The sequence below is a fragment of the Ovoidimarina sediminis genome, from assembly GCF_032586175.1.
In the GTDB taxonomy this organism is placed as follows: Bacteria; Pseudomonadota; Alphaproteobacteria; order Rhodobacterales; family Rhodobacteraceae; genus Ovoidimarina; species Ovoidimarina sediminis.
Genome location: NZ_JAWHTE010000024.1, coordinates 1 through 57,022 on the forward strand (window position 1 = coordinate 1; position 57,022 = coordinate 57,022).

General features: G+C 59.7%; 56 protein-coding genes, 2 tRNA genes and 2 pseudogenes (1 of these 60 cut by a window edge). 43 read left to right on the top strand and 17 right to left on the bottom strand.

Features of this window, described 5'->3' with window-relative positions; translation table 11 throughout:
* Positions 1–445: 445 nt before the first annotated feature.
* The 8 genes and pseudogenes from RXV90_RS20565 to RXV90_RS20600 form a co-directional block, all read left to right on the top strand.
* Positions 446–760, top strand: a complete 315-nt coding sequence (locus RXV90_RS20565) for a hypothetical protein (RefSeq protein ID WP_316651267.1) — start codon at positions 446–448, stop codon at positions 758–760.
* Complete coding sequence (locus RXV90_RS20570) at positions 757–1,143, top strand: hypothetical protein (protein ID WP_316651269.1); 387 nt, start codon at positions 757–759, stop codon at positions 1,141–1,143. Before RXV90_RS20565 ends, RXV90_RS20570 begins: the two co-directional genes overlap by 4 nt.
* Positions 1,140–1,613 carry a hypothetical protein gene (locus RXV90_RS20575; protein ID WP_316651271.1) on the top strand — a complete coding sequence of 158 codons (474 nt, stop codon included), beginning with the start codon at positions 1,140–1,142 and terminating at the stop codon, positions 1,611–1,613. The genes RXV90_RS20570 and RXV90_RS20575 overlap by 4 nt, the downstream gene beginning before the upstream one ends.
* 921 nt (positions 1,614–2,534) lie before the next feature.
* Positions 2,535–2,723 (top strand): hypothetical protein, encoded by a 189-nt coding sequence (locus RXV90_RS20580; RefSeq protein ID WP_316651273.1) that lies wholly within the window; start codon positions 2,535–2,537, stop codon positions 2,721–2,723.
* Positions 2,724–2,803: 80 nt separating this feature from the next.
* The gene (locus RXV90_RS20585; protein WP_316651275.1) at positions 2,804–3,082 is read left to right on the top strand and encodes an EF-hand domain-containing protein; all 279 of its coding nucleotides are present in this window, start codon (positions 2,804–2,806) and stop codon (positions 3,080–3,082) included.
* A gap of 23 nt (positions 3,083–3,105) precedes the next feature.
* On the top strand, positions 3,106–3,462 hold the full coding sequence (locus tag RXV90_RS20590) for an SPW repeat domain-containing protein (protein WP_316651277.1): 357 nt from the start codon (positions 3,106–3,108) through the stop codon (positions 3,460–3,462).
* Between the two features lie 569 nt (positions 3,463–4,031).
* Positions 4,032–4,256, top strand: coding sequence for a hypothetical protein (locus tag RXV90_RS20595; protein ID WP_316651278.1), 225 nt, complete (start codon positions 4,032–4,034; stop codon positions 4,254–4,256).
* A gap of 321 nt (positions 4,257–4,577) precedes the next feature.
* A pseudogene (locus RXV90_RS20600) lies at positions 4,578–5,168 on the top strand (transposase); the annotation flags it as partial.
* A gap of 612 nt (positions 5,169–5,780) precedes the next feature.
* Here the strand turns inward: RXV90_RS20600 and RXV90_RS20605 are convergent.
* On the bottom strand, positions 5,781–6,704 hold the full coding sequence (locus RXV90_RS20605; protein ID WP_316651280.1) for an LON peptidase substrate-binding domain-containing protein: 924 nt from the start codon (positions 6,702–6,704) through the stop codon (positions 5,781–5,783).
* The gene (locus RXV90_RS20610; protein ID WP_316651282.1) at positions 6,704–7,171 is read right to left on the bottom strand and encodes an Hsp20/alpha crystallin family protein; all 468 of its coding nucleotides are present in this window, start codon (positions 7,169–7,171) and stop codon (positions 6,704–6,706) included. The genes RXV90_RS20605 and RXV90_RS20610 overlap by 1 nt, the downstream gene beginning before the upstream one ends.
* Before the next feature lie 156 nt (positions 7,172–7,327).
* Here RXV90_RS20610 and RXV90_RS20615 point away from each other — a divergent pair, with 156 nt between their 5' ends.
* The 5 genes from RXV90_RS20615 to RXV90_RS20635 all read left to right on the top strand — a co-directional run bounded on the left by RXV90_RS20615 (position 7,328) and on the right by RXV90_RS20635 (position 12,427).
* Complete coding sequence (locus RXV90_RS20615) at positions 7,328–8,374, top strand: NAD-dependent epimerase/dehydratase family protein (RefSeq protein WP_316651284.1); 1,047 nt, start codon at positions 7,328–7,330, stop codon at positions 8,372–8,374.
* 15 nt (positions 8,375–8,389) lie between these two features.
* The gene (locus RXV90_RS20620) at positions 8,390–10,120 is read left to right on the top strand and encodes a hypothetical protein (RefSeq protein WP_316651286.1); all 1,731 of its coding nucleotides are present in this window, start codon (positions 8,390–8,392) and stop codon (positions 10,118–10,120) included.
* On the top strand, positions 10,117–11,097 hold the full coding sequence (locus RXV90_RS20625) for an SUMF1/EgtB/PvdO family nonheme iron enzyme (protein WP_316651290.1): 981 nt from the start codon (positions 10,117–10,119) through the stop codon (positions 11,095–11,097). The genes RXV90_RS20620 and RXV90_RS20625 overlap by 4 nt, the downstream gene beginning before the upstream one ends.
* A 375-nt stretch (positions 11,098–11,472) precedes the next feature.
* Positions 11,473–11,976 carry an Hsp20/alpha crystallin family protein gene (locus RXV90_RS20630; protein WP_316651292.1) on the top strand — a complete coding sequence of 168 codons (504 nt, stop codon included), beginning with the start codon at positions 11,473–11,475 and terminating at the stop codon, positions 11,974–11,976.
* Between the two features lie 82 nt (positions 11,977–12,058).
* Positions 12,059–12,427, top strand: coding sequence for a hypothetical protein (locus RXV90_RS20635; protein ID WP_316651294.1), 369 nt, complete (start codon positions 12,059–12,061; stop codon positions 12,425–12,427).
* A gap of 231 nt (positions 12,428–12,658) precedes the next feature.
* Here the strand turns inward: RXV90_RS20635 and RXV90_RS20640 are convergent, their stop codons facing one another.
* Positions 12,659–13,510 (bottom strand): hypothetical protein, encoded by an 852-nt coding sequence (locus RXV90_RS20640; protein ID WP_316651296.1) that lies wholly within the window; start codon positions 13,508–13,510, stop codon positions 12,659–12,661.
* A 130-nt stretch (positions 13,511–13,640) separates the two neighbouring features.
* The gene (locus RXV90_RS20645) at positions 13,641–14,045 is read right to left on the bottom strand and encodes a GtrA family protein (protein WP_316651298.1); all 405 of its coding nucleotides are present in this window, start codon (positions 14,043–14,045) and stop codon (positions 13,641–13,643) included.
* 201 nt (positions 14,046–14,246) lie between these two features.
* Between RXV90_RS20645 and RXV90_RS20650 the strand changes: the two genes are divergently transcribed.
* The gene (locus RXV90_RS20650; protein WP_316651300.1) at positions 14,247–15,281 is read left to right on the top strand and encodes a hypothetical protein; all 1,035 of its coding nucleotides are present in this window, start codon (positions 14,247–14,249) and stop codon (positions 15,279–15,281) included.
* Here the strand turns inward: RXV90_RS20650 and RXV90_RS20655 are convergent.
* The 4 genes from RXV90_RS20655 to RXV90_RS20670 all read right to left on the bottom strand — a co-directional run bounded on the left by RXV90_RS20655 (position 15,253) and on the right by RXV90_RS20670 (position 22,894).
* Positions 15,253–16,233: a ribose-phosphate diphosphokinase gene (locus RXV90_RS20655; RefSeq protein WP_316651302.1), complete on the bottom strand. Its 981-nt coding sequence runs from the start codon at positions 16,231–16,233 to the stop codon at positions 15,253–15,255. The two genes, RXV90_RS20650 and RXV90_RS20655, sit on opposite strands and share 29 nt — an antisense overlap.
* 524 nt (positions 16,234–16,757) lie before the next feature.
* Complete coding sequence (locus tag RXV90_RS20660) at positions 16,758–18,368, bottom strand: MFS transporter (RefSeq protein WP_316651304.1); 1,611 nt, start codon at positions 18,366–18,368, stop codon at positions 16,758–16,760.
* 152 nt (positions 18,369–18,520) lie between these two features.
* Entirely contained in the window at positions 18,521–21,172 is a 2,652-nt protein-coding gene (locus tag RXV90_RS20665; protein WP_316651305.1) for an erythromycin esterase family protein, read from the bottom strand.
* 459 nt (positions 21,173–21,631) lie between these two features.
* Positions 21,632–22,894, bottom strand: coding sequence for an APC family permease (locus tag RXV90_RS20670; RefSeq protein WP_316651433.1), 1,263 nt, complete (start codon positions 22,892–22,894; stop codon positions 21,632–21,634).
* Between the two features lie 151 nt (positions 22,895–23,045).
* Here RXV90_RS20670 and RXV90_RS20675 point away from each other — a divergent pair, with 151 nt between their 5' ends.
* From RXV90_RS20675 to RXV90_RS20690, 4 genes are all read left to right on the top strand, one after another.
* Positions 23,046–25,487, top strand: a complete 2,442-nt coding sequence (locus RXV90_RS20675) for a Lon protease family protein (protein WP_316651307.1) — start codon at positions 23,046–23,048, stop codon at positions 25,485–25,487.
* The gene (locus tag RXV90_RS20680; RefSeq protein ID WP_316651309.1) at positions 25,484–26,194 is read left to right on the top strand and encodes a hypothetical protein; all 711 of its coding nucleotides are present in this window, start codon (positions 25,484–25,486) and stop codon (positions 26,192–26,194) included. The genes RXV90_RS20675 and RXV90_RS20680 overlap by 4 nt, the downstream gene beginning before the upstream one ends.
* Before the next feature lie 52 nt (positions 26,195–26,246).
* Positions 26,247–26,510, top strand: coding sequence for a hypothetical protein (locus RXV90_RS20685; RefSeq protein WP_316651311.1), 264 nt, complete (start codon positions 26,247–26,249; stop codon positions 26,508–26,510).
* A gap of 359 nt (positions 26,511–26,869) precedes the next feature.
* Complete coding sequence (locus tag RXV90_RS20690; protein WP_316651313.1) at positions 26,870–27,697, top strand: universal stress protein; 828 nt, start codon at positions 26,870–26,872, stop codon at positions 27,695–27,697.
* A gap of 244 nt (positions 27,698–27,941) precedes the next feature.
* On the opposite strand, the gene RXV90_RS20695 is transcribed toward RXV90_RS20690, so the two are convergent.
* The 3 genes from RXV90_RS20695 to RXV90_RS20705 all read right to left on the bottom strand — a co-directional run bounded on the left by RXV90_RS20695 (position 27,942) and on the right by RXV90_RS20705 (position 30,598).
* The gene (locus tag RXV90_RS20695) at positions 27,942–28,718 is read right to left on the bottom strand and encodes an LLM class flavin-dependent oxidoreductase (RefSeq protein ID WP_316651315.1); all 777 of its coding nucleotides are present in this window, start codon (positions 28,716–28,718) and stop codon (positions 27,942–27,944) included.
* Positions 28,719–28,811: 93 nt separating this feature from the next.
* Positions 28,812–30,107, bottom strand: a complete 1,296-nt coding sequence (locus RXV90_RS20700; RefSeq protein ID WP_316651317.1) for an O-acetylhomoserine aminocarboxypropyltransferase/cysteine synthase family protein — start codon at positions 30,105–30,107, stop codon at positions 28,812–28,814.
* Positions 30,104–30,598: a CoA-binding protein gene (locus tag RXV90_RS20705; RefSeq protein ID WP_316651434.1), complete on the bottom strand. Its 495-nt coding sequence runs from the start codon at positions 30,596–30,598 to the stop codon at positions 30,104–30,106. Before RXV90_RS20705 ends, RXV90_RS20700 begins: the two co-directional genes overlap by 4 nt.
* Positions 30,599–31,170: 572 nt before the next feature.
* Between RXV90_RS20705 and RXV90_RS20710 the strand changes: the two genes are divergently transcribed.
* The 5 genes from RXV90_RS20710 to RXV90_RS20730 all read left to right on the top strand — a co-directional run bounded on the left by RXV90_RS20710 (position 31,171) and on the right by RXV90_RS20730 (position 36,866).
* The gene (locus tag RXV90_RS20710; protein ID WP_316651319.1) at positions 31,171–32,316 is read left to right on the top strand and encodes a carboxylate-amine ligase; all 1,146 of its coding nucleotides are present in this window, start codon (positions 31,171–31,173) and stop codon (positions 32,314–32,316) included.
* Positions 32,317–32,416: 100 nt separating this feature from the next.
* Positions 32,417–33,610, top strand: a complete 1,194-nt coding sequence (locus RXV90_RS20715) for an alpha/beta hydrolase (RefSeq protein ID WP_316651321.1) — start codon at positions 32,417–32,419, stop codon at positions 33,608–33,610.
* A 48-nt stretch (positions 33,611–33,658) separates the two neighbouring features.
* Entirely contained in the window at positions 33,659–34,921 is a 1,263-nt protein-coding gene (locus RXV90_RS20720) for an ATP-grasp domain-containing protein (protein ID WP_316651323.1), read from the top strand.
* On the top strand, positions 34,902–35,633 hold the full coding sequence (locus tag RXV90_RS20725; protein WP_316651325.1) for an esterase family protein: 732 nt from the start codon (positions 34,902–34,904) through the stop codon (positions 35,631–35,633). Before RXV90_RS20720 ends, RXV90_RS20725 begins: the two co-directional genes overlap by 20 nt.
* 12 nt (positions 35,634–35,645) lie before the next feature.
* Entirely contained in the window at positions 35,646–36,866 is a 1,221-nt protein-coding gene (locus RXV90_RS20730) for an ATP-grasp domain-containing protein (protein ID WP_316651327.1), read from the top strand.
* Between the two features lie 101 nt (positions 36,867–36,967).
* On the opposite strand, the gene RXV90_RS20735 is transcribed toward RXV90_RS20730, so the two are convergent.
* Positions 36,968–37,393 (bottom strand): hypothetical protein, encoded by a 426-nt coding sequence (locus RXV90_RS20735; RefSeq protein ID WP_316651328.1) that lies wholly within the window; start codon positions 37,391–37,393, stop codon positions 36,968–36,970.
* Between the two features lie 180 nt (positions 37,394–37,573).
* Between RXV90_RS20735 and RXV90_RS20740 the strand changes: the two genes are divergently transcribed.
* Both RXV90_RS20740 and RXV90_RS20745 read left to right on the top strand, forming a co-directional pair.
* A complete protein-coding gene (locus tag RXV90_RS20740; protein ID WP_316651331.1) occupies positions 37,574–37,783 on the top strand; it encodes a hypothetical protein in 210 nt (69 codons plus the stop codon).
* A gap of 205 nt (positions 37,784–37,988) precedes the next feature.
* Positions 37,989–38,195 (top strand): cold-shock protein, encoded by a 207-nt coding sequence (locus tag RXV90_RS20745; RefSeq protein ID WP_316651333.1) that lies wholly within the window; start codon positions 37,989–37,991, stop codon positions 38,193–38,195.
* A gap of 153 nt (positions 38,196–38,348) precedes the next feature.
* Here RXV90_RS20745 and RXV90_RS20750 read toward each other — a convergent pair whose 3' ends face one another.
* The 4 genes from RXV90_RS20750 to RXV90_RS20765 all read right to left on the bottom strand — a co-directional run bounded on the left by RXV90_RS20750 (position 38,349) and on the right by RXV90_RS20765 (position 40,729).
* Positions 38,349–38,660 (bottom strand): hypothetical protein, encoded by a 312-nt coding sequence (locus RXV90_RS20750; protein ID WP_316651334.1) that lies wholly within the window; start codon positions 38,658–38,660, stop codon positions 38,349–38,351.
* Complete coding sequence (locus tag RXV90_RS20755) at positions 38,657–38,839, bottom strand: hypothetical protein (protein WP_316651336.1); 183 nt, start codon at positions 38,837–38,839, stop codon at positions 38,657–38,659. Before RXV90_RS20755 ends, RXV90_RS20750 begins: the two co-directional genes overlap by 4 nt.
* Positions 38,840–39,110: 271 nt before the next feature.
* On the bottom strand, positions 39,111–40,394 hold the full coding sequence (locus RXV90_RS20760; protein WP_410482392.1) for a D-amino acid dehydrogenase: 1,284 nt from the start codon (positions 40,392–40,394) through the stop codon (positions 39,111–39,113).
* Positions 40,391–40,729 carry a RidA family protein gene (locus tag RXV90_RS20765; RefSeq protein ID WP_316651340.1) on the bottom strand — a complete coding sequence of 113 codons (339 nt, stop codon included), beginning with the start codon at positions 40,727–40,729 and terminating at the stop codon, positions 40,391–40,393. The genes RXV90_RS20760 and RXV90_RS20765 overlap by 4 nt, the downstream gene beginning before the upstream one ends.
* Before the next feature lie 424 nt (positions 40,730–41,153).
* Here RXV90_RS20765 and RXV90_RS20770 point away from each other — a divergent pair, with 424 nt between their 5' ends.
* The 15 genes and pseudogenes from RXV90_RS20770 to RXV90_RS20845 all read left to right on the top strand — a co-directional run bounded on the left by RXV90_RS20770 (position 41,154) and on the right by RXV90_RS20845 (position 55,023).
* Positions 41,154–41,510 (top strand): phasin family protein, encoded by a 357-nt coding sequence (locus RXV90_RS20770; RefSeq protein ID WP_316651342.1) that lies wholly within the window; start codon positions 41,154–41,156, stop codon positions 41,508–41,510.
* 153 nt (positions 41,511–41,663) lie between these two features.
* Positions 41,664–42,293, top strand: coding sequence for an alpha/beta hydrolase family protein (locus RXV90_RS20775; protein ID WP_316651344.1), 630 nt, complete (start codon positions 41,664–41,666; stop codon positions 42,291–42,293).
* 419 nt (positions 42,294–42,712) lie between these two features.
* Entirely contained in the window at positions 42,713–42,856 is a 144-nt protein-coding gene (locus tag RXV90_RS20780) for a DUF1127 domain-containing protein (protein ID WP_316651346.1), read from the top strand.
* A gap of 377 nt (positions 42,857–43,233) precedes the next feature.
* Positions 43,234–43,626: pseudogene (locus tag RXV90_RS25935) on the top strand (transposase); the annotation flags it as partial.
* Between the two features lie 348 nt (positions 43,627–43,974).
* Positions 43,975–44,048: transfer RNA gene (locus tag RXV90_RS20795), tRNA-Gly, on the top strand.
* Between the two features lie 132 nt (positions 44,049–44,180).
* A complete protein-coding gene (locus tag RXV90_RS20800) occupies positions 44,181–45,971 on the top strand; it encodes an ABC transporter transmembrane domain-containing protein (protein ID WP_316651350.1) in 1,791 nt (596 codons plus the stop codon).
* A 141-nt stretch (positions 45,972–46,112) separates the two neighbouring features.
* Positions 46,113–47,999, top strand: coding sequence for an acyl-CoA synthetase (locus RXV90_RS20805; RefSeq protein WP_316651351.1), 1,887 nt, complete (start codon positions 46,113–46,115; stop codon positions 47,997–47,999).
* An 84-nt stretch (positions 48,000–48,083) separates the two neighbouring features.
* Positions 48,084–48,299 (top strand): hypothetical protein, encoded by a 216-nt coding sequence (locus RXV90_RS20810; RefSeq protein WP_316651353.1) that lies wholly within the window; start codon positions 48,084–48,086, stop codon positions 48,297–48,299.
* 76 nt (positions 48,300–48,375) lie between these two features.
* Positions 48,376–49,179: an alpha-1,2-fucosyltransferase gene (locus RXV90_RS20815; protein WP_316651354.1), complete on the top strand. Its 804-nt coding sequence runs from the start codon at positions 48,376–48,378 to the stop codon at positions 49,177–49,179.
* 506 nt (positions 49,180–49,685) lie between these two features.
* Positions 49,686–50,597 (top strand): hypothetical protein, encoded by a 912-nt coding sequence (locus RXV90_RS20820; RefSeq protein WP_316651356.1) that lies wholly within the window; start codon positions 49,686–49,688, stop codon positions 50,595–50,597.
* Positions 50,594–51,613 carry a glycosyltransferase family 2 protein gene (locus RXV90_RS20825; RefSeq protein WP_316651359.1) on the top strand — a complete coding sequence of 340 codons (1,020 nt, stop codon included), beginning with the start codon at positions 50,594–50,596 and terminating at the stop codon, positions 51,611–51,613. Before RXV90_RS20820 ends, RXV90_RS20825 begins: the two co-directional genes overlap by 4 nt.
* A complete protein-coding gene (locus RXV90_RS20830) occupies positions 51,600–52,559 on the top strand; it encodes a hypothetical protein (protein WP_316651362.1) in 960 nt (319 codons plus the stop codon). The genes RXV90_RS20825 and RXV90_RS20830 overlap by 14 nt, the downstream gene beginning before the upstream one ends.
* Before the next feature lie 58 nt (positions 52,560–52,617).
* A complete protein-coding gene (locus tag RXV90_RS20835; protein ID WP_316651363.1) occupies positions 52,618–53,358 on the top strand; it encodes a class I SAM-dependent methyltransferase in 741 nt (246 codons plus the stop codon).
* Positions 53,355–54,029: a hypothetical protein gene (locus RXV90_RS20840; protein ID WP_316651366.1), complete on the top strand. Its 675-nt coding sequence runs from the start codon at positions 53,355–53,357 to the stop codon at positions 54,027–54,029. Before RXV90_RS20835 ends, RXV90_RS20840 begins: the two co-directional genes overlap by 4 nt.
* Before the next feature lie 106 nt (positions 54,030–54,135).
* Positions 54,136–55,023 carry a hypothetical protein gene (locus tag RXV90_RS20845; protein WP_316651368.1) on the top strand — a complete coding sequence of 296 codons (888 nt, stop codon included), beginning with the start codon at positions 54,136–54,138 and terminating at the stop codon, positions 55,021–55,023.
* Positions 55,024–55,064: 41 nt separating this feature from the next.
* On the opposite strand, the gene RXV90_RS20850 is transcribed toward RXV90_RS20845, so the two are convergent.
* A tRNA-Thr gene (locus RXV90_RS20850) sits at positions 55,065–55,139 on the bottom strand.
* A gap of 86 nt (positions 55,140–55,225) precedes the next feature.
* Between RXV90_RS20850 and RXV90_RS20855 the strand changes: the two genes are divergently transcribed.
* The 3 genes in view from RXV90_RS20855 to RXV90_RS20865 are tightly spaced (at most 10 nt apart) and all read left to right on the top strand, a layout consistent with a single transcriptional unit that may run on beyond the window.
* A complete protein-coding gene (locus RXV90_RS20855) occupies positions 55,226–55,363 on the top strand; it encodes a hypothetical protein (RefSeq protein ID WP_316651371.1) in 138 nt (45 codons plus the stop codon).
* Positions 55,364–55,373: 10 nt separating this feature from the next.
* On the top strand, positions 55,374–56,642 hold the full coding sequence (gene murA, locus RXV90_RS20860) for a UDP-N-acetylglucosamine 1-carboxyvinyltransferase (RefSeq protein WP_316651373.1): 1,269 nt from the start codon (positions 55,374–55,376) through the stop codon (positions 56,640–56,642).
* Positions 56,639–57,022, top strand: partial view of a DUF2948 family protein gene (locus tag RXV90_RS20865; RefSeq protein WP_316651375.1) — the 5' portion only. Its footprint extends 87 nt past the window's final position; only the first 384 of its 471 coding nucleotides appear in the window; the start codon lies at positions 56,639–56,641; its stop codon lies beyond the right edge, outside the window. Before murA ends, RXV90_RS20865 begins: the two co-directional genes overlap by 4 nt.

Consider the following 57,022-nt stretch of genomic DNA (forward strand, 5'->3'; position numbering starts at 1 on the left):
GCGTCGCGCCCCAGCGTGACCAGTTCAGCGGTTTCCTTCCATGGATCGAGGCCAAGCCGCGCAAGCGTGGAGAGCACCGTCACGGCATAGCCGTTCCGGTCCTCGCCGACGGACGCTTGGAGAAACCGATCGAACTCGGGCGGGTGCGGGTTGAGTACGCTGGGGTCGGCCATTGCCAATCCTTTCAAGGGTTGCAGGAATGCAGATCATCCCTGTTTCCCAAAGGATACGCGCAGGTCGGACCCCGCGCCCTTACACAGGTCAGTGCCCGCAAACCTCCTCAGGGTGTTCGCTACCCGCGCGGCGCCCGGGACTAACATGTGTCAGCACCAGTCGAACGTTTCCGAAGTACAAAAGGAGATATCGTTCGACTGGTCAGGTCCGGAAACTAAGGGGCCGTCAACAGTGGCGAGCGACGGATCTGCCAAAATCGTGGAGGCCAGAGATGAGCATGCGTTCATCCAGTTTGAGGGTGACTTTCATGCACCCGTTCAGCCTAGCCGATTTTCCGGACGAACTTCCGGCCGGGGACTACGAAGTCCTGATTCAGGAAGAACTTCTCCGCGGGAAAGGTTTCGAAACGTATCAGAGGACGGCGACCCTTATGACCGTTCCTGGCAGAGGAGATCGGGCCGGTTGGATGGAACTGCACACGATATCAGAGCGCGACCTGAATGAGGCGCTGAGCCGGGATCAGGGTCCGACTGAGATGAACAACCACAGCGAAGCGGCGCTTTCTCCGCAGGAGGACTTGAAATGAATACTCCCGAATGGCTCAAACCCGGCATCTATGGTGCCGTGATCGGCGCGGTTTTCGTCGGCGTGGTCGGTTTTACCTGGGGCGGCTGGGTGACCGGCGGCACCTCGAATGACCGAGCGATGGCGATGTCCCGTAACGATGTCGTCGCCTCCATGGTACCGGTCTGCCTCGAGATGGCACAGTCCGACCCGGCACGGGCCGAAAAGCTTGAAACGATCCGGGCCGCCTCGACCTATCAGCGGCGCGATGCCCTGATGGAGGCGGGCTGGGCGACGGTGCCCGGAACAGATGCTCCGAACCGCGATATCGCGCAGGCCTGCCTGGCAGCCCTTGATGTTGACGCGTTGCCGGAGCGCCCGGAAAGCGCGGTCGATGAAGGATGAACCGCGCCATGCCGTTAGCTTCCCCCGAGACCACCGACCTCGAACGGCGTGTGCTGGCTCATGAACGGATCCTGCAAGCTCTGATCGCCTACATGGCCCGTACCGAACCGCGTTTCGTGGACCACCTTCGAGAACAGTTCGTGGAACCGATGAAATTGACCCGGCGCGAACAAGACCACCGCGAAACTGACGACTATGCGGAAGAGTTCATTCGCGCCGTGATGCTCCTCGGAGAAGTGCGCGCGCCAAAGTCGAAGGAGCCGGAAATGACCGACAAGCAACCCGTGCCACCGAAAAGCAAAGGTGGACAGGATTCTTCCATGAACAGGCCACCGCTGCGCGGTGGAGTTCAGGTGCGTGAAAGAAACGGCATCTGGGAGGTGGAGGTCGATGGCAAGTTCCGCGGCGACTACCACCAGAAAGAACATGCTCTTGCCGCTGCGGCCTTGCACAGATTGTCGCCCCGATGACCGTTAGCTCTCGTCCGACAGTTCCGCAGGACTTCGCGATCCAGGTGGCTGAGAACGAAGGCATGCCAACGAGACCGAATTCCAAGGGCTCCGCGCTATCGGTCGTCCGCTCTCAACGGCTGACCGGGACGCTCACGGTAGGGCCATCGAAGACACGCGCGGCGTTGAACGGACTCTGGTCCGCAAAAGAAGCGGCAATGATACGGCGAGGCACCCGCTGGCAAGTCTGATGACGAGGCTGGCCATCTCGCGATTTGGTAGACGCGCTGCCGCCAAGTTCGCTGCGACGGCATCAGGCGGCTTCGTCCGCAACTCGGACATCGAACCTCATCTGGGTACGTCTGCTCGCCAGAAGCGGTCCTTCGTGATGGAACCGGCGACCCGAAGGCCGCCAATGACCGGCTAGCGCCGCAGGTCGGACATCTGACCAAAGGCTCGGATGACTGCGTTGAGCCCATACGCGGCATCGGTCGCAGGCTTGCTCATCGCCACTGAAGCGATGATGGCTGAAAAAACCTGTCAAGTCCGGTGGCGAGAACATGCACTTATGGAGAGCATGGGGGGTATGGGCGGCATGATGCAAAAGCGAACTTTTGCTCGCGGGATTGGAACAAAACTTTAAGAGCCGCTAGTCGCATCTTCCTGAAGATGGCTCGCACCAGCGATCCGACTTTTTTTTCAGTCTCTCTGCTCCCTTGGTAGGACATGTCTGAAGGTTCCGCCTTCTAACATCAAATCGCTCCAAGCTGATCTGTGTAAGCGTTGGAAACTGGAAAGTAGGCTAGTTAGAAAATGCCCGCTGAAAATTCAGCAGGAAGTGCGTTTTCAAGTTTTTAGGCGGCGCGCAAGTGGAAGTTCTTAAAAAGAAATTCTTCGTTCGCGCGCCGCTTACTCTCGAAGCACCTAGGAAGGGACACAACAATGACACGCAACATCAATACCATCTCGGAAAAGATGAAGTCCGTTAAAGCCAGCTGTGGGAGCGCACCCTTTGGTGAAAAAAGAACGCAGGCTTGGAGACATTACAACGCTGCTGAGGCTGCGCACAAAGCGAATGACGACATCAAGACGAAATCCGAACTCGACGCTGCCAGGAAAGCCCTTGCGTAACTAATAACGGTCGCGTGAAAAGCGGGCCAGTTTGAGCAAATGCAGAATGCAATACGCCGGGACCTGAACCGCAATCCATGATGGATTGCCTTACCTTGACTGGAAAAAACGTGAAAAATGTAGGTCTCGTAGCTGCCCTCATGACATCTGTCGCATTCTTCGCCAATGCAATGTCCGCCGAAATTGATACTGACGGCGACGGCATGGCGTCCTTCGCTGAGCTTCAGGTTTCATATCCTGAACTCACCGAAGAAATGTTCGGCGAGATCGACACAAATGGTGATGGACTTGTCGACGATGAAGAAATGGCTATCGCCGTCGAGCTTGGCAACCTCGCATATGCTGAAACCGACGCCTGAAACCAAAGGTTGGAGTATGCGCTATGCCAAATCTTGAGGCTTTCAGATGGGCCTTCACAGCTTCAGGGCTTTGGCTCATCTTGTCGCCGTTCATTCTTCTCGGCGGCCAATCGGCTCTTAGCAATGCCCTCGTTGGCGATGCAGGACTGCTCATTCTCTCAGGTCTTTTGGCCTTGACCGTAGCGGGTTACGGCCACAACAAACACTACCTGGTCCAGACTTATCTGGGAGTCTCCTACGGTTTGATTTTGGTAGCGGCGCCTTGGCTGTTCGGATTCACCAAACCTGTGACCACCTGGAATGCCGGCGTCGTCGGAACGGCTTTAGTTCTGGCGGGCCTTTATGTGGCGTTTCAGAAGATGCCGAAACATCACGCATAGTGAAAACACTGTGTGGGGCTGGAAGCCAGCTGTGGTGCCAACTCTCGTCTGGGCAAACGGAACGGCTGGAAAGTCCGCATACCGGTCATAGTTCAGATTTGTGTGAACGTCCGGATTTGGTAGGAATTGTCATTCGCATGGGGCGAGGCGGTGACTGTGGAGAGAAGATTGACCATGATCCGGGATTTGCTGATCTTAATCGGTGTCCTAGCGGTGCTGGCCAGTTGCAGTCTGAGCAGCGGAGCTCCTCGGCATATTGTTGGCACTCCGGAACCCGGTATCTCTATCTCCGGTACGGCCGTTATGGGTGTGGCTGGGGGGTCGGGCAAGTCTACCCGTTTGGTGTCGGGGATAAAGGACCTAGATTTGGTCGTTGGGGTGGAGCTGGACGGCTGAATTACTCGTCAGATTGCTGCAGATGCATTCGAGAGCCCGCGCTGGATGCTCTTCCTGACACCAGCAATTTGTTGCCGAGGCTTCACATAGCGAAGGTATCCCCTTCGTGAGACTCAGGCCTCTGTACTAAGCTCAAGGAGGGGTCTTTCCACTCATCGAAGATTGGAGATTCTATGTCTGCATTGAACACCAAAACTCCGACACCTTCGCGCGACAACAGGTATCCACAGACACATCGAGCCTCGAACTACAGCCGCTATTTTGAGGCTGGTCGTGATGCGGCGGTCATCGGCGACAACGATGCGCAAGCTGCGCACGGACTTGTGCCAGAAACACCAGAAGAACGCCAAGCATGGGATGCGGGTCGCGCCTCGATTGGTCTGAACACGTTGATGTAGAGGACGCAGTGCCCGTGGGTCGTGTCGCCCTTGCGACCAGCAATGCAGACCGTTTGCGATGAGCTCGCGCGGCGCACCCACCCATCAAGGGACAAGTTCGTCTGGAACGACGGGGATCTGAGAGAGGTTCCGACGTAGGCGGTCAGGTTGGGCAGGAAGTGAACTTGCGTGCACCGGCAACACTGCAGCGACGGAATAGGGAGATGTCCGCTACGCGAGGCAAACCGGTCATCTGAGCAAAATGCTCGGATGTCTCTGTAGAGCCGAGGCTGTGTAAAAACTCCGGATGATGTACTCTTTCGGCAAAGACCGGAGGTGGGCATGTCGGGCTACATCGAGGGGACGGACCGGGGGCAGTCGACACTGTTTCCAGACCGTCTGGAGGACTGGATCGGCGAAGACAATCCTGTCCGAGTGATCGACCTATTCGTGGATGAGATTGATCTTGTTGCGTTGAGTTTTGGCCGTACGTCTCCGGCGCCTACGGGACGGCCGGGCTACCATCCGTCGGTCCTGCTGAAGCTCTTCATCTACTGCTATTTGAACCGGGTTCCGTCCAGCCGGGCGCTGGAGCGGGAGGCCGGTCGCAATGTCGAGGTGATGTGGCTGACAGGTCGGTTGATCCCCGACCACAAGACGATTGCCGATTTCCGGCGCGATAACGGGCCGGCGATCTGCAAGACCTGCGCGCAGTTCGTAGAGCTCTGTCGAAGGATCGGGGTTCTGAAGGGCGACTGTGTCGCGATCGACGGCAGCAAGTTCAAGGCCGTCAATAATCGCGACAAGAACTTCACCAGGGGCAAGATCGCCAGCCGGATTACCCATCTCGAGGCCAGCATCGAACGCTATCTCGAAGAGATGGTGCGGATCGACCGTCAGGAAGACGGAGAGGCCCGGGCTGAGAAGATCGCCAAGTCTCCAGACCTTGCCGCCGCGATTACATTCTGAGCTTCCAGCGGAGTGGCCGCACCTACGATCAAGAGTGCCGCAAAGAGGTTTGTTCTGAAATTTTGTAGCATGTGCTTCCCCCTCATGCGCCTACGAGCATAGCACAGCTGCACTGCTTCAGGACAAATGCGCCAAATCAGTCGAAGGTATCTCGCCATAGTCAGCGTTGTACCGCGGAGCGGACCTAGACCCTCGAGCCGATAGCGGACGCTTCGAGCCGAAGTCGTCTAAGCGGTCTCGTTTTGAGGGCGCGATGAAGTCAGGGTCGCCACAGAGCCAGAGTTCGTCTCAAAAACCATGCGAGAGAGATATTCTCGTATCTAGCCACAGGTCTGTGCAACAGCAGCCGATTTGGGCTCTCAAGGTTTTTTATCCGCGGCGCTGAATGCTGCGGCGGATCTAGACAACACTGTCGCATCGCTAGGCAGGCGGACGAGATCAGGCCAGCACAGTTGCGGTCGATCGCAAACTCGAACAGAAGTCGTCCTCGCATCGGTGCCGTTCGGTAGTAGATCGTGTTGATCCACACCACCTGGCCTCAAGTCCGCTTTTGCCCCTGACGACCATCCACTCCAGCTAGGTGCGCAGCATCCCGGCTTCGCCGGCTGCGTCGCTCATCCGTTCGTAGCGCCCGAGTTCCTTCAGCGCGTGCTTCTCAGTCTCCTCGGGCATGCCGGCGGCCCTGATCGCCTTCGACAACTCTGCCACTTCTTCGGCGGTGTCATCTTCGCCCTCGCCGAGTTCCCGCTGAATCGTGGCGAGTTGTTCGCGCAGCACCGCCTCGCGGTGCCGCGCGTCGAAGGCCTCTCGCGTCTGCTCTCCGATCTCGCGGGTGATCCGCAGCACTTCGATGCGACGGGCGAGAAGGCTTGTGACTTTCTCGATGCGCGCCCCGATATCCAGCGTCTCGAGGATGGCCTGCCGGCCCTCCAGCGTGAAATCGGAGTACGCCGCCGCCAGATCCGCCAGATGACCCGGGTCGGTCATGTAACCGACGGACTCCGCCAACCCGACCGGTGCGTCTGGAAGCATCTCGAGAAGTTCCACGGCCAGTTCCCGAAGATAGAGAAAACGCGCCTCGGTTTCCGGCCGCTTGTCACCCGCATCCCTTATCCGCTCGATCCAGCCGATCGGGAACGGCGTGCCTTGCAGCAGTTCGGTCAGCCGAAAACGGCCGCTTCCTCGGCAAATGAAGTGGTTGCCGCTGTCCGGAGAAGCCACATACCGAAGAACATCGGCGACGCAGCCTATCTTGTGGAGGCCGGCCCCATCCGGTGCTTCTTCCTCTGGGTCACGCTGAAGGATCACGCCGATGGGACGCTCGCCACGGACGCCCTGTTCGACGGCGGCCACGGAGGTTTCGCGCCCCACGGCCAGCGGAAAGACCGTGCCCGGAAAGGCCACGAAGTTCCGAACCGGCAAGAGGATCAGGCCGTCGTCGGGGATGGGAACCAGATCGTTCGGCTTGCTCTCGGGCTGTTGCTTGTCGTGGACGGTCATCAAGAAGCATCCCTTCCCGGCTTGGCCAGCCTGATGACCAGATATCCGCGCTCCGCTTCCCGGCTTGTTACCGTACAGCCGCCCGGAACGCTGACCTGCCGCCTGAACGGACCCCACGGCAGTTCAAGGCGCAAGATCGCTGCCGACATCCGTTCCGGGGGTCTTACTCGCTCCCCGCGGACCACAAGCGTGCCGCTTTCGGCAGTGACCTCTACCGAAGAAATATCAACGCCCGGCAGGGCAATGTATGCCAGAACTTCGTTTTCCGTTTCGATAAGATCGAGAGGCGGTTCCCAGGCAGGCGCCGACCCGAGCGCGAAATCGAGCCGGCGCAAGTCGTCCACCTTGGACAACAGGCGCAGGGCCCTCGAGAGCATCAGGTTCTGTGGGCATTCGGATGACATGGTGCCCCGCAATCTCAAGAGATCGAAACCGCAATCGCACATGGCCGCATTGACGGCGCGCAATGTCGAGGGGCGTTTGATCGTGAGAATGCAACGGACAGGTTGCGGTTTGCCCTAGATCAGAGTCTTCAACTGCGGACTGTGATATTTCATTGAGGAACGCATACCTCATGTTTGGCGAATGCTATCCCGCTTCCTGCATGTTTTCAGGGGTAGATCATGAGACAAAGTATAACATGGCTGGTGACCGGCGGCTCGGGGTTCCTCGGTATCAACCTTGTCAGGCACTTGCTGGATCGCGGGGGCGCGGTTCGCAGCCTCGACGTTCTTCCGTTCAACTATCCCGAGGCAAGCCGCATCGAGCCCATCGAGGGTGATATCCGCAACAGGGATTTGGTTCGAAGCGCTATGGCCGGGGTCGATACCGTTATCCATTGTGCCGCTGCTCTTCCGCTATACTCACCGAGCGAGATCTGGTCCGTTGACGTTGAAGGCACCCGTGTTCTTCTGAATTGTGCGCGGGAATGCGGTATAGAACGCTTCGTCCACATCTCTTCTACCGCCGTCTACGGTGTTCCAGACCACCATCCGCTTGTTGAAGAGGATGCGCTTTCGGGCGTTGGCCCCTACGGTGAGGCGAAAGTCGCGGCGGAGCAGGTCTGCCGCGACTTCAGGGAAGATGGCTTATGCGTCCCGGTCCTTCGGCCAAAATCGTTTGTGGGGCCCGAACGCCTCGGGATCTTTGAACTGCTCTACGACTTTGCATACCGCGGGAAGAACTTCCCGGTGATCGGGGCAGGAGCGAACAGGTACCAGTTGTTGGACGTGGAAGACCTCTGCGACGCAATCGTTCTTTGCGCAACTCTGGACAGATCGAAGGTAAACGACGTTTTCAACGTCGGCGCCGCGGAATTTGGCTCTATCCGGGAGGATTTCCAGGCGGTTCTGGATCGCGCGAATTTTGGAAGAAGGATTATAGGTTTGCCCGAGCGACCGGCGATTCTCGCTCTGCGCGCCCTGGAGGTCATGAACCTCTCTCCTGTGTACAGGTGGATCTACGACACGGCCTCTCGCGACAGCTACGTGTCAATTGACAAGATCCGAGAGCGTCTCGGGTTTTCTCCGCAATATTCAAACCGGGATGCCCTGATCCGTAACTACGACTGGTACGTGCAAAATCGCGAGAAGATCGCATCCGCACCCGGAGCTACGCATCGCACTCCGTGGAAGCGTGGCGCGCTGCGACTTGCAGGAGCATTCTTCTAGAGGAGGGAGACAATAATGCGAAGCTGGGTACTTTCCGCAAAGGTTCTCGCGATACTTCTCGCTGCCGCGGGCGTTTCGGCGCAGTCCCCGGAATATCCCGCTCCGGAGGGTCAGTGGGAGAGCTACAAGGCCGCAAGGGCCAAGACAATTGTCGAATTGCAGCCCTTCCGCAGAGAAGCAACCGCCGTTCTGCCTTCCGGCGAACCGGTGAAACTGATCTCATTGAACCCAAACGTGAACGCCTCCTTCCTGCTCCTGCTCGGGGACAGAGCTTTTCACATCGATAACCCGGATCCGCTCGAACAGTCGGTTGAACTTTTGGAGGATGAGGGCCTCGCCATTCTGCTCTCCAGATCCGGGGACTCAACAAGGTGCGTTCCCTGGTCGAACGAGATGCAGGAGATGGAGAGTGCTCGCCGAAGCGAGCTGCCGTTCGCTCCTATCTGTGGCGGGCGCCTTTATCTCCGCAATACTGTCTCCGGATCACGCAGCAACCTTGAGCGCATGACCGATTTCCTTCGGGATCACGTCTGGCAGGGCGAAAACATCGTTCGCGTCGTCAAGGAAACCCTTTACCGGGACGAGTACGCCCTGAACTCTGACCTCGGGACGTCAGATGGAACGGGATGCGTCGAGGATGGCCCGTGCCCCGCGGCGATAAGCCCGAGGTACGCGCAAAGCGCGATCAGTCCGATCGGGTTCGGAATTGCCCGTTATGGAGCGGACGAGAAGGAGATGGTTCCCGGGGGTTGGTACCGTGCCCTGGGGCTGGAGGGCGTTTTTGTGAGTGCAATGCAGCCCCGCACGATCGATGAGGGGGTTCTCAATGGTCCGGGAGAGGCAAACCGCCTGGACAGCATCGAGGGGAAGGCCATTGCCTACCTCGTGGCTTTCAACCTCGATCGCTTCGGAGTGGGCTTTGCGCTCGGTACCGACCACCCTCGTCTTGACTGGTCACCACGCCCGCGGGCTGCGGCCCGCATAGCTGGCCTGCCGGGGCCCGACGGGATCCGCGACGCGGAGCCGCTGGTTCGGAGTGGCATGGTCCCTCCTGAGTACTCGAGCCAAACAGTTGCGACCTTCACTGCCGGCTTCAAGAGGCAGCATGGCGCCTTCAAGTTCGGTGACTACGCGACGATCGATACAGGCAAGCACTATGGGTTTATCGAGAAGGGAGTGATCTACAGCAAGCTGAAGACCGGCCTCTCGACGATCTACGTGCTGGCCGATGGCACGGTAAACATGAAGACTTGGTCGGAAGAGGACAACGAGCTCTTGCCGATGATCGCCTTCGCCCGCCAGAACGGAGTACCGCTCGTCACCCTCGATCAGGCCTCTGGCGAACCGGTGCCGGGCGACCGCGTAAACAAGTGGGGCCCGGGCAACTGGTCCGGCAGTGCCAAGGCAGAGTTGAGAACCCTACGGGCAGGGGCCTGCCTCCAGCACTATGCCGGACGCACCTACCTGATCTACGGATATTTTTCGACGGCGACGCCATCCGCGATGGCACGGACCTTCCAGGCTTACGGGTGCAGCCACGCTATGCTCCTCGACATGAATGCGTTGGAGCACACCTACCTGGCGCTCTATCCACGCCAGGGTGGTGATATCCATGTGGAGCATCTCATGACCGGAATGGCACAACTCGACAGGGACGCTGGCCAAGGAGGCGTCTATGCACGATTTCTCGCGTTCCCTGACAACCGGGATCTCTTCTTCATTTACAGCCGTAAGGAGGATGAATGATGCGAGCAATCCTACTCGCCATCGTGCTGTCTTTGGCAACTCCATGTCTCGCGCAGACAAGTCTCGAAAGGCAGAATGAAGAATTATTCACCCAGCTTCGGGAGGTGCACCGCATCTCGGCGAAGCAACTGGATCAGCTTCGGGCAATCTTTTCCAGCTCCGGCTATATCGGGCAGGGGAACCCGGCCGTTGCGCGCCACCCGATGAGTGTGGAGCAATGCAAGGCACGCGCGCCGGAGGGCGGCGCGGGATATGCGAACCGGAAGTTTGAACGGATCTGCGGGGAGAAGTATATGGCCCCACTTTATGATCCTAGGACACAGTCGGCCAGCGATGCAAAGGCATGCATTGACCAGTTCGAGTTCCCGAACATCCCGTGCAGTTATCCTGTCGTATGGGTACGTGCCAGCGAGGCTGCGCAAATCTGTGCTGCCATGGGCAAGAGGATCTGCGACGCGCATGAATGGGAGGGGGCCTGCGCCGGCGCACTCGAGGCGCCTGACTACAGGTTTGGGATTGGCCCGGGGGCTGTTTCCTCGGTTGCGAAGGCTCACAACCGGGAATATGATGCATCGAAGAGCTGGGCCTATGGCCCGACATATAAGAGGGGCGTTTGCGCGGCAGCAAGCCAGAAGTCCCCAGGCTGCGGCGGCGGAGGATGGAACTCCTGCGGTTCGAATACCTATCCCTCGGGGGCATTTCCGGAGTGCCGGAGCCCACTTGGCGTTTACGACCAGCACGGAAATGCGGCAGAGCACATGAACCTGCCCCTGAGCCCTGACGAAATGGCCAGCGCTGGCAGTAGCAAGCTTGGCGTTACCGAAATGAAGGGCAGTTGGTTCATATTCGACCGCTACTACGCGCATGAGGATTGGTGCAGATGGCGGGCGCCCTACTGGCATGGCAGCCGGGTGATGTCGGCGGGGAGCCACGCGAATTACCACTTGGGATTTCGCTGCTGCAAATCTCTCGACTAGCTTAAGGATCCACAAACCTCAGACTGCTACTTGCTTCGGGGACGAATCCTGGTGCGCAGCTTAGCGAAAGCGCACGGTTCCCCGCGCTCTCACGAACACTGAGTGGCGGCCATATGAGCTTCGACCGAACCCACGCAGTCGTGCCTCTCCCGGCGGAGCTTAAGCTGCAGCCGGGAGACGAGGATGCCTTTCCCCTTGGTCTTTTATTGGGGTCACAATCGGCCTCGTTCGCCTACGCAGAGATCGATCATGCTCTTGTGTGTGCAATTCCACTGGCCGCGCAATGCTATGTGTTGCGCAGCATCAATGTCTGCGAGCACTTCCTTCTGCATCATCAACTTGCATCCCACTCGGACAGAAGGAGGAGGTTGTCAGATGCCAGAAGACAAGAAGATCCCACAACTTATCCCCGGGATAAATCCGCTCACCGATCACTTTCAACGCGAGATAGAATCCATGTTGTCTCGTTTTTATGGTGGCGCATCGCCGCTATCCCCAATGCAAACTGCAGCGCAGCGGACAGGATTTCCCTCGCTGGATATGACCGGAGCAGTATCGCCAGCGATTGATATCCATGAGACAGACAATGCCATCGAGCTCACAGCTGAATTGCCCGGGCTGAATGAAGACGACGTTGAGATTGAGCTGAAGAACGGCCGTCTGACGCTCCGTGGTGAGAAGAAAGTCACTTATGAAGGCTCCGGCGATCTGCGTGTCAACGAAAGGAGCTACGGGAGTTTCACCCGGGCGATGACGCTTCCTGAGACAGTGGACAGCGAGAAGATCACTGCGGAGTTCGACAAAGGTGTCTTGCACATCACTATGCCGAAGACAGAGCCTCAGGACCCGAGTCGAAAGATCAAAGTCTCTTCAAAGTAGCGGCTATCGGCACTTGGCAAACAGCTATCTCAAACGAGACGAAAGAAGAGGGCCGGCCTCGGGCCGGCCTTCAATCGCGAGCTTGCTGACCGCACCGATCGTCGTGCTGCTGGCGACGTGCAATGCAACCCAGGTTCTGGGCCAGGAAGACAGGGAGAATATCCTCAGTTACGAAGAAATAAGGGATCTCACATCGTGGGAGCCTCTCGCGTTTTCCGGCCTAGGACATTCGAGTTACGCGAGCGATGGTAGCTATGGCTTTGTTGGCGAAAAAAACCCGGTCACGCGCTTCGGCATCTTCAAGATTCATAGAGACGGCAGACTTTGCTTTGAGTTTTCCCGAGGCCGGAGCGGTCAGTGCAAAATGTTTCTGCGAGGGAACGAACTGATCTTCCTCCTGACCGAAGAGGGTGAGAGGTTCCCGTTCTTCCTTGGCATGCGGGGGGAATAGCAGCGGCAGCACGGAGGGGCTTATTGGCCATCGCCGATGCCTCTGCATCGAGCTGAGCAGGCACAGAGGAACCGATGTTCCTGACTGGATGAGGGCCGATAACGTCCTCAGTGCAGACCCTCAGGTTTGTCCCAACGAATGACAGCTTATCCTCTGTCTATGGCTTGTGACCCTGTCACTCGTAATATTTACCGTAGCGGAAAGCAGTCGAGCTAGTTGGGCGGCGCCCGGTTACCGGAACGACCTGAGAAGAGCGTTTGGCTCTGGGATCGGACCCTCGCTGCTCACGATCTGAGAGAGCTGGGGATCCTGCAGGATATCGCCGAGGCTTCTCGGTTGTCCGTTTACGAAGGCCGTGGAGCTCACGAGGCGAAGACCGTGGCTGTAGTCAGCGTACCCGGCGTCATGAACCGTGCTGAGCGGCTGGATTGGCCTTCCGTTCTGGCGATGCCATCCATAAATCGCCACGCGTCCCGGTTTGGAGCGAAGCCTGTTTGTCAGAACGATATCCTTCTTTTGCCCGGCAGTAAGATCGCCAAGAGCGCCCGCCGCGCGGGCGCGGCCATCATCAACCGTCCTGTTGTGAGCCCAGAAATAGTCGGTCGACTGCATCTGCGACGTCGGCGGCATCGGTTGCGGTGCCAATTTCACGGCAGCTTGGAGGTAGATCGCGTCAACCATTTTGGTGGTTGGCAGGAAAAAGCCCAGTCCAGATGCAATCCGCGCTGCTGCGGGAAGACCGACCGGTACACGGACAAAGTCCCTGTCGTCCCCGACAGACAGGTAATCCGGGGTTACGCAGATCGTCACATCAATCGTCTCGCTGCCCAGTTTCCCGCTGAGCGTCACGGGGGTCAGTGCGCGAATAAAGCCCGGGATATTCCCGTCCAAAACCTCTCTGGTCACCAACTCGTCACGACGTGTGCCTGTTACCGGTCGAATGGCCTTCACGAAAGAGCTGCCACTTTCGGAGCGCCCATTTCGTTTCGGAAATGTCTTCGCAAGGTTCAGGTTGCAGGCGACCTGTTCTCGCACGGCTCCCGCCGCATCCGATTGTGCAGCAACAAATGCAGCGAGAAGCACTGCCAAGCATCCCGTTACGGTCCTGTGGATCATCATGTCCCTCGAGCGAACTCCAGAGACGAAGTACTGGCAAATGCCGCGCAGCGGAAGGCGCCAACGCGGCTCCCGGCGGATCCTCGCCGAAGCAAAACTAGCGATCTCCGAAGACGTACTTAAGGTCGAGCCGGTACTTGAGGAAATAACCGACGGCCAGTCCAAGAATGGCTCCGACTTCACGCATGGCATCCGTTCGCGCAACAAGCCAAAAGGCGGTTTCCGTTCCCCAGAAGATCAAGGTCGTGAAAATGCCCATCAGAGTATAGAGGGCAAAAAGCCTGCCATGGGTCGTCAGACCTGTTCTGGTGTCGTGGAAAATCCACCGCTTATCCAGCATGTACTTGACGGATAGCCCTGTCAGCGTCCCGGTGCACAGGGCCAGAAGGAAACCCACCTCGCTGCGATCGATCTCAAGCACGACCCTTTGAACGCCCAGGTTTGCTGCCGACGCGACGATTGCGAACAGGGTGTATCGGGCTACGAGCGTGGCGCCGGTCAAGTTGAGTAACCAATCTACAAAAGCATTTTCCGAACGATACAGCGTTCGGGCAATCGAAGGACAGCGCAAGCAGTCTCAGGGACATCAGGGAAATCGCCTGTCCGCTTCTCTTGCTCGCAAGGAAGCAAGATGCGAAGGCTTCCCTGCATCGTGACGATTGATGCGGGGTGAGGGAAGCTGGGCGACAGCAGGCAAGGGCAATTGAATTTCACTGGCAATACTTCGACCGGAGACAAGGTCTCCTGCCTGTCCAACCCCGCGGCCTACCCGCATTCACCGGAACGGGTCGACGTCGTGGAAACGCACATGTCCTGGGTCTTTCTCGCGGGAGAAATCGTCTACAAGCTCAAAAAGCCCGTTTATTACGATTTCCTGGATTTCAGCACACTGAAGACCAGACATGAAGCCGTGCTAAGCGAGATCCGTCTGAACCGGCGACTTGCTGAAGACGTGTATCTTGGGTTCAAGGCGCTTCGGCAAACGGGCAACGGTGAACTGACGCTGGAGGATCACGGCGAAATCGTTGACTGGCTTGTGGTCATGAGGCGACTGCCAGACGATCAAAGCCTTGAAGCGGCGATATTGAACGATGCGCTCACGCCGGGCGATGTCTCAAAGTTCGAAGCTCTGTTGTGCGACTTCTACGCTTCGCTGCCCCCGGAGACAGTACGGCCAGACGACTACGTCGGGAGGTTCGATCTGGAGATCGGACGGATCGTCGAGGTTCTAACTGATCCCCAGCTTCAGTTCGGGTGCGCCAACCTCGAGCAGGTGCTCTCGGATTTCGCTGTGAATTTCGAACAGGCAAAGATGTATCTGGCTCAACGTGCGAAACGGGGCCACATCGTCGAAGGACACGGTGACCTGCGGCCTCAGCATATCTTCCTGACCGACCCTCCGGTGATCATAGATTGCTTGGAGTTCAACCGTGACCTTCGTCTCGTAGATCCCTTCGATGAAGTTGCGTTCCTGGGCATGGAATGCGCATTGCTAGGCGAAAGCCGGGTATTCCCCAGCCTCGTTGATGGGCTTGCGAGCGCGTTGGGCGAGGTGCCCAGCCCGGCGCTGCTGGCTTTCTACTGGCGCTATCGCGCCTTGCTAAGGGCGCGCCTTTCTCTACTGCATATCGTCCACCAGCCGAACCGGACGCCGGGTAAATGGCGCCCTCTGGCGCAAAGCTACGTAGCATTGGCCGCGGAACACGAGGTCATGAACCGGATGCAGGCAGTTCTATAACAGACTCGTCTCTATGAAGGCGGCGTATGGCTTCTGCGAAAATTGGCGCGGCACTGACACATGTTACATGCGCGGCTTGCTCCAAGGACAACCGGAAATTGGGAACGGTGTCAGTTGTAATCCAACCGGAAATGGTCGTGTCTGCCAATGCCTCTTCGGCTCCGCTTGTGAAGAGACCATGTGCGGCAAGTGCCCAGGCATCCTTGGCGCCTGCCTCAAGGAAAGAGTGCGCCGCGCGCACCATTGTTCCTCCCGAGGCAATCATGTCGTCGATCACGAGGACACGTGCTCCCTCGACATCTCCTGCCATTAGGTTGCCGCTCACGACCCCTGCAGTGCGGCGCTTCTCGATAAACGCGAAACCGATGGAGCGCCCCAGCTTCTCCTCAAGAGCTTCCCGAAAGAGCTGTGCTCTCTTGACGCCGCCCGGATCGGGCGAAGCGACGCAGACCGGGTGGTCAAGTGCGAGTTGAGCCGCACAGTCGAGCAAGACACCCCTCGTATCGAGCGCCAGAGCCTCGCACCTGAAGGCGTTCTGGAAGGCAACGGTGTTGTGAACCTCCATCGAAACAACACGGTCGGTCCCCATTGCCTCGAACAGTTCTGCAACGTATCGCGCGGTTAGCGGATCACGAGGTTTGGTCTGCCGGTCTTTGCGGGCATACGCGAGGTAAGGAATAACCGCCGTGACGCGCGCCGCTCCGTTCGTCTTGAGCGCCGCGATGAAGAAGAGGATGCGGCAGAGCTTGTCATTCGGACTGTCATCAGGGCCACCATGCAGGCTCTGGATCACATAAACATCCGCGCCACGCACGTCTTCGAGGGGACGGGCCTTGTGCTCGCCATCCTCGAAGACCCTCTCCTCGAATTCCGCGAGTGGTTCGCCGATCTGCTCCGCGATAGCTTCACCCAAGACCCGTGAAGACGGGAGTGCAAAGACCTTCAATTTCATGGGCTGACCTCCCAGGCTCTGCGCAGATCGAACGCCTGCCAGCGGCTCGAACAGTTCAGCCTGATCCTCCTACGTTCGACCCTCTTCCTGCAAGCTGACAATCATGGCATGGCGCGAGTACCTGACGCTATCTTCGTAGGCTGCAGCGCGTATACTCCTCCGCGGACCAAACGGCGCCAGAAACGAGTTCCTCCTCGCTGCAACCGCCCAGAACCTCCGGAAACTCGCCAAGCTGATCCCCACGACGCCCGCCCCGGCCTGAACGCCACGCGAATGCGCACGCGACCGCGATCCGATCGCGCTCCTCAATCCGACTTATTCAACACAATCAGCCGAGGCTGTGAAGAAACTCGAGAGGCTGCGCTCTCTCGTCGAGTTCGTTCCAACGACTCGACAAAGTTACTATCTAGCTCGACGAGAGAGAGCCGTTAACAGGTGTTTTTGCGCCAATTCACGACGTGTCTAGAGTTTTACACAGCCTCAGCCCGAAGCGGACGTAGCGCGGCAGTCCAAGGAACAGCACCTCAGTCCAGGCTTCGGTAGTTCGTCTTCTGGATCACGAGAACCGCGAGTATGGGCGCGGCAAGACCGATAGCGACCACTGTCAGAAGAAGTACTCCGAGCTCCGTGTAGTCTGAAGGGACATTGTCGGTTTCCCGTGTCACCGAAAAGACCTGGTTCAGGTATTTCGTGCCAAGGTTGCTTGCCGACAGTGCCAGGTTGGTGAACGAGGCCATAACCGCAAAGAAGGTCGCCTTGAGGCTATCCGGCGCGTTGCGGGCAATCCACGCCAGCATCGGGATCATGGCTACCTGACCGAGCGGTGACTCGATGGCCGTATCGAGGATCGCAATGAAGCGCGCATCAACGACACCACCTGTATGCGCCGAAGTCCATTCATGAATTCCGTAGTAGAGCCCGATGTTGGGCAAGGCGAGGAGACCACCTGCGAGGGTCAGAACGACAATGACCTTCGTGATCGGCCACTTCGCCATCATCGGGCGCAGGACCAGAAGACCGACAAGCGTCAGTCCAGACGTGATGAGCGAGAGCACCGCGAGGAACTGTTCATCGAAGCGCAGAATGTCGATCTCGAACCATGTCATGCCGGGGCCCACGCTCGGAACCGCGCGAAAAACGAAGATGATCAATGCAGTTCCAACGAGGGAACGAGCCGTGCCCGGCGGCAACTCCTTCGTAAGCCGCGCAATGAGGACGAGAACGACGGCCATTGTCCCGGCGAAAACGAACTCGGCAGAATAGCTGAAGTTCGAAAGGCCGAGACCAAGCGTCAGGACCACGAAGACTGCTGCACCGGTGAAAATGTACCAATCGGGCTCAACGGTCTCTTCCGGTGTGAAGAGGGCCTTCTCGATCGTTTCCTTAGATGCCCCTGCCTGCCTCATATTCACGGCCTGCCGACGCCGGAAAACTATACCGAGCAGCACACCGCTGACCGAGATGATCGGAATGATCAGGGCATACCGGTAGACCTGTGCGTAGGTGTCGACACGCTCCGCCGGCGACATGCGATCGACGTCCGCGAACAGGAAGAGGTTGACGAGACCGACAGAAACGAGACCCGAGATGATCGCGAAGCGGCCGAGGGTCTGCATGGTTGTGTGGAGCGCCTTGCTCTCCGCTTCGCTGATGGGTGTCCCGTCTGCATGGCTTCTTGGAACGGCTTCTACCGTCATTGCATCGGCCACGACGTCCTGTACGACGTACCCGGCAGGCGCGAGCAGCACGCTGATCACAAACCATGTCGACGCTGGTAGGATGGCCACCATCATCTCGCGTTCGGTGATCAGCAGGATCATCGTGCCGAGGCTCAAGGCGATCAGACCAGCGCCGAGAAACACCATGACGGCCTTCCACCGCCAGAAAAGATCGACAAGGTGCCCGAGCGGAAGCTTCAATACCCACGGGAGCCCTGCCCAGAACCCAAGGCCCGCAAGGAAGGCGGCGGAGAGTTCCAGGTAATCCTTGACGAAGAAAGTGCCGACAATCGACGTCAGCCCCGACACCCCGGCCGCAAAATAGACCATGAGTGGAGGCAGGAAGGACCATCGGATCTGCCGCGCGAGATCGAAGATCGTTTCGTCGACCCATCGCTTGATCAACTTCGCCGACAATAGGATACTCCTCCAAATGAGGTCGGACGCTACGAGGTTTTCGATAAGCCCTCATCACCATTTCGGCGGCGACGTCGAGGTTTTGTTCAGTGACTGAACGTGCAGGTCTGGAGCGTCACTGGATTATCGAACGTCATCCCCGTTGAACCGCATCACAGGCCGAAGGGGTAGGTGTCCTCCTCTCCCGGCATGCGTCGTATGGGCAGCGGAACCACGGCCTGCGTGTGATCGACCCAGACATATCCATCGTATTGATCGGAGATGATCGCATGGCTGTAGTGGCTCCAACGTTCAGTTTCTGGCCGGTAGATGACCCCGATGTATCGCTCGAGCCGCGGTTCGGACAGCGTGACCCGTAGCGCATCATCGACCCCGGGTCGAAGGTCGAGCAGGAAGCGTTCACCCCCCGCCGCATGAAAGAGGGCCTCATGGCTGTCTGCCCGCGACGGGCGCACGGCCTTGATCTCCATCGGGCCATCCCAGTCTGAGGCGCAGGCGACGGTGCCGGCATGAGTGCCGAACCCGATCAGTGCGGCGTCGTTCCCCCATTCCTCACGGCAGAGCTGACCGATGTTAAGTTCGCCGCGGTTCACGCCCATGTCGGTGACGCGGGCGTCGCCGATGTGAGAATTGTGCGCCCAGACCACGGCCCTTGCAGAGGGACCGACATAGTCCATGACCTGCTTCAGGGTCTCGAACATATGCGTGTCGCGCAGGTTCCAGCTTTCGGCGGACCCGAAGTACATCACGCGGTAGTAGCGTTCCGCGCCGGCGACCACCCGGGCATTTTGGACGGCATCGAAAAAGCGATCGCCATCGCGCCGTGCCTGCGACAGTTCCCGCGTCAGGAGATCGACGAGCACGCGCGTGACAGCCTCCTCACAAAGCGCATGTCCGCGGGTCAGCGCCGTACGGCCATAGGCGGCCGGCTCGTTCGCCCAGGGCGCCAGGCATCCATAAAGGCTGCGCGCCGCCATCGCCGCGGTTGGATCGTGCGCATCGAGATAGGCCAGGACCTCTGCGATCGAGTTGAACATGCTGTAGATGTCTAGCCCCTGGAACCGGACGCGCTGATCCATAGGCAGGGCTGAGTTGTGGTCACGCAACCAAGCGATGAAGTCGTCGACATCGCGGTTACGCCACATCCAGGTCGGGAATCGCGAGAACGCTGAAACGTTGCGACGACCTTCTGCCAACCCACGCGCCCGACGATCCAGGACAGCCGCATCGGGCCAGTCCGCCTCGACGGCGACAATGTTGAAACCATGCTTCTCGATCAGCCTGCGGGTAATGGCGGCGCGAGCTCGATAGAACTCAGATGTACCGTGCGAAGCCTCGCCGAGAAGAACTACGCGGGCCGTTCCGTAACGGTCGAAAGCCGCGCCGAAGTCCGAGTCGTTGAGATCCGGCAAGGGCTCGGCCGCCGCGCGGACAATCTCCTCGGGCGTGGCGGGCGCCTTCTCCCGGACCACCGGTGAAGCCAGCGTAGTTTCTTCTCTAGTTGCGTAATGCTGGAACCAGGCGCCGGCCATCTCGGTGACGGTCTCGAGCTCGCCCTGTCCTTGGAAAAGGTGGCCGGCGCCCGGAACGATCCGCAGCAGCTTTTCGCAACGCAACTCCGCTAGGGCGCGGCGGTTGAGGTCCAGCACCTGCCGATCGTCACCGCCCACGATCAGGAGTGTGGCCGCCGTCACTTCGGATAGGCGCGGTCCCGCCAGATCGGGACGGCCGCCTCGCGAGACCACCGCCGAGATCCGCGACCCAAGTTCCGCGGCAGCTAGAAGGGCGGCGCCGGCTCCCGTGCTCGCCCCGAAAAGCCCGAGCGGCAGCTCCGCGAGTTCCGGTTCCCCGGCAATCCACAGATCAGCCTCGAGTAGCCGTTCCGCCAGCAACGGAATGTTGAAGACGTTGCGGCGGTCCGCGGCTTCCTGTTCCGTCAGAAGATCCAACAGCAAGGTGGCAAAACCCAGATCGTTCAATCTTTTGGAGACCTTGCGGTTGCGTGGGCTCAGACGGCTTGATCCGCTCCCATGGGCGAACAGGATAACGCCCCGCGGCTCGGGCGGCACGACGAGATCGCCCTGCAACCCAAGGGGCGGGATCCCGACCGTGCGAGTTAGCGTCGGGCCCGCCTCGGCCGATTCCGCCATCGTCCATGCCCGGCGCAGATATCCGATGGTCTCCTCGTCGGTGAGTTGATGAAAGTCGGCATAGGCCCCGCCGACGCCTCGGAAATGCGGGTCGGCGACCAGGCAAATGACCTCATCCGCGAGTTCCTGAAGTGCCGGTATCTCGGAGGCGGGCGCCACCGGAACCGCCACGACGATTTGCGCCGCGCCCCAGCGCCTGAGCGCGATGAGCGCAGCCTTCATCGTGGCCCCGGTCGCAAGACCATCATCAACCACGATAGCCGTCTTGCCCCTGGCATCGACCCTACGCCGGTTGCCGAGATAGCGTTCCCGCCGGCGCTGCATTTCCGCTGCTTCCAGCGCGGTTTCCCGGTCCAGATAGGCCTGGTCGCCGCCTGACCGGCGCATCACCTCCTCGTTGACTACCCTCTCGGGTGGGTCGCCCTCGACAATGGCTGCAAGCGCCACTTCCCTGTTCCGAGGCGCTCCGATCTTGCGCACCAGGATGAGGTCCAGCGGCGCACCTAGGGCCTCGGCGATTTCCGCGGCTACCGGGACGCCACCCCGTGGCAGCGCGAATATGACCGGCGCATCGAAGCTACGTTTGAGCAGTTCCGCAGCAAGCCGGCGTCCGGCATCGTCACGGTTCTCGAATTGAAAGCGCCCCTCCGACATGTTCGCACCTCCTCAACTCTATTGTTCGTGGCCGGATAGGGCTATGGGTAGTGCCTGACCCTCACTATGTCCTTGACCCGGGACAATTGCCTGACAACAGCCTCACAGGGTGCAAAGCTGCTGTCAGCTGCGCTATGCTAAAGCGATTGCTCAGAGCTCTAAGCCGCAATTCGCCAAAAAATGCTGTGGCACAACTCTTCGGCTGAGGCCGCGTCAATCAATAGACAAGCGTTTCAGTTAGGTAATTACTGCTTCGTGTTAACCAGTCAGTCGCGACCGCCAAACTGCGCTCTATTGAAAGTACTTTCGCTTCTGGCGTCAGCAGACCTTAGTCGGATCAAGCTCTACGTTCGAGATGCGGGACCAAACTGACTTTCAATATCATCACGTACAGCAGACTGCTGGCGCGCTTCGTGCAGCTTTGGCTCTCTCAGACTTGGGACATCGGAGAACTGACCTTTATGCCCCCCAAAGCAAAGCGCCGCCCAGCAACCCAACGCAACTCACTGCGCCTGCCAAAGGCACGATTAACGGCACTTTAAAGCTGCCCTCCGGGATCGGCTGGCGAACCATTTTCAGTCGAACGAGGGCAAGGTTGACGATGAGGAAAACGGAAAGCATGACCGCCGATGTGGTTTCGGCCAGCACGTCCAGCGGTGTGAACAATGCGAGCAGAAGGACGGCCGCCGTGACAAGCACAGTCGCCCGCAGTGGCGTCCGCGTTCTCGCAGACACCTTTCCGAGCCAGGATGGAAGCCGGCCCTCGCGAGCCATCCCATAGGCCACACGCGCCGCCATGATGAGAATTATGACCACGCCGTTCATGGTCGCCATGATGGCGATCAGGTTGATCGCGAATGGCGGCAAGCCGGTGAGTTCCTCGAACATCAGGCTGATCGGAGCGTCGGTCTCGGCCAGCTCCGAGACCGGTACGGCTTTGATGGCGACGAAGGCGACCAGAACATAGATGAGCGTCACTAGGACCAGCGTGATGGCGATGGCCCAGGGCAGATCCCGCCGCGGATTGCGGGCCTCTTCGACAAGGTTCACGATGTCGTCGAACCCGATATAGGCGAAGAAGGCGATTAGGCTGGCCGCAAGCACACCACCCACCGCACCCGCATCCGTCAGAGGCGGTGTGAGCGAGGCGGGAAGATCGGTTATCGCGGCTGGGTCAGTACTGATGCCGGAGACAATAATCACCAGAAGCCCTGCGACTTCGATCAGCGTCATTGCGCCGGCAATAGCCACGGATTCACGTATCCCCCACGCCGCGATAAGCGCCATCGAAAGCACGATCACAGTGATCAGCACCGGGCTCGGCAAAGCGATGACTTCCGCGACATAGCCAGAAGCGCCAACCGCGATGGCCGCCGCGGCGATCATGGCTTCGATCAGCACTGCCAGGCCGATCAGAACCGTCAGCCAGCCCCGCCGGAATCCGGCCTCGACATAGATTGCCTCGGCCGCCGCTTGGGGCACCCGGCTCGATAGTTCAGCAAAAGATCCCGCCGTGAAAGCCATGACGACGGCGGAAAGCAGAAATGCCGCCGGGGCGTACTGACCCGCGCGCACGACCGTTTCGCCAACCAAGACGTAAATTCCGGCTCCGATCGTCACCCCAAGTCCGTAAAGCACCAAACCAGACAGGCCGATCGACCGCTTCAGCCGAACTCCATCATCCTTGGATTGAACTCCTGCTTCGATGACGGCCTCCCGAATCCGCCTATGCCAGATGATACTCGCAGAATCTCCGCTCTGGGCACCTTGACGCGCGTCAAGCCGTCAAAGCGTCGGGTTTTGATCACGGTCAGGGCATGGGGCGCCCGCGGCACGCTAAAGTCGGGCTGTTCGACGCTTCTGGAGGACGGATATGAATCCCGAGTTGCCCCGAGCCTTGTCTGTGCAGCAGTTGAGGCAAGAATGCGATCCCGAGAAAGTGTCCTTGCGTTCGGCACCGGAGAAGGCCGAGGGTGATCTGATCGGTCAGGAACGCGGATTAGAAGCCCTTCATCTCGCGGCCGAGATCCGGCACTCCGACTTCAATCTCTTCGTGCTTGGTCCCCAGGGCACCGGCCGCCATACCGCGGTCGAGGAAATCCTCCGAACCCAGGCTTCGGGCAGGGACAGCCCCGATGATTGGGTCTACGTGAATAATTTTGTAGACCCTCACAAGCCGGTCGCGCTCTGTCTCCCTTCAGGTTGCGCCGAGAAGCTCAGGGACGAAATGGCGCGAGTGGTCAACGATCTTGCAAACGATATCCCGGCGCTCTTTGAATCCGAAGAATACCAGACCCAGCGTCGTTCAATCGACGAAGAATTCGGAGAGCGCCAGGAAGAGGCGATGGCCGATTTCACCGGGCGGGCCCGCAACGAGGGCGTTGCCCTCATCCGGACACCGATGGGCTTCATGGTCGCGGCGATGCACGACGGCAAGGTCGTCAAGACAGAGGAATTCGAGAAGCTTCCGGAGGCCGAACAAGCCGTCATCGAAGAAAAGATTGCCCGCTTCCAGACCGAATTGAAGGATGTACTGGCCAATGCCCCGAAACAGGAGCGGGAGCACAGAGGTCGCATCGAGGCTCTCAATGCCGAGATGGCCAAGCGCGCCGTCTCAGGCAGGATCGACGAGGCCCGCGAGGTCGTGGGCAAAAAAGGAGCGGCGTCGGACTTTCTTTCCTGGGTCCACGATGACATGGTCGAGAACCCCGAACTTTTCCTGCAGGCGGCCGCAGAACAGCCGGACGGCCCGTTTCCCGAAGTCACGGGCAAGGCGCATCTCCAGCCGCTCTTCCGGCGCTATATGGTCAATGTCATCGTCGCAAGCGGGGTCGACGCGCCGGCTCATGCCCCTGTTATCGTAGAGAACCTCCCGACTTTTGATCGATTGATCGGCAGGATCGAACACATCTCACAGATGGGTTCGCTGGTTACGGATTTCACATTGATCCGCCCCGGCGCACTTCACCGCGCGAACGGTGGCTATCTCGTATTGGATGCCCGCCGGGTGCTTGGCGAACCATATGCCTGGGACGCGCTCAAACGAAGTATCAAGGAACGATCGATCACCATCACCTCACTTGGCGAGCGCGTGAGCTTGTTCTCGACCACGTCGCTTGAGCCGGACCCGATCCCGCTCGATGTCAGAGTGGTCTTGGTCGGGGACCGCTTTCTCTATTCCCTACTCGTGATGCTCGATCCCGATTTTCAGGAACTTTTCAAGATTCAGGCGGATTTCGAGGAAGCCGTTGACCGGAGCGACGAAACGCTCGGTCGGATGTCCCTTCTCCTGCGCCACTACGCCGACAAGGAGGATTTGCTTCCTCCTGCCGATGAGGCCCTTGCCCGCTTGCTGGATGAATCGACACGGATCGCCGGGGATTCGAAGAAGCTGTCTCTCCGGCTCGGCCCCGTCACCGACATCCTCCGCGAGGCGGAACATTACGCCCGGGCGTCTAGTCGTACCGAGGTCCTGAAACAGGACGTCGAGCGCACCCTCGATGAACGCGACAGGCGCGCCTCCCGTGTCCGCGACCGGGTACGCGAAGCCATCGCACGTCAGACCCTCATGATCGATACCGAGGGGTGCAAGGTCGGCCAGATCAACGGGCTGTCCGTGCACGAGCTTGGCGAATTCCGGTTCGGACGGCCATCGCGCATCACTGCACGCGTGCGGATGGGCGCGGGGAAACTGGTCGATATCGAGCGCGAAGTCGAACTCGGCGGTCCGCTTCACTCCAAGGGCGTCATGATCCTCGCGGGATACCTTACCGCGACCTATGCACTGGACATGCCTTTCTCGCTCCACGCGAGCCTCGTGTTTGAACAAAGCTATGGCGGCATCGAAGGCGACAGCGCGTCCTGCGCGGAACTTATCGCACTGCTTTCGGCACTATCGGAACTGGAAATCCGCCAGGATATGGCGATCACGGGATCGGTGAATCAATTGGGTCAGGTGCAGGCGATCGGCGGGGTGAACGAGAAGATTGAAGGATATTTCGACGTCTGCGCCGAGCGAGGACTGAGTGGTTCCCACAGGGTGCTGATCCCCGCCGCCAATGTCGATCACCTGATGCTACGGGACCGCGTGACTACGGCCGTCGAAGCCGGCAAGTTCGGGGTCATTCCGATCCGGACAGTTGACGAGGGGATCGAACTGATGACCGGCGTTCCGGCGGGAGCGCGCGACTCGGGCGGCACTTTCCCGGCTGGCAGCGTCAATGCCTTGGTCGAAGCTCGGCTGCGCGAGTTCGCAATGGCGCGAAAGACCTTTGCTGCCCGCATCCGGGCGACTGATGGTGAAGAAAATCCATGAGCGCCCCGGGCCAGGAAGAGCGCAAGCTCGTCATAGCCGCCGAAAGTCTCGGTGGCGCGGAAGCCGCTCTGGCATTTTGCCGAGCGATCCTGGATTGGGCGCCGGCGACGCCCTCGGGCCTTATCGTCGAACCGCAAGGTGTCGCCTTCTGGACAGGCCGGGATCCGAAACTTGTCTCGACACGCGGAACGCTTCTGGCGGTTCCGACGCTCGACAGGGTGCGCCGAATTGCTAGGCGCGATGCCAAGGAACTCGAGGCCCGCCTGTCCAACCTGGCCGGACCATTGGACATTGAATGGCACTGCGCCCTGACTTCGGGGGAACTCGTCAGAGCAGCCTGCGATGCCTTGAGCGGAGAGGACATCCTTGTCTTGGGGCAATGTCCGGTATTTCGTGGGCGGGGCCGAAGTCGCGTTCTCCTGCTTGGCGATCAAAAGGGTCCATCAGAGGCATCTCGCTCTCTTGCCGAGGCGATTGCCCGAGAGTCGCATGCCTCGGTCGCGGTCTTGCTTGCCAAGACCCAGGATGATGAAGATGCGATGGTTGGAATTGTCGAACGCACGCATGGAACAGCGGTCGTCGTTGATCTCGATGCCGGGCCCGTAAGGAGGGCGGAGACCTTGAGACGGATTTACACCGTGGCGCGATGCCCCATCGTGGCACTGGAGGCTGCGCGTGTTCGGGCGGGCGATGCTCCCGATTCATAGGCTGGCATTTCGCCAAGGCCGGCACACCGTTCAGTCCCGACAGGAGACAGTGATGCAGGACGACACGATTCACGAGGGCGACCCAGGTTTCGAAGACTTCATTGAAGAGGAAATGGCCCGCCTCGGTCATCGCGCACAGCAAAGGGGGATCTGTGTCGATTGCCTGACGGATCGCTTCATCACCGAAATGGTCGCCAATCTGGTCCGTTCCGGAGTGCCCGCCTCGGATGTACTCGGCGTTGTTGTCGATGGCTTGGCCCTCGCGGAAGAGGAAGATCCCGAAGATCACTGTGGCCGCGGGCGCCGGGTGCACTGAAACTGGCTTTCCCAAATCCGGCTGTGCACCCCGCGCCACCGCGCGCCAAAAATGGTTTGGGGTGCGGGGGCTCAACTCTTCGGCTGAGAGCGCGTCAATAAATAGACAAGGGTTTTTGTTCGCTGTTTGCGGCTCCGTCAATTGAAAGCGGGATATGTCCTCCGCGGTCATGGTTCTCTCCGAGGTCGCATGTTCTGTGCCTCATGATTGTTTTCGGGGCGGATCGACTGCAGCTGTTGCACCTAAAATACCGTGGCAGGGGATTGACGGCGGTCAATCGGCGTGGCTGTCGTTTCAGTCATTTCTGACGGGGCCATAAGAGGTGATGTCCGATGCGAAACTCAAGCGCTCTCGTCCTCGTGGGCAAGACGGGCGATCCCACCACACTACGCGGCCTGGCGGCAGTGTGGCGCGAGCACGCCATCCACATTTCGCTTCTAGTTCTGGGAGCGATGCCTCGGATTCCTGTCTACAGTTACGGTATTGCCCCCTACGGCGCGATCGACATCCCAGACAATTGGCACGAAGAGCTTGAACGGAATGCCAACGAACTGGCGGCAGTAGCGGATGCTCATGCCGATATGCTGGCCAAAGAAGGCGTCGAGGCCGACGTCAAAGTTCTATGTGCGGAGTTGCGCGGATTGAGAGATGGGATTGCGCGCCGCGCGCTGTCGACCGATTTCGTCGTGCTAGCCAGTGATCTCCGGACAGAGGATGATCTTTTCAATGAAGCTCTGACGGCCGCGATTTTCGACTCTCCGGCCGGCGTTCTGGTGAATGCCTTTGGTGAGTTTGCGGCCCTTGCGCCGAAGCGAGTCTTTGTCGCCTGGAATGACGGTCTGCAAGCGTCACGGGCTGTTCGTGCGGCACTTCCGGCTCTGAAGGAGGCTGAGGAGGTGACACTCGCGCTCTTCGATCCGGTCATGACTGCATATGGGGACGGAGAGAACCCGGGCTCGGATATTGCCCGCTGGCTGACGCATCACGGATGCAGTGTTTCGGTCAAGCAGTTTCCGGCAGGGGGCCTCGAAATCGGTGACGCTATCAAGATGCGGGCGACCGAATGCGATGCAGACCTGATCGTGATGGGCGCCTATCACCATGCGCGCATGCAGCAGATCGTCTTCGGCGGCACGACGCGGACGATGATCAAACAGACTGACAAACCAGTGCTGCTTGCCCATTGAGCTCAGCTCTCGGCGTTTTCAGATTAAAATGACTTGATAGGCTTATCTGTGTTGGAGTTGTTTGGTCTCAACGCAGTCATCTGATCAAAATGCTTGTATCGTGGCTTTCGCCTCGGTCATGCCCTGCGAAATGCGCCATGGCGACGCGCTAATGGGTGCGCAGTTCCAGCGAGTGTCTCCTTCAACGGACCGCACCGCAGCATTCCGACACGTCGACGAAGGGCGGCAATGGGCCGGTAGAAAACTAGACCAGTTCTCTTTGGGCCTGCAGATCTACAAGAGCCTCTGCCGCTGTCTCGAAAGATCGAACGCGTGCGGCGTGGTCATGGATCATGCCGGTCAGCATCAGTTCGTCGGGCCTATACCTTTCGACAAGCGTTAGAAGCTGGTCCCTGATGGACGACGGCGATCCGACTGCGGAAACTGACAGTGCTGCTTCCACCTGGGTGAGCAACTCACCAGGCACTTCCGCTACCAGATCATGCGTCGGATAAGGCAACTTTCCGGGCCTTCCGCTTCGCAGACGGGCGAAGGCCAGAACTTGCGAACTCCGCAGGTAGACGGCTTCTTCATCCGTTTCCGCTGCACACATCCCGGCTGCCATCATGAAGTAGGGTCTGGCCAGCCATTTGGACGGCTGGAAAGTGTTCCGGTAGGTGACGATGGCCTCGTCGAGCATCGCCGGCGCGAAATGCGATGCAAATGCGTAGGGCAGGCCCAGAGACGCGGCAAGCTGCGCCCCATAGAGGCTCGACACAAGGATCCAGACCGGAACGTGTGTACCTGTCCCCGGAATGGCCCTCACGCGCGCCTCCACGTCCGCATCGTCGAAGTACGCCAGCAAGTCCAAGACATCCTGAGGAAAACTGTCCTCCTGAGCCATTTGACGCCTCAGGGCACGTGCCGTCGCCATATCGGTTCCCGGCGCACGCCCGAGGCCAAGATCGATCCGGCCGGGATAGAGCGTTTCGAGCGTACCGAACTGCTCGGCGACTACGAGCGGCGAATGGTTCGTTAGCATGATGCCGCCAGCGCCGCCTCCCTGCCAGAAGTTTGCCTAGAGGCAACGTGCTGCTCTCGAGAAACGCTCGTTAATTCGCCCTGCGTGTTGCTCTCAAGCCGAGGCCGCTTCCAATGCTTGGCGTAGATCCTCGATTAAATCCTCCGCCGTTTCTATCCCTATCGACAACCTCAGAACATCGGGACCAGCCCCGGCTGCGATCTTCTGTTCATCGGTTAATTGCCGATGCGTCGTCGAGGCGGGATGAATGACAAGCGATCGCGCATCCCCTAAGTTCGCCACATGGCTGAAGAGCTGCAGATTATCGACGGTCTTAACGCAGGCGTCGTAGCCCCCAGACAGCCGGATAGTAAAAAGTGCTCCCGCACCCTTCGGATAGACTCGCTTCTGGCGCTCGTGGTAGGGCGAACTCGGAAGGCCCGAAAACGTAACTTCGGCCACTTCCGGACGCTTCTCCAGCCAAGTCGAAATCGTCAGAGCGTTAGCGACATGCCTTTCCATCCGAAGGCTCAAGGTTTCGATACCCATAAGCGAATAATGCGCTGCTTGCGGGTTCATCGTCATCCCCAGATCACGCATTCCCACAGCGACTCCGTGAAGCGTGTACGCATAAGGGCCGAATGTCTCGTGAAACTTCAGCCCGTGATAGGCCGATTCTGGTTCAGAAAGAGACGGGAACTTGCCGCTGGCCGACCAGTCAAAAGTGCCGCTATCCACGACAGCACCGCCCATCACAGTGCCGTTCCCTGTCAGATACTTGGTGACCGAGTGCACAACCAGCGTCGCGCCCATGGAAATCGGCTGACAAAGATACGCGGTCGCTGCTGTATTATCGACGATCAGCGGCAGCCCCGCATCTTCCGCGATGCGTGCAACAGCTGGAATGTCAGTCACGTATCCACCCGGGTTGGAAATGCTCTCGCAGAAGATGGCGCGTGTATTGTCGTCAATCGCTTCGCGAACGGCGCATTCATCATCAAGGTCAACCAGCTTAGAGGACCAGTTGAACCGTTTGATCGTATTGTTGAACTGCGTCACCGTCCCGCCATAGAGCCGGTTGGATGAAACGACATTGCAGCCCGGTGTCATCAAAGGAAAGAGCGCAAGTAGTTGCGCCGCATGGCCCGAAGAGCAGCAGATTGCGCCAATTCCACCTTCGAGTGTCGCAATGCGCTCCTGCAATACCGCGACGGTAGGGTTGGTTAGCCGGGAATAGATGAACCCGATTTCCTTCAGATCGAACAACGCGGCGGCGTGATCGGAATCTTGAAACACATAGGCCGTCGATTGGTAGATCGGTGTTTGTCGCGCGCCGGTAGCAGCATCCGGTCGGGCACCGGCATGGATTTGCAGGGTCTCAAACCCATACTTTGAGAGCGCGTCACTCACTTGATCGTCTCAGGCAGTTTAGAGGAGATGATTCCAGTGTTGATCCCGGCTTTACGCAACTCGCCAAACAGGCGCTGATATTCAATCTTTGGACACCGGTCCTGGACCACCCGAAGCCCGTTCGCCCGCGCTACCGCCGCGGCCTGCTCGTTGTATATCCCGAACTGCATCCAAAGTGTCCTTAGCCCGTTCAAATGCGTCAGCGCTTCGTCGAGAATTCCCGGGACCGCTTCTGGCCGCCGGAACACCTCAACCATTTCGATCGGTTGATCCTTCGGGATATCCGCGATGTTGGCCACGACCTCTCGGCCAAAGATCTTCTGCCCCGCATATGCCGGGTTGACAGGGATCATGTCATAGCCCCGGTAGTGCAGGTATCTCATCACAAAGAACGAGGGCCGGACCGGATTGGTCGAAACACCCACGGCCGCGATGGTCTTCGTCTCTGTAAGTATACCACGCAGGGTTTCGTCTGGCGTATCGTCTGACATCGGCGCCTTTTGGTCGGAAAATCCGAAGACATTAGGCTGCGGGTACTTCGCTCGCAAGTCGCGATGAAGATCCAATCGGACAATTGGGTCACAAAGGTCCAAACTCTTCCGCGGAGCATGTGTTCAAGAACCCGTTGGCCGCACTCCGGGAGCAAATGGCAGGTCCCGTCCGCGTCTCGGTCGTTGACGCGATTTCGGCGAGCATACGCCCTCGGCATAAGCAGACTTTCCCGCCAGGAACCGCGGCTCGGAGACTGCGGATGACCGGTCAGATCCGCAGGCAGGGCATCTGACAGAAGGGCTCAGTCGACCGCGTTTAGCTCACTGGCGCCGGACCAGAATGTTCCTTGGCTCGGATGCTCCACTACTATCCGACGATATGTCTTGAGGAAAAAAGGCACAGGATCCTGCTATTAGGACAGGTGCAATCTGACCTGCGCTGCCAGATCTGCTACGTTAATAGAAGTCCTAGACCTAGAAGAACGCTAAAAGTTGCATGAGCGATCCGTGGACATTCCCTCGCGTTCGGGCGCAATTTGGGCAGATCATTTTCCGCGCGGCATGGAGGCCGGATGGCAAATCGAAACGAGGCTCTCCCCATCGGCATTGAGGAGGAGTATCTCCTTGTCGATCCTGAGACACGATCTCTTGCCGCGCGCCCGCCCCGAGAGTTCATGGAGCAGTGCAAGGCCACGCTTGGCGAGCAGGTCATGCACGAATTCCTACAGGCGCAGGTCGAGATCGGAACCAGTGTCTGCCGAACAATTAGCGAGGCCCGCGACCAGCTCGTGACCCTGCGAGGGACCATCGCCGAAACCGCCGCGGCGCACGGGATGCGGATGATCGCTGCCTCGACCCACCCATGGGCCCATTGGCGCGAGCAGGAGCCGGTGGACATGGAGCGCTATCGCATCCTAGGTGCCGAGCACCGAACGCTTGCACGACGCATGGCGATCTGCGGGATGCATGTTCACGCCGGTATCGAGGACAAGAACCTGCGCGTCGAGCTGATGAGCCAGGTTAGCTACTTCATGCCACATCTTCTGGCACTCAGCACTTCGTCGCCGTTTTGGGAAGGTCACGACACGGGCCTAAAGGCCTTTCGTCCAATCATCATTGGCGACTTGCCGCGCTCCGGCTTCCCAGAAGTCTTCGAGAACTGGAACGATTGGCTGGAACTACTGGACGATCTCGAAGCCACTAGCGGGATCACAGATCCTTCTCGAATCTGGTGGGACATTCGGCCCTCGGGCAAGCACCCGACATTGGAGATCCGTGTTTGCGATATTTGCACGCGGCTCGAGGACGGCCTGACGATCGCGGCGCTGTACCAATCGATCCTCGCCTACCTTTGCCACCTGCGCGAGAACAACGAGCGTCGGCGGCACTATCGCCGCATACTTCTTGCCGAAAACAAGTGGCGGGCGCAGCGATATGGTGTCGATGCGAAGATGGCGGATTTCGGCAAACGCATCCAGGTGCCCTTCGTCGACCTGACCGACGAACTGGTCGAACTGCTCAGCCCCTTTGCCGAGGATCTCGGGTGCCTCGCAGAAGTGCAGCGTGCGCGCACCATCGCCCGTCGCGGGACAAGTGCCGACGAACAGCTTCGCGTCTACAACGAGGCGCTTGGGGACGGAGCTGACGACCACGCCGCACAGATCGCGGTCGTGGACTGGCTGATCGAGGAAACCGCGAAGTTCGAGACGCGAGGTTGACGTTGGATCAGGCCTTCGCATTCACATTTTCGGCCCCATATTCTGGTATCGGCGGCGGGCCCGGCCCCTTGTGCGCGCCGAAGACCTGGCAGGACCAGACATGACCGTTGCATCACCCCGACCCAGCGACCATCTGGGAACAGCGCCCGTTCCGGACGGAACCGTGCCGCTTCATCCGGCGCTGGCCGCCTATCTGGCCCACGGCGATTTCTCCGACGATGCGATGCGGGCCTTCGCCGCTGCCAACCCCGCCCCCTTGCGCGAACCGGGCGCGCTCACGTTCTTCTGGCAGGGCCGCGCGGAGGGCGTCGATCTCCTGCGCTGGGTCCATGCAGGCGTCGACCGCCGCGCCTTCACCCGGCACGGGGATACCGGGCTCTGGTCCCTCCGCCTTGCGGCAAGGGATAACGGGCGGTTCGAGTACAAGCTCGCCCTCCAGCAGGGTCACGGCGAAGACTGGATCCTCGACCCCGCCAACCCCGACCGGGCGGGCGATCCGTTCGGCGAAAACTCGGTGGCGATGACCTGGGGGTACGAGCGGCCGGACTGGAGCATGCCGCAGAGCAACCCCGCTGGGCGCATCGAGACGCTGGAGGTGAGAAGCGACGTCTTTGGCGAGGTTCGGACAGAGCAGATCTACCTCCCCCCCGGCCAGGTGCCGGGGCGCCCGTATCCGCTGGTCGTCGTCCATGACGGGGGAGATTACCGGAACTACGCCGACCTGACGGTCTCGCTCGACAACCTTATCGCGGCGGGCGATGTCCCCCCGCTGATCGCCGTACTGATCCAGGCCGACGACCGAATGAGCGAATATCCCAGGGGTCGCCGGCACGCGCGGTTCCTCGTGCAGGAGCTTCTGCCTGCCGTGGCCGCGGCTCACCCGATTTCGAATGCCCCGGCCGACCGGGTGCTTCTGGGGGCAAGTCTCGGCGCCGTCGCTTCGCTTGCCACGGCGTTCCGGTACCCCGGCGTGTTCGGCGGGCTGATCCTGAAATCGGGCTCGTTCATCCTCGACCCTAGGAAGCTCGCGCAGCGGCAGCATCCGGTTTTCCAGCGCATCGCCCGCCTTGTGCAGGCGTTCCGGCGCGCGCCGAACCTGCCGCCGATGCGGGCCTTTGTCTCGACCGGAGAACTTGAGGGGCTGGCCGAGGAGAACCGGGCGCTCGCGGATTTCCTGAGATCAAAGGGCGTAGCCGTCGACTTTCAGAGCTCCTGGGACGGGCATCACTGGCACAACTGGCGCGACCAAATACGCGATGCCCTGATATGGGTCTTTGCGCCGGAGGCGAAATAAGCGACCCGGCCTGACGGAAGTGGCCGGCAGTCGGAGGAGGGAGAGATCATGGCCGACCGCAACGTAAATATCGGTCTATCGCTGGGCGCGGACATCTGTTGGCCGATTGCCTACGAGACGCTGTTCGATGCGTTGAACCTCGACGGGATGACCCACGCGGGCAAGACGCTGAAATTTGCCTGTGAGCGGGTGACGATCGAACCCTACAGCTTGCACCAACCCGTCAAGTACGACGTGGTCATCGACCGGCTGACACATTGGTATTCGACCAGCCGCGAGTGGATTAAGAAAGCGATCCTCGTCAACGACCTCTATGTCTACAACAACCCGTGGTCGCTACAATCGAACGAGAAGCACACGAGCTACGCGGCGATGACGCGGCTTGGCCTGCCCGTGCCCGAAACCTGGATGCTGCCGCCCAAGGCCTACGATCCATCGGACGACCTTGAGCCTACGCTTCGCAAATACGCGCGCATGTTCGATCTAAACGAGATCGGCGAAAAGATCGGTTATCCCTTCTTTATGAAGCCGTATCACGGGGGCGGCTGGAAGGGTGTAACGCGGATCAACGACGCAGGCGATCTCCACCGTGCCTACGACGCAAGTGGAACCGAAGTGATGAACCTACAGAAGGCCATTCTGCCGCACGACTGGTTTGTCCGCTGCGTCGGTCTCGGGCCTCAATTGCGCAAGGTGAACTACGATCCTGGCGCGCCGCTTCACGACCGTTACCGGATGGAGATCGATTTTCTCGACGCGGAGGACCAGTCGGTCCTCGAAGACATGACGATGACGATCAACGCCTTCTTCGGCTGGGACTTCAATTCCTGCGAGGCGCTCCGGTCACCTGACGGCGTCTGGCATCCGATCGACTTCGCCAATGCCTGCCCGGACAGCCAGGTGACCTCGCTGCATTACCACTTTCCCTGGCTAATCAAGGCCAATCTGCGCTGGTCGATCTTCTGCGCAGCGACCGATCGGCCGATGCGGCGGAACATGGATTGGCAACCCTTCTACGACATAGCGGAAAAGGACCTTTCGCCACGCGAGCGGTTGCGGGAATATGCCCGGATCGCGCATGAGAGGTTCGAGACCGAGAAGTTCCGGGAGTTCTGCCGGAGCGAGCTTGGGCACCTGGACGAGCTTGCCTACGAGTTCTTCGGTTCGGATACGCTACGCGACGCGATCCGGCAGAAGGTCGAGGCGCTGTTCCCAGCCCATGAGATCGACGAATTCACACAGCTTTTCTGGGATCGCATCCAGACATGGCGCGAACAGGAAGGTCGGGTCGGTGACCAAGACGGTTTCTGACTGGCATTCCGGGCGGCTTCACCGTCACATGCGCGTCGTGCGATGGGGCGATTTCGGCCAGCCGGTGCTGATCTTCCCGACCGCGGGTGGCGATGCGGAAGAAATCGAGCGGATGCAACTGATCGGAGCCCTCGCGCCGCTTCTGGAGGCCGGGCGGATCAAGGTCTACTCCGTCGACAGTGTCGCGGGGCGGGCATTGGCCAACGGGGAAGGGTCGGTCGAGCATCGCTGCTGGCTTTTGAACCAATTCCACGAGTTTGTGGCGCATGAGCTTGTCCCCGCCATCCGCACCGATTGCGAAAGCGAAGGGATCGAGGTTCTAGCCACCGGCGCCTCGATCGGCGCGTTCAACGCCGTGTCCGTGACCTGCCGGTATCCGGATCTCTTCCGCGCCGCCGTCGGCATGAGCGGCACGTACGATCTGGAGCGTCTGCTTGGCTTCGAGGGCAACGGCGATTTTTACTTTGCCTCGCCTCTTAAGTTCCTTCCGGGGCTGGAAGGCCCGCTTCTGAACCGCCTCCGCCAGCGGTTCATCGTCCTGTCCTATGGCCAGGGCCGGTGGGAAAACCCCGACGAGGCATGGGGTCTGGCCAACATCCTTGGCGCCAAGGGCATACCCAACCGTGTCGATCCCTGGGGCCACGAATACGACCACGACTGGCCGACATGGCGGGAGATGCTTCCGCTATACCTCGACGATCTTGTTCCCTGACCGAGGTGCCCCATGAACATCCTCTTCATCGAACCATCCTTTCCCGCCAACCAGCGGCAATTCGTGCGCGCATTGGCCTCGATTGGCGCGCATGTCTACGGCATCGGCGAGCGGCCCTATGAATGGCTCGACGATGAGGTAAAGGGCTGGCTCAGGGGCTATCAGCAGATCGAATCCGTCACCAACGAAGGCGCGCTGGAATGGGCAGTTAGGCAAGCGCAGGAGAAGTTCTGGGTCGACCGCATGGAGACGGTGATTGAGGCCCACACCCTGCCCGTGGCCCATGTCCGCGAGCGCACGGGCATCCCCGGGATTTCGTCCAGCACCGCGTATCTCTGCCGCGACAAGGTGGCGATGAAGGATGTGCTGAGGAAGGCGGGCTTGCCAACGGCGGCCTCGGCGGGTGTTTCGAGCCTTATTGAGTCGCGCGACTTCGCCCGCTCGGTCGGCTACCCGGTAATCCTGAAACCACGCGATGCGGCGGGGGCGGCAGGCACCTACCGCGCAGAGAATGACGCGGAACTTGAGGCGGTGGCGCGCGCCTGCGGTTTGGCCGACGGCGCTCCTGCCGCGATGGAGGAATTCATCGAGGGCCACGAAGGCTTCTACGATACGCTGACGGTCGACGGTCACGTCGCCCATGATTTCATCAGCCACTACTACCCCAACGTGCTGGAGGCGATGCGCACGCGCTGGATTTCGCCCCAGATCGTCTCAACGAACGAGGTCGAGGCGCCGCGTTACGGTGAGCTGCGAGAGATGGGCCGCCGTGTGATCGAGGCGCTGGGCATCACGACGGCAGCCACGCATATGGAATGGTTTTTCGGACCCAAGGGGTTAAAGTTTTCCGAAATTGGCTGTCGTCCGCCGGGCGTCGGCCAGTGGGACAGCTACTGCGCAGGGAACGAGTTCGACCTCTACCGCGAATGGGCTCTCGCCGTCTGTCATACCAGGATCGAACAGCGCGCCTCTCGCCGCTACGCCTGCGGGATCATAGCCCTCCGGCCAGACCAGGATGGGAATATTGCGGGCTATGAGGGCACGGACGAGGTTTTTGGCAAGTATCGTGACCTGATTGTCGGCGAGCATTTCCCGACTCCCGGCACGCCGACGCAAGGCGTCGAGGCCGGTTACATGGCGAATGCTTGGCTCAGGGTCCGCCACGAGAATTTTGACGCGCTGCGCGGGATTCTGAACGAGATCGGAGAACGTGTGCAGGTGCGAGCATATTGATACTAGGCTGGCCACCAAATGGGAGCGGGTCAGTTGTGATGACCTTGGCAAAGGCAATTGCGCAAACCCGGCTTGCCTTCCTGGACGGGGGAAACTCTCAATCAGTTTTGCTTGCCCTTGAGCGGGGCGTCCTGTGCCTTCCAGAGCGCCGCTTTCTCCTTGGCCTTTTGTACCTCGTCTTCCGTTAGATTGTGCTTGGACTTGATGTCGGGTGACATGCGGTAAAGCAGCGTATCATCTTCAAGGATGTAACTCGGCCGTCTTGGTTTCTTTGGCTTGTCCTCTGCCTTGGTCTTGGCGGCATTGGTTGAGTTTCCCTTAACCTGCTTCCTCAGATCACTGGCCAGCTTCTCCACGGCTTCAAGCACGTCTTCTGCCACGTCGTGAAAGTTTGCCTTTTGTGCTTTCTTAACGAACTCCTGAAACCTTGGCTTAATCTCTTCCATCAGGGCGTCGACGTCGCCCTTCGCCTTGGTGCGGGCTTCCTCGAAGATCTCCGACCAATCTCTTTCTTTATTCTTTGCCATCTGTTCCTCCGATACGCAGCAAGAACACGCTAGGCTGAGCCTATATCGCATTCAATGGTAGCTTCGTGTCGTTAGAAGTTAACTTTCCCGCCTTAAACGGTATCTTTCCTGCCTCGGATGCGGTGCGGGGCACAGGCTCCAAGCCGCGAGTGACAAGATCTGATTTCGGAGGAACACAGAATGTCGACAGCGTATCTGGACGCGATGATGGAGCTCTCTCGCTCCCGCGCGGAACAGTACCTGCACCTCGCCAAGGGAATGGTCATGAATGAATTCGGTCCCGCCGCAGAACACTCTCACACGGATGTCACGATCGCCTTGGCCAGCGCCATGATGCAACATGAAGGCGCCCAGATCATCGCGGACGCGTTTCGAGCAGCGGAAGACTGATGGGCTAAGTTTTTCCTTCAGCAAACGAAGCAGTAGCACTCTCTCCAAGCGCTTGACGCAATCGGCCACATCAACGACATCAATAGAGCTACGTTATCTCTATCGAAGACCTTTCTCCTTTATTGGCGTCTGGCACTCGATCTTGCCATGACGACGCCGAACTGCCGCATGTCGCGAGCAGCACTAGAAATGAAGGAGACACGGAATGGCCACTGGCACCGTGAAATGGTTCAACACCACCAAAGGATATGGCTTCATCGCCCCCGATGCGGGCGGAAAGGATATCTTCGTTCACATCTCCGCCGTTGAGCGGTCGGGTCTTACTGGCCTTGCAGATGATCAGAAGGTTACGTTCGATGTCGAGGCTGGCCGGGATGGGCGCGAAAGCGCAACAAATCTGGCGCTTGCCTAACTCGAGCTGCACCTTTCATTGCAAAACTGAGGCGCGCCGGTGCGCGTCTCAACCCATCGAAGGATGACGCCTCGGTCCGCATCGCGGACGCTCAGCCTGTCTAGAAAGACAGTCGCCGTCAGCGAACCGACGCAATTCAAGCTCAGTCGGTGTCTAAGTTATCGAACCGAGAAGAGCTGGGTGCACTTTCACCTGCTTGACTTCGAAGCGAACGCGCGCCTCTTCGAGCTTCAGCTTCGCCACTTGCAAACGCGTGAGTGCGCGCTCCCGCTTCGAGTAAAGCGACCTGATACGTGAGCGAGGTGCTCCGATCGCAAGAACCGATTTCGGCATGCCGCGCACCCATTCCCGTGCCGCATCACTGGCCTCGACCCAGGCGCGGTCAGCCGCAAGAAACCGCTGATAGGAGATGACAAGCACTCGGCGGCGGTGCCAGAGCGAGTCTTCCGTTCCTACCCGTCTCACAGGTATAGCCCCGGTTGCAGGTCGCGTTTCGCCTGCTTCTCTTCGGTCAAGCGTTTCAGCGTGTGCTCCATGTTTTCCGCCCATTCCGGAACGTGGCTGTCGCCAATACCTTCGCCAGAAGACGTTTTTGCCTCGGCAGATGCCTCGACAGCTCGATCTTTAGTTGTTTGAACCGACATCGCTCTCTCCCCAGCACGATTACAGCTCTACGCGGGACTTACTAACACAGTGACAGAGTTTATCGAATGGGCCGATTCGGCTCAAATCGACTCGGACGGCAGTCGTGAAACATGCCAACCTTCCGAGATCGTCGAAACGTCTCAAGGCCAACGGCCATATCTTATGCAGGGTAGCCGTTGCCTAATATTTGAATTCACGTCTGGTGACGAAACTTGAAGTCATTCCCGCTTACCGTTCGTTCGCGTAGCGAAGCGCCTGGTCAGCCTATGCTCATCCACCATATCGCTCAGCAGTAAGTCCCTCGAACTCGATCTCTGGTTTCCGACCAAGGACAAGATCCGCCATTGCCTTCCCAGAGCCGGCCGACATCGTCCAGCCGAGAGTGCCGTGGCCCGTGTTCAGGAAAAGATTCTTCAGGCGGGTAGGCCCGAGAACCGGCGTGCCGTCCGGCGTCATCGGCCTCAGGCCGGTCCAGCCTTCCGCCTTCGAGAGATCGCCGCCCCCCGGGAACAGATCGTTGACCACGTACCGCACCGTATCCGTCGCATGCGGGCCAAGCCGCCCGGAATACCCAGCAATCTCGGCCTGGCCCGCTACCCTGATGCGGTCGCCCAACCGCGTGATTGCCACCTTGTGCGTCTCGTCCATGATCGTCGATTGCGGCGCCGCGCCGTCGTCGATCACCGGAAGCGTCACCGAATATCCCTTCACGGGATAGATCGGCAACCGGATGCCGATGGGGTTCAGGACCCGCGGAGCGAAGCTGCCCATGGCGCAGATATAGGTGTCGCCTGTGATCCGGCCGGCCGGCTCGGTTTCGACCCCGACCACGCGGCCCGCCTCGACGTCTATGCCCCGGATCGTCTGGCCATACAGGAACTCAACCCCCATCTCGGCACATTTCTCGGCAAGTGCGACCGTGAACATCCGGCAATCACCAGTCCGGTCCGACGTCAGCCTCAGCCCGCCGACGAACTTGTCGCGGACATGCGCCAGCGCGGGCTCCACGGCGATGCACATCTCCCGGTCCAGAACCTCGAAGGGCGAGTCGTACTCCGCCAGGATGTCCTGGTCCGCCTTCGACGCCTTCAACTGCTTCTCGTTCCGGAAAAGCTGAAGCGTGCCCTGGGCGCGACCATCGAACACGATGCCTGTCTCGGCTATCAGATCGGGCAGGCAGTCGCGGGAATAGCTCGAGATGCGCACCATGCGCGACTTGTTGGTCCGGTAGCTGTCCTCATCGCAGTTCCGAAGCATCTGGAGCCCCCACATCCACATGGTCGGGCTGATCAACGGCCAGATAAAAAGCGGACGGCGTTTCATGAAGAGCCATTTCAGCGCCTTCATGGGAATGCCCGGCGCCGCCCAGGGTGACGTCATCCCGTAGGAAAGCTCGCCGGCATTCGCATAGCTCGTCTCAAGCCCCGGGCCGGGCTGGCGGTCGATCACGGTGACCTCCGCTCCAGCGCGCGCAAGATACCAGGCAGTGGTGACACCGATCACGCCGGCGCCGAGCACGATCACTTTCATCGACTGATCCTCCGGTTCGCTCAGCAGGCCGCTGTGACAATGATTTCGACCTTCAGCTCCGGGCGCGCCAACTTCGCTTCCCCGCAGGCGCGCGCCGGGGCATGGCCTTCCGGCACCCAAGCGTCCCAGACGGCATTCATCTCGGTAAAATCAGCCATGTCCGACAGCCAGATCACGGCTTGAAGGATCCTCCCGGGCGAGGAGCCGGCCTGCACCAGGAGCGTCTCTACCCGGGACAGGCAGTCGCGGGTTTGCTCGGTCACCGTATCACCGGCCCCGACCTGGCCACACAGGTAGGCCACGCCGTTGTGCTTGACGATCTTGCTCATTCTCTGCCCTGTCTCGATCCGTTCAATCATGGTCACTCCTTGGTCCTATGCATCCTGCGCGGATGGCTCCACGGTCGCCGCTTCCTTCGACGATACGGTCCCAAACGATGGTTGGATACGGTATTGGCAATCTCGTCTCTCGCGTTTTCGTTTCTTGATTGACCTGCATCAAGGAGACATATCTCGATGATGATATGTTAATAGAACGTTCCCATGTACATCTCTGTCCCGAGATGGACGACTGCCCCGGCCCGAACTCGCGGCCGGGGTTCTCTTTTGGCGAGCTTTCTTCCGGGGTCTCAAAATCAGCCGTCCGCGCTCCTGTCCTCGGCCCCGAAACGCGACAAGACCCAGATCAAGGTTTGATTTATCGAACCGCGCAATAATGCAGCGAGTAACTTGGCGTGGGTGTTCCGGCGCCACGCTTTCTCTCAACGCCCAAGGAGAACGCCAAATGGCAAGTCCCGAGAAGAAGGAAGAAGTGGCCGAGAACATCGGCACCCCGGAGTTCACTGCCGCCATGATGGCGGTCAGTCCGGTTGCGACAAAGGCTTGGCTGGACATCATGTCCGAAAGCGCGAAGTTCGTGATGGAACGGCTGCAGCAGGATATGGAAACTCAAAAGGCCATCCTGGCATGCAAGAGCCCCATGGAGTTGATGCAGGTCCAGTCGGATTTCATTAGCACGGCAGTCAAGCAATACACCGAAGAAGTCACGCGCCTGTTCAACGTGATGTCGAAGGCGACAGAAGAGACTATCGAGGAAACGCGGTCGGGACACTCGCGCGGCTACGACGATGTCCCGCTATGAGAATGGGCAATATCCGTCAATCTGGTGAGGCCTTCGTCGGGATGCTCGAGGGATCGTCATTCCCCGCGATTGTTTGATGAACTACTGCTATCCCATTGAGTGCATGCTTCGAGCGTTGGCTCCGATCTCTCTCTCAATGAAAGACCGCTCATTATGACCGACTTCCTTTTCGACGGACCGGAGAACGCTGGTGTAACGGTGCTCCTCGCGCATGGCGCAGGGGCACCGATGGACTCGCCCTCGATGACGCTCTTCGCGACGGCATTAACCGAGGCAGGGATGAGGGTCGCACGGTTCGAGTTTGGCTACATGGCGGCACGGAGGAGCGGGACCCGGAGGCCACCACCTCCCGCCGATAGACTGATCCCGGAATACGCAGAGGCCATCTCGAACCTCGGAGCTGTGGAAAAGCTAATAGTCGGCGGCAAGTCGATGGGTGGGCGCGTCGCCAGCATGGCAGCGGACGAGTTATTCGCGGCTGGCACAATCAAGGGTTTGCTTTGCCTCGGCTATCCATTCCATCCGCCCGGAAAACCGGATGCATTGCGGACGGCGCACTTGGAACACTTGGAGACGCCTTGTCTCATCTGCCAAGGCACCCGTGATCCCTTCGGGACGAAGGATGAAGTGCCCGGCTACAAGTTGTCACTGAAGGTAGAGGTCCGTTGGTTCGAAGACGGCGACCACGACTTGAAACCCCGAAAGAAAGTCACCGGCGCCACTGCAACCGATTACGCGCGCGTCGCGGCGGAGGCAGTGGCGGAGTGGTCTGCCAAGCTTTGATGTTCACTACTAGGAACGCGAGTCTCGCCCAATCATCAGAAAAAGCTTAGCAAGTCATTCTTCCCTGCTTTGCCAGATCCAAGCGCATCCGAATGAACGCGCGGAGCTCTTCGATTTCTTGAGCCAACGCGAGACTCTACGCAGCCAGCCTATCGAGGTCACTCTCCTCTAGCTGGATTGTGGTCCTCCGGCGCTCTTGGGAAAGTGCCTTCGATCTTTTCGAAAGTGCCTTGATCATTCTTCCTTCCGCAACAGGGCGCTACCCACCAAAAACCTTGGCGCTTGACGGTGCTACTGGAACCCGTAACCGTTACGCATGACACATCCACTTCTCGTTCAGGATCACATCGACACCTTCCAGCGAGACGGTAAGCAGGGCTTTGCGTTCCACTCTGCGGGCTTTGCAGACTGCAAGACTGATGCAGGCATTGAGCCTGCTCAGCGACAAACAACTCGCGGAGATCGGCATCGAACGTAGTGACATCCCAAGCTATGCCGACCGACTGATGACGAGCGTACATGAAGGCGACGAGGATAGTTCCGAAGTTAAACAAGAAACTTAAGACGGCAGCCGAAGTCTGATCTCGCAGAAACCTGAAAATCTGCCTCCCCAGTTCAGCCAGCCGCTTCGAGTTGGGCGAAGGTAAGAGAGCAGGTGATGTGTTGGCGGCCCCGCATGTTGGCCGGTCTGGCCGCCGGGCATAGCGACGAGAAGACTATAGTGATCAAAGCAACCTATCTCGAAGCCCACCGCGCAGTGACCAGTACGCGCCCATCACCGCAAAGGCTTCCGGGACCAACTTGCCGAGGCTGGCTCAAGTGACCCAATGCTGGGGCTCTTAGCGCAATCCATGATCCCCATCCACAAAAAGCTTTGCGCCTCGGCGGAAGCTCTGGGCGATATGAACTGATGCATGTTGCCAGGCAGAACACATTGGCCCGTCGCCTAATGACGGTGCCCGGCGTAGGTCCACTCGTCGCCCTCAACTTCATTGCGACTGTTGACGATGCAAGCCGGTTCCGCCGGTCGCGCGATGTCGGCGCGTTCCTGGGACTGACACCACGACGATATCAATCGGGTGAGATCGACAGAACAGGCCGCATCTCCAAATGCGGGGATGCCGAGATGCGTCGATTGCTCGTCTCTGCTGCAACGTCCTTGATGACGCAAGTCAGGCGGTTCTCCCCTCTCAAGGCCTGGGCGATCCGGCTCAGCGCTCGGAAAGGCTTCAAGAAGGCTGCCGTGTCTACCGCGCGCAAAATCGCCGTTATTCTCCACGCCATCTGGCGCGATGGAACAGAGTTCAGTTGGACAAAGGAGCCCGCGACCTGACAAACAGAATACCCGCCCAAGGATAGGGTGGGTTTGGCGTCCTCCGGGACGGAGGCAGATCGATCTCGCATAAAGCGGTCGAGGTGGCGCAACCAGCATCAACCTCGTGAATGACATTCCAGACGATCAGCCCCGGACGCCATTATGAAGCAGCATCACCTGACTTCGGAGAGGACTAAGACCCCGGCGGACAACAAACCCAACGCCCTTGACACTACCGCGATCAGAGAACCGCTTCGGGGAAGCTGCACCGCGGCGTACCATTCCCGTCCCAAGGGCGGCTTTGGGCGGAAAACACGTTCGCGCTTGACCCTCAAAACCCAATGAATTATGCCGAAAACTGGCCGAGCGGGCGTTGTGTAGTGGTAAGACCTCAGCCTTCCAAGCTGATGACGCGGGTTCGATTCCCGCCGCCCGCTCCAACATCTGCACACACTCTCGTTCATGACACACCCTGCCCCCTCTCGCGCGCCGCGGCGAAGTGATCCGGTGCGGTCTCCGGGGTTGATCCCTTAAAACGCGACGGATATCGCTCGCGACGGGAGGACCGGGTAATGGCGGAGTCAACAGCCTCGAGTGAGGAACGCGCCAAGTCGCGCAAGATCGGCTCGCTACGTGGGCTCGCGCCCTATTTCGCACCCTACCGTGTGATGGTTGCGGCCTCCCTGGCGGCACTCGTTGCCACGGCCTGTATTTCGCTCGTTCTTCCCCTCGCCGTGCGCCGTGTCGTCGATGGATTCGAAACCTCGGCAGCCGAACTCCTCGACAGCTACTTCCTCGCCGCCCTCGCGATCGCCGGGCTCCTCGCCGTCGGCACAGGCATGCGCTACTATCTTGTCACCCGGCTGGGTGAGCGTGTGATCGCCGATATCCGCAAGTCGGTCTTCGACAGGATGGTCGGGATGAGCCCAGCCTTCTACGAGAAGATCATGACCGGAGAGGTGCTCAGCCGGATCACCACCGATACCACCCTGATCCTCAGCGTCATTTCATCCTCGATCTCGATCGCGCTAAGAAACGCGATATTGCTCGTCGGTGCGCTCATCATGCTTGTCGTGACATCGCCGAAGCTGGCTGGGCTCGTGATCCTCCTGATCCCCCTGATTGTAGTGCCGATCATCGTGCTTGGCCGGCGGCTGCGAAAGCTGTCCCGTGAAAGCCAGGATTGGATCGCGGCCTCGTCCGGCAACGCCTCCGAGGCGCTGTCATCGGTCCAGACATTGCAGGCCTTCACTCACGAGGCTGAAAGCCGCCGAGGCTTCGCCGACGTGACCGAAACGGCCTTCCGCGCGGCACACAAGCGTGTCGGTGTCCGGGCGATCATGACGGTGATCGTGATTGCCGTGGCATTTGCCGGCATCGTCTGCGTCCTCTGGGTCGGCGCGCGCGACGTGCGGGCTGAAGCCATGACCACGGGCGAACTGGTGCAGTTCGTGATTTACGCCGTGATCCTCGCGGGCGGCGTCGGCGCGCTTTCCGAGATCTGGGGAGAGCTTCAGCGCGCCGCAGGCGCAACCGAACGGCTGGTCGAACTGCTGAATGCCGAAGATACCGTCACCGATCCTGAGGAGCCTCGCGCCCTCGAGGGCCCGCTTACGGGCCAGGTCTCCTTCGAGAACGTCAGCTTCAGCTATCCCTCGCGCCCCGAACAGAAAGCGCTGGACGCCGTCAGTTTCGATATCGAACCTGGTGAAACGGTCGCGCTTGTCGGGCCCTCGGGCGCGGGCAAGACCACGGTGATCCAGCTTTTGCTCAGGTTCTACGATCCCCACGGCGGTGCGGTCCGTGTCGATGGCACGGATTTGCGCGATATCGCCCGGTCCGCTTTTCGGCGCCACATGGCGCTCGTCCCGCAGGATCCGGTGATCTTCGCCGCAAGCGCACGCGACAACATTCGTTTCGGGCGCCCCGACGCAACCGATGCCGAAGTCGAGGCAGCGGCCGAGGCCGCGGCGGCCGATACGTTCCTCCGTGCGCTGCCCCAAGGCTATGAAACCTATGTGGGCGAGCGCGGCATCATGCTCTCGGGCGGCCAGAAACAGCGCATCGCGCTGGCCCGTGCGATCCTGCGTGACGCACCGATCCTGCTTCTCGACGAGGCCACGAGTGCGCTCGACGCAGAAAGCGAACGGGCCGTCCAGCAGGCCGTCGACCGGCTGAGCCAAGACCGCACCATGCTGATCATCGCCCACCGCCTCGCCACGGTTAAGAAGGCCGACCGCATCCTCGTCTTTGAAGACGGCCGGATCGTCGCCGAAGGAACCCATCAAAGCCTCGTCGCCGATGGCGGTCTCTATGCCCGTCTCGCGAAGCTCCAGTTCACCGACGGTCTGGCAGCCGAATAGACCGCCCGAACCTTCCCGTGTAACGCTACGTCCCAAAACCATTCCGGTGCTTGGAGGAGCGAAAAGGTTTGGATATTCACGCCCCCGCACCACATTAAAGGAGCCGGTGAGCGGGAGTGACCGGTCAGGGGAGGAACGGGAATGGGTCAGTTTGCGACAGTCGCGGACTCGAAGCGCATTGAAGAGGAAATGCCTTGGGAGGATCGCGACCTGCCGAAGGCGCTCTACGGCTTCATCGACAGGGTTGCCACGAAGCATGGCAACCGTCCGGCGGTTTCCTATCAGATCCTGTCCGGTCCGAAGGACAAGGCCGAAACCCTTACCTGGTCCGATCTCAAGGCGGGCACCTGCCGCGCCGCCAACCTATTCCGTTCGCTCGGCGTCGGCGAAACCGACGTCGTAGCCTACCTCCTGCCCAATGCGAATGAAGCCGTCCTGACGCTGATGGGGGCGATGGTCGCGGGGATCGCGAACCCGATCAATCCGTTGCTCGACGCCGAACAGATCGGCGCCATCCTGCGCGAAACGAAGGCCAAGGTGCTTGTCACGCTGAAGCCGTTTCCGAAGACAGATGTCGCACAGAAGGCGGCCGAGGCGGTCAAGCTCGCGCCCAATGTCGAAACCGTTCTCGAGATCGACCTTAACCGCTATCTCACCCCGCCCAAAAGCTGGATCGTACCGTTGATCCGACCGAAAGTTGAGGTCAAGCACCACGCACGCATCCTCAATTTCAACGCGGAAATGGCAAAGCAGCCAGCAACGCTCAGCTTTGAAGATGGCGGCAGGGATCGGGTGGCGGCCTATTTCCACACCGGTGGCACGACCGGGATGCCCAAGGTCGCGCAGCACCTTTATTCCGGGATGATCTATAACGGCTGGGTCGGCCACACACTCCTCTTCACCGAGGAAGACAGCGTGATGTGCCCCCTTCCGCTGTTCCATGTCTTCGCCGTCCACGTGATCCTGATGTCCGCGATCGCCTCGGGTGCGCACGTCGTCTTCCCCACCCCGGCGGGCTACCGGGGCGACGGGGTGTTCGATAACTTCTGGAAGCTTTGTGAACGCTGGAAGACGACCTTCATCATCACCGTTCCCACCGCGATTTCCGCATTGATGCAACGGCCTGTCGATGCCGATGTGTCGACGGTTAAGACGGCCTTCTCCGGCTCCTCGCCCTTGCCTGTAGAACTCTACAAGAAGTTCGAGAAGGCCGTGGGGATCAAGATCGTGGAAGGCTACGGCCTGACTGAAGCCACATGCCTCGTCAGCTGCAATCCGCTCGATGGGGAAAAGAAGATCGGCTCCGTCGGCATACCGTTCCCCTACACCGACGTGCGCATCCTCGTGCACACTGAAGACGGGCCCGCGGAGATGCCCACCGACGATATCGGCGAGATCTGCGTGGCGAACCCGGGCGTCTATGCCGGTTCCACCTATACAGAGGCCGACAAGAACCGGAACCTTTTCCACTACGATCGCTATCTCAGGACGGGTGATCTGGGCCGGATCGACAGCGACGGCTACATCTGGATAACCGGCCGCGCGAAGGATCTGATCATCCGGGGTGGCCACAATATCGATCCCGCCGAGATCGAAGAGGCGCTTGCGGGCCACGATGCGGTGGCCATGGTCGGCGCGATCGGCCAGCCCGACGCCCATGCCGGCGAAATTCCCTGCGCCTATGTCGAACTGGTGGCGGGCGCCAGCGTTACAGAGGAAGAACTCATGGAATTCGCGAAGGAGCGGATCCACGAGCGCGCGGCGCACCCCAAACATCTTGAAATCCTGCCGGAACTGCCGAAAACGGCGGTCGGCAAAGTCTTCAAACCCGATCTCCGGCGGCGCGCGATCACGCGAATCTATGACCGTGCCCTTGCGGATGCCGGCCTTGAGACGCGCGTTCACGAGATCGTCGAAGACAAGAAACGCGGGCTGGTGGCCCATCTCGACCCGGCACACAAGGCCGAGGAAGCGAAGGTTTCCGAAGTTCTCGGCGCCTTTACAAGGCCTTGGACCTGGGGCGGTTAACGGAGAATTCGTTACTTTCGGCCATCTTTGGCCCCAATGGTGCCCAAATCTATCGACAAACTCGGCGCCATTGGAGGTCGAGCAATGTTGATTTCTATGATCTTTCTGGGCATGGCGACAGGCATCGTCGGTGCCGTAATCACCGGATTTGCAACCGGTTCCATCCTGATCGGGCTGGCGTTTTACGTGGGCACGGGTCTGGTCGCGACGGCGCTGGGGGTGCTCCTTGAACTGATCCGCAATACCGAGGATGAAGTGGCGCCCGAACTACGCGCGCCCGGGATGATAGCGGCGGAGTAACCTCAACACATCTTGCGCAGCGACGCGACCGGGGGCTATCCCGGCGTCCATGATTTACGTCCGGCTCCATGGCCGCATGGGCAACCAGCTCTTCGAATACGCCGCCGCGCGCGGTCTTGCCGCGCGCCTCGGCGTCGAGGTTTCTGTGGACGAGCGCATGCTCGCGCGCATGAACGACGCGCCCGCCCGCCCTCATTTCGCGTGGCGGGTGGTCGAGCCCGAGCGTCTTCCGCCCTTCCGGTGGGATCGGCCGACAGCCTACTTCCTATGGCGCTACCTGGGCCTCTCTCCGAAGATCCGCCGCGAGCGCGGGCACCATCCGAATTTTCTGACCTGGCCTGATGACAGCTACCTCCACGGTTACTGGCAGCATGAGGGCTATTTCGCCCATATCGCCGATGAATTACGCCGCGAATGCCGCGTCACGACGCCGCCAAGTGCGGCGAACCAAAAGTTTGCCGCCCGGATCACAGGCTGCCTCTCCGCATCGCTGCACGTCAGGCGGGGCGATTTTCTCGATGTCGCCCCGGACGCCGTATGCACCGAACACTATTACCGTACGGCGCTCGATCGTCTCGCTGCCGAGATTGGTGAAATGCCTACCGTCTTCGTTTTCTCCGACGATCCCGACTGGGCCAGAGGCAACCTGAACCTCCCGGCGGAAACCGTCGTGGTCGATATAAACGGCCCCGATAGCGCCCATGAAGACCTCCGGCTGATGGTCGCCTGCCGGCACAACATTATCTCGAACAGCACGTTCTCGTGGTGGGGCGCCTGGCTCGGCACACCGGATAACCGCGTCGTGATCGGCCCCAAAACCGAAACGGAGACCATCAGCAGCTGGCTCGCAGATGGATGGATTTCTGTTTTAAATCAGTAACTTAACAAGAACCGAAGGCATCGGGCCCGCCGATTGTTCGCGCAGCCGAAAAGCTCTGTCACGGGATATCTGCCAAAAACGCCTTCCCTTTGTGAATTAAATCATACTAATCTCAAATTAGACGAGCTAATCTCTTTGTGTGTACCAAGTTCGTGTCGTTCACACGAGAGTATGAGTGAAGAGTAACGAGTGATCGCCCGTGTGTTTGGGGCGATGGCGATACAAGGGACCTGAACGCCAAATAGGGTCCTCGAAATTAGGGTGCCATGGATTGGGAACTGTCCCGAACCCGATCCATGGCACTCATTTTTCCAAGAACAAGGTTCCAGCCCGACGCCATCCGGCCCTGCCGAGCTGCGCAACACCACGGTGTCAGGTTCGGCGCCTCCACTTGAAATCTCTCATTGAATGCTGGCACACTCGAATGAACAAACGGGGCATATCGAGCAAAAAAACCCTGTCGTCGAACCTACAACTCCGCAACCTGAGTCGGGGGATACAGGCAATTGGAATCACGGCTGCCGGAAGATGGTAAGGCACAGGCTCCGTCCGCTGACGAAGCCGATCTTCCCTTGTGGTTCCCGGAGCTGATGCCAGGCGGTCACGGGACGGGCTTCCTAGAAAAGACCAATGGACATTCGCTCCTCTTCGTGGCGCGTTCTGCGCCGGTCTTGCTCGTGACGTTCGACAACCTGTCAAATGTCCGGGACAGATCACCCCGACGCCTTCCATGGGCCTACAAGTACGCACGCGATGCCAAGGCTTCGCATCTCGGGATCATGGCACACAGAGGCGACTGGTACAGGGAACCGAACCTCATCGCGCGGATGCAGACCCTCGCTGATGACGGGTTCTTCGCAAACTACGAACGTGTGCTCTTTGCCGGAAGTTCGATGGGTGCCTTCGGAGCCCTGTCGTTCTCAGCTCTGGTTCCCGGGGCCCATGTGCTGGCCTTCAATCCGCAATCCACACTCGATCCCAAGCTGGTGCCCTGGGAAAGTCGCTATGCAAAAGGCCAGAAACAGGATTGGAGCCTGCCTTTCAGCGATCCCGCCTGTCATCTGGAGAATGCCACTCAGGTCAGCGTCTTCTTCGATCCCTATTTCGAGCCGGACAAGCGGCATTTCGAGAGGCTGTCATCACCCAGTGTACAGGCGTACAAATGCTGGTTCTCGAACCACAAATCCGCGGTCTTCCTGCGAAAGATCGGTGCTTTGAAGCCGGTCATGGACGAGGCGCTGTTCGGTGAACTGACGCAAGAGAAGTTCTACAGGCTCTATCGCTGCAGGCGGAACCTTCCGTGGTACGCGGGATCACTCAAGCATTACTACGTTCAATCTGGACGTGCAGGCATGGCAAAGCGCGTCAAGCGTGCATTCCGCGCCGCTCGCAACGTATCACTGGAGGCGGCTGAGTGAGCGATACATCCCCGCAGCGCTTCGTCATCGTCACCACGATGAAAAACGAAGGCGCCTTCATGCTCGAGTGGATCGCCTATTCACGCTCGATCGGCTTCACGGATTTCGTGATCTTCACCAATGATTGCGAAGACGGAACAGATAAGATTGCCGCAAGGCTGGATGACCTCGGGATTGCCACACATGTCCCAAACCGCCTCAAACCTGGTGTCAGCCCGCAGCGCAAGGCGCTCAGGCGGGCCCGGTTTCAGGAAGTCGTGAAATCGGCGGACTGGCTGATGTCCGCAGATGTGGATGAGTTTCTCAATATCCGGGTTGGTTCCGGTCACCTGAGCGACCTGATGGATGCAGTGGGCAACGTCGATGCGATTTCGATCTGCTGGAAGCTCTTCGGAAACGGCGGGCACACGGCATACCGACGCGGCTTCGTGACCGAACAGTTCTTCAGATGCGCGCCCGAGAACCGCTTTCCGAATTTCCGGGCCAGAGGGGTCAAGACGCTGTTTCGGAATTCGGGGAAGTTCGCGCGCATGGGCGTACACCGCCCCCGCCTTTGCGACCCGCCTGAGCCCTGCATTTGGGTCGATGGCGGTGGCAACCCGGTCTCCGAAGCGTTTCAGCACAGGGGCTGGAAAGCGAGCCCGGGCTTCACGCACGACTACGCAAGGTTGCATCACTATGCCGTCCGCTCCGTCGAAAGCTTCCTGGTGAAACGCGATCGCGGGCGCACCAACCATGTGAACGTCGATCAGGGCCTCGAATACTGGCGCCACATGAACGCCAATCACCGGCCTGACAAATCGATCCTTGAACGTCTGTCTGCTGCGCGACTCGAATACGGTCGACTTCTGGCGGATGACGTGCTGGCAAGCCTGCACGAACAGGCCTGTCGCTGGCACGAGGACAAGATAAACGAATTGCTTGGGCGCGAGGGCTGGCCCGAGTTCCGGAGGGCAATCGGTGCCATAACCGGCGGCGCCCCGACAAAACGCGAGGCCGCGCATGGGGCGGCATGAAACTTCGGTGATCGTCCATGGCGGGTTTCACAAGACTGCCACGACGCATCTACAGGGTATCCTGAAACGCAACGAAAAGCGCCTGGATCGCCACGGCATCCGGTATATTCACCATCGCGCGACGCGAAAGAATTTTACCGTCCCGGTCCAGCTCAACGCGTATCTGAACCTCGGCCTTCCTCGCCGGCGGCGAATTGACGACGACACGCTGCGGTCCATGACACAAGATTTCTTCGATACACATTCCGAGGGTCAGCCCCGGCGGATCATCATGTCCGACGAAAACATGGCCGGACACTGCGGCCAATGTGTTAGAGGCGGAACGCTTTACGAATACCGCAGGGATTTCCTGGAGATTTTCGCACGCGAGATTCCATATCGAGTCTCCGAGGTTCACATGGCAATCCGCGGTTATGCGGATTTCTTTGCATCCGCCTATGTGGAATTTCTGCGCTCGGTCAAACGCGACAGCCCCCCAAAGTTGTTCGTGACCGAAGCGAAGATGAAGGAGCTGGTCCTGGAAAAGAAACCGTCGTGGCGCCAGGCGCTGTCCGATGTCAGGGCAGCCTTTCCCGCCGCCCGCCTGTTCATCTGGCGTTACGAAGATTACGAACACCTGTCGGGTCAGGTACTGCAGAATCTCTGTGGCGACGCGATCGACGCGTCGCTCCTTCGCGAACCCGGATCACCACAGATCCGGCCCACCGCCTCGGGCGAAGCCGTGTCGCGCATGCTGGCTGCAGCCGATGAAGGGGGGCTCAAGGCCATGGTCGATTGTCGCATCGACATCCAGGAGGCCTTTCCGAAGGGCCGGAAATGGGGAAGCTACGATCCCTGGTCACCGAAAGACCGGGCAAGGCTCGATGCCGCTTATGCGCGGGATTGGGAAAAGATCTGCGCAGACAACCGATACGAGATCTTGGCACCCGATCTGTTGATGGCATGAAGCGGAAGGGATCGAAAGAACGATCATATGAAACAGCCATATCAAACGGAGAGCACGCGTGGGAATTGATGCGGCGATCGCCCTGCAACTGATCGCCAACCGCGATCTGTTCAAGAAGCGGAAAAGTGGCCTCATGCTCGGTCGGCAGTCCCTCAGAGTCCCGCCCAAACACCGGGGCCGCATCCGCCGCGCGATGCGCACCGCCGAACTCTCCTGCGATCTCGAAGACCTGTTTCAGAAGGACGGATACGCAGAAACCTTCACCTCTGCGATCGGGTTGCCGCCCCTGCAGGCCCTCGACGCATCCGATTACGAAGGATCCAACCTTGTTCACGATCTGAACTATCCGATAGGCGACGACTTACGCGGCAGGTTCGATTTCATCCTCGACGGCGGCACGCTGGAGCACGTTTTCAACGCTCCGCAGGCGCTCGATAACGTCTTCTCAATGCTCTCCGAGGGCGGCGTCTTCATCTCGGCAAACGGGATGACCGGCTGGGCTGGGCACGGCTTCTACCAATTCAGCCCCGAACTGGTCTGGCGTTACTGGCAAGATGCTCGTGGTTGCGAAATCCTTCAATGCACGGCCCTTCCATTTCACCCCGGGGAAAAGCTTCGGCACGTGCGTGATACCGGTGCCGGCGGCGCGCGCTTCCGGTCGCGAAAGCTGACCGGCCGATGGTATCTGTTCTACATCGTGCAAAAGTCAGCCACCGCCAACACGGCTCCGGCGATTACTGCACCTGCGCAATCTGATTACCAGGTGCGGTGGCAAGCGCCTTCGGAGGTTCACGCATGAAACCCGGGCTGACAGAGATTGCCGATCGCTTCGGCTCCGACAAGGGATCGCGCAAGCATCGGTACACTGAGCTCTACCACATGCTCTTTTCCCCGCTGCGGGAACGGAAGCTAACATTTCTTGAAATGGGCTTGCTTATTGGGGGGCCGGAACACGGAAATGCCGCCACACGGGAAACGACAGATCTTCCCTCGATCCGCATGTGGCTCGAATACTTTCCAAATGCGCGGATCATCGGGCTCGATGTGTCGGATTTTTCTTGGTTCGAGCATGAGCGCTTCGACTTCCTGCGCTGCGACATGGACGAGCGTCAGAAGATCGCCGACGCTGCGGCAGGGTTCGACGAATTCGACATCATCCTCGAGGATGCCTCGCACGCCTCGCACCATCAGCAAAACGCGTTCCTTGAGTTGTTTCCCAAACTCGCCCCGGAAGGCCTGTATATCATCGAAGATCTCCGCTGGCAGCCCAAAGCCTATGAAAAACCGGGGATCACCAAGACGGCGGCCCTGTTTCAGGGATACCTCAACACCGGGTCGTTCGAACACTCCGATCCCAAGGTCGCAGTCGAGTTGAATGCGTTGAGAACCGATATCTCCGGCGTCTTCGTCTTCCAGGCAAAGTATCAGAAGCGACGCCGGGATCAGGTTGCAGTGGTACACAAGAAATGAAACCATCTTCTTTCTTTCGCGAAAGGCCCCCAGGCATGACGAGAGTGCATGCCCCGGCTCCGGGAGTCCCCTCGGCTCACAGCCTCAATCCTGAGAGAGCATCTCGATGAAAGATATTCAGACGCCTGCCAATAAGAACGCCCTTCCCCCCATAGGAACCCTGTGGATCGGCGGATCACTCACTTGGCTGGAGCAGCTTTGCCTGACATCTTTCGTCGCCAATGGCCACCCGACGACGCTCTTTACGTACAGCAAGGTTACGGGCGTTCCCGAAGGCGTCAACGTGTCCGATGGCCGGGACATTCTCGACACCGAGCAATTCGTCACTCATGCGCGCTCGGAAAGCGTTGCACTTTTTTCCGATCTCTTCCGGTTCCACATGGTCCGGAAACGCCCCGGCATGATCTGGGTGGATACCGACATCTACTGCCACCGCCCGATCGATTTCGAGGAGGAATACCTTTTCGGCTACGAGCGATATCGCTCCGACGCGCGCAATCAGGTCAATGGTGCTGTCCTTCGGCTTCCGCAGGGGTCAGAGGCCCTGGCCTCCATGATCTCCTTCATGGAGGAACCACACCCCATCCCGGATTGGCTGCCACCAAGGCACCTCGCTCCGATCCTCGAACGGAAGAACGCCGGAAATCCAATGCATGTGTCCGAGATGATCTGGGGCATTTGGGGTCCGGTCGGCTTCACTGCCCATCTGCGAATGAGCGGTGAGATCAGCCACGCAAAGCCAATCGATGTCTTTTACCCGGTTCCTTTCGCAGACAGAACTGTGTTTTTCCGGAGACCGGCAATCGCCGGACGGTACCTAACCGAGGAAACCCGAACGATTCATTTGTGGGCACCGATCAAGAAGCGAGCGGCACGCAAACATGACGGGCTCTGCCGCCCCGGCAGTTTCCTTGCCGGACTCCTCAAAAAGCACGGAATAGATGACGCCGCCGCACCCATCCCAGTAACTCGCGCCCGCGAGGTCGTCGCTTAGCGCGCGGAGCACGCGCCAGTCGCAATCATTCCGGGTGTCGCTGGTGCCGCAGGGGAGGATTGAACTCCCGACCTCACCCTTACCAAGGGTGCGCTCTACCACTGAGCTACTGCGGCTTGCGTGGCGCGGGGGATACTGACAATCGCCCTATCGCGCAAGCCCATTCTGGACCGGCCCGCGCCGCTCATGTAGACAATGCCCCATGGGCAAGAAACCCGCGACCCCGAAGGCCAAAAGCCCGTCCTCCTCGCGCGAGGACAGGTTGAAGGCTGCGCTGAAGGCCAATCTCCAGAAACGCAAGGCACAGGCGCGGGCGCGGACGGCAGAAACAAAAAGCTGAAGGCAGAGCCATGGATTCGATTTGTGTGACGGGCGGTGCGGCGCTCGCGGGCGAAATCCCGATTGCAGGGGCGAAGAACGCCTGTCTGACGCTGATGCCGGCGACACTTCTGACCGATGACCCGTTGACGCTGACCAACGCGCCCCGGCTCTCCGACATCCGCACCATGACACTCCTTCTGCAATCCCTTGGGGCCGAGGTGTCGGCGCTGCAGGAGGGTCGCGTCCTCGCGCTCTCCTCCCATGCGCTGGACAGCCACCGTGCGGAATACGACATCGTCCGAAAGATGCGCGCGTCGATCCTCGTGCTCGGCCCGCTCCTGGCCCGCCACGGTGAGGCCGAGGTTTCGCTTCCCGGCGGCTGCGCAATCGGCGCGCGTCCCGTCGATCTGCATCTTAAAGGGCTCGAACAGCTGGGCGCCGTGCTTGAACTTAAAGACGGTTACGTTCACGCCACCGCGAAGGGTGGGCTCAGGGGCGGGCGCGTCAGCTTCCCCTTCGTCTCGGTGGGCGCCACCGAAAACGTTCTGATGGCCGCAACGCTCGCCAAGGGCACCACCGTCATCGAGAACGCGGCGCGTGAACCCGAGATTGTCGACCTCGCCCGCTGCCTCCGCGCCATGGGCGCCGCGATCGAGGGCGAGGGCAGCGATACGATCACCGTCGAAGGTGTCGATGCGCTCCACGGCGCGACCCATCAGGTTGTGACCGACCGGATCGAGCTTGGCACCTACATGTTGGCCCCCGCGATCACCGGCGGCACCGTCGAATGCCTCGGCGGACGAATGGAGCTTGTCGAAAGCTTCGCCGAAAAGCTCGATGAAGCGGGCATCTCGGTCGAGGAAACCGCCCGCGGCCTCAAGGTCAGCCGGAAGAACGGCCGCATTCGCGCGGTCGACGTTGAAACCGCGCCTTTTCCCGGCTTCCCCACGGATTTGCAGGCGCAGATGATGGCGCTTCTATGCACTGCCGAAGGCGAAAGCCACCTGCACGAAACGATCTTCGAGAACCGTTTCATGCATGCGCCCGAACTGATGCGCATGGGGGCCGAGATCGATGTCTCCGGCGGCACCGCGACCGTGCGGGGGGTCGACCGGCTGAAGGGCGCGCCCGTCATGGCCACCGATCTGCGGGCCAGTGTCTCACTGATCCTCGCGGGCCTCGCGGCCGAGGGCGATACGCTCGTAAACCGCGTCTACCACCTCGATCGCGGCTATGAACGGGTCGAGGAAAAGCTGTCGGCCTGCGGCGCGACGATCGAACGGGTCAGCGGATCATGACCGAAGACGCGCGCTTCGAAGACGCGGCTCCCCGCCCGATACGGCTGCGCGCGATGGATGCAGACGACCTCAAGGTGATATCCGCCCTTGCACAGGACGCGATCTTTCCCGTCACCGAAATGCGCTGGGACAGGTCGCACCGCCGCTTCGCCGTCCTCCTGAACCGGTTCCGCTGGGAAGACAGCGCCTCGGGCCGTCATCCCGCCGAGCGGGTACAATGCGTGCTCGCGGTCGAGGATGTGGGCAAGGCCGCAACCCAGGGCATCGACCGGTCCGATAAGGACGTCATCCTCTCCCTTCTTTCGATCACTTTCGAGGCGGGGGATGACGGCACCGGCGCCGTGCTTCTGACGCTCGCGGGCGACGGGGCGATCCGTCTC

Bases quoted from the DNA above. Each gene is read 5' to 3' on its own strand.
- RXV90_RS20565 (WP_316651267.1), top strand. From the start codon at position 446: ATGAGCATGCGTTCATCCAGTTTGAGGGTGACTTTCATGCACCCGTTC.
- RXV90_RS20570 (WP_316651269.1), top strand. From the start codon at position 757: ATGAATACTCCCGAATGGCTCAAACCCGGCATCTATGGTGCCGTGATC.
- RXV90_RS20575 (WP_316651271.1), top strand. From the start codon at position 1,140: ATGAACCGCGCCATGCCGTTAGCTTCCCCCGAGACCACCGACCTCGAA.
- RXV90_RS20580 (WP_316651273.1), top strand. From the start codon at position 2,535: ATGACACGCAACATCAATACCATCTCGGAAAAGATGAAGTCCGTTAAA.
- RXV90_RS20585 (WP_316651275.1), top strand. From the start codon at position 2,804: ATGGATTGCCTTACCTTGACTGGAAAAAACGTGAAAAATGTAGGTCTC.
- RXV90_RS20590 (WP_316651277.1), top strand. From the start codon at position 3,106: ATGCCAAATCTTGAGGCTTTCAGATGGGCCTTCACAGCTTCAGGGCTT.
- RXV90_RS20595 (WP_316651278.1), top strand. From the start codon at position 4,032: ATGTCTGCATTGAACACCAAAACTCCGACACCTTCGCGCGACAACAGG.
- RXV90_RS20605 (WP_316651280.1), bottom strand. From the start codon at position 6,704: ATGACCGTCCACGACAAGCAACAGCCCGAGAGCAAGCCGAACGATCTG.
- RXV90_RS20615 (WP_316651284.1), top strand. From the start codon at position 7,328: ATGAGACAAAGTATAACATGGCTGGTGACCGGCGGCTCGGGGTTCCTC.
- RXV90_RS20620 (WP_316651286.1), top strand. From the start codon at position 8,390: ATGCGAAGCTGGGTACTTTCCGCAAAGGTTCTCGCGATACTTCTCGCT.
- RXV90_RS20625 (WP_316651290.1), top strand. From the start codon at position 10,117: ATGATGCGAGCAATCCTACTCGCCATCGTGCTGTCTTTGGCAACTCCA.
- RXV90_RS20630 (WP_316651292.1), top strand. From the start codon at position 11,473: ATGCCAGAAGACAAGAAGATCCCACAACTTATCCCCGGGATAAATCCG.
- RXV90_RS20655 (WP_316651302.1), bottom strand. From the start codon at position 16,233: ATGAAATTGAAGGTCTTTGCACTCCCGTCTTCACGGGTCTTGGGTGAA.
- RXV90_RS20665 (WP_316651305.1), bottom strand. From the start codon at position 21,172: ATGTCGGAGGGGCGCTTTCAATTCGAGAACCGTGACGATGCCGGACGC.
- RXV90_RS20675 (WP_316651307.1), top strand. From the start codon at position 23,046: ATGAATCCCGAGTTGCCCCGAGCCTTGTCTGTGCAGCAGTTGAGGCAA.
- RXV90_RS20680 (WP_316651309.1), top strand. From the start codon at position 25,484: ATGAGCGCCCCGGGCCAGGAAGAGCGCAAGCTCGTCATAGCCGCCGAA.
- RXV90_RS20685 (WP_316651311.1), top strand. From the start codon at position 26,247: ATGCAGGACGACACGATTCACGAGGGCGACCCAGGTTTCGAAGACTTC.
- RXV90_RS20695 (WP_316651315.1), bottom strand. From the start codon at position 28,718: ATGCTAACGAACCATTCGCCGCTCGTAGTCGCCGAGCAGTTCGGTACG.
- RXV90_RS20705 (WP_316651434.1), bottom strand. From the start codon at position 30,598: ATGTCAGACGATACGCCAGACGAAACCCTGCGTGGTATACTTACAGAG.
- RXV90_RS20710 (WP_316651319.1), top strand. From the start codon at position 31,171: ATGGCAAATCGAAACGAGGCTCTCCCCATCGGCATTGAGGAGGAGTAT.
- RXV90_RS20715 (WP_316651321.1), top strand. From the start codon at position 32,417: ATGACCGTTGCATCACCCCGACCCAGCGACCATCTGGGAACAGCGCCC.
- RXV90_RS20720 (WP_316651323.1), top strand. From the start codon at position 33,659: ATGGCCGACCGCAACGTAAATATCGGTCTATCGCTGGGCGCGGACATC.
- RXV90_RS20730 (WP_316651327.1), top strand. From the start codon at position 35,646: ATGAACATCCTCTTCATCGAACCATCCTTTCCCGCCAACCAGCGGCAA.
- RXV90_RS20735 (WP_316651328.1), bottom strand. From the start codon at position 37,393: ATGGCAAAGAATAAAGAAAGAGATTGGTCGGAGATCTTCGAGGAAGCC.
- RXV90_RS20740 (WP_316651331.1), top strand. From the start codon at position 37,574: ATGTCGACAGCGTATCTGGACGCGATGATGGAGCTCTCTCGCTCCCGC.
- RXV90_RS20745 (WP_316651333.1), top strand. From the start codon at position 37,989: ATGGCCACTGGCACCGTGAAATGGTTCAACACCACCAAAGGATATGGC.
- RXV90_RS20755 (WP_316651336.1), bottom strand. From the start codon at position 38,839: ATGTCGGTTCAAACAACTAAAGATCGAGCTGTCGAGGCATCTGCCGAG.
- RXV90_RS20765 (WP_316651340.1), bottom strand. From the start codon at position 40,729: ATGATTGAACGGATCGAGACAGGGCAGAGAATGAGCAAGATCGTCAAG.
- RXV90_RS20770 (WP_316651342.1), top strand. From the start codon at position 41,154: ATGGCAAGTCCCGAGAAGAAGGAAGAAGTGGCCGAGAACATCGGCACC.
- RXV90_RS20775 (WP_316651344.1), top strand. From the start codon at position 41,664: ATGACCGACTTCCTTTTCGACGGACCGGAGAACGCTGGTGTAACGGTG.
- RXV90_RS20780 (WP_316651346.1), top strand. From the start codon at position 42,713: ATGCAGGCATTGAGCCTGCTCAGCGACAAACAACTCGCGGAGATCGGC.
- RXV90_RS20800 (WP_316651350.1), top strand. From the start codon at position 44,181: ATGGCGGAGTCAACAGCCTCGAGTGAGGAACGCGCCAAGTCGCGCAAG.
- RXV90_RS20805 (WP_316651351.1), top strand. From the start codon at position 46,113: ATGGGTCAGTTTGCGACAGTCGCGGACTCGAAGCGCATTGAAGAGGAA.
- RXV90_RS20810 (WP_316651353.1), top strand. From the start codon at position 48,084: ATGTTGATTTCTATGATCTTTCTGGGCATGGCGACAGGCATCGTCGGT.
- RXV90_RS20815 (WP_316651354.1), top strand. From the start codon at position 48,376: ATGGGCAACCAGCTCTTCGAATACGCCGCCGCGCGCGGTCTTGCCGCG.
- RXV90_RS20830 (WP_316651362.1), top strand. From the start codon at position 51,600: ATGGGGCGGCATGAAACTTCGGTGATCGTCCATGGCGGGTTTCACAAG.
- RXV90_RS20840 (WP_316651366.1), top strand. From the start codon at position 53,355: ATGAAACCCGGGCTGACAGAGATTGCCGATCGCTTCGGCTCCGACAAG.
- RXV90_RS20845 (WP_316651368.1), top strand. From the start codon at position 54,136: ATGAAAGATATTCAGACGCCTGCCAATAAGAACGCCCTTCCCCCCATA.
- RXV90_RS20855 (WP_316651371.1), top strand. From the start codon at position 55,226: ATGGGCAAGAAACCCGCGACCCCGAAGGCCAAAAGCCCGTCCTCCTCG.
- murA (WP_316651373.1), top strand. From the start codon at position 55,374: ATGGATTCGATTTGTGTGACGGGCGGTGCGGCGCTCGCGGGCGAAATC.